At 70.0% G+C, this 44,986-nt stretch carries 44 protein-coding genes; 26 read left to right on the top strand and 18 right to left on the bottom strand.

The window, feature by feature from the left end; all coding sequences use genetic code 11:
• Positions 1-86: 86 nt before the first annotated feature.
• Both ACFWY9_RS34690 and ACFWY9_RS34685 read right to left on the bottom strand, forming a co-directional pair.
• Positions 87-959: an SDR family oxidoreductase gene (locus tag ACFWY9_RS34690; protein ID WP_378340854.1), complete on the bottom strand. Its 873-nt coding sequence runs from the start codon at positions 957-959 to the stop codon at positions 87-89.
• A complete protein-coding gene (locus ACFWY9_RS34685; RefSeq protein WP_378340853.1) occupies positions 940-2,433 on the bottom strand; it encodes a flavin-containing monooxygenase in 1,494 nt (497 codons plus the stop codon). The genes ACFWY9_RS34690 and ACFWY9_RS34685 overlap by 20 nt, the downstream gene beginning before the upstream one ends.
• A 77-nt stretch (positions 2,434-2,510) precedes the next feature.
• Here ACFWY9_RS34685 and ACFWY9_RS34680 point away from each other — a divergent pair, with 77 nt between their 5' ends.
• From ACFWY9_RS34680 to ACFWY9_RS34670, 3 genes are all read left to right on the top strand, one after another.
• Complete coding sequence (locus ACFWY9_RS34680; protein WP_378340852.1) at positions 2,511-3,116, top strand: TetR/AcrR family transcriptional regulator; 606 nt, start codon at positions 2,511-2,513, stop codon at positions 3,114-3,116.
• A gap of 208 nt (positions 3,117-3,324) precedes the next feature.
• Positions 3,325-4,188 carry a chitosanase gene (locus ACFWY9_RS34675; protein WP_378340851.1) on the top strand — a complete coding sequence of 288 codons (864 nt, stop codon included), beginning with the start codon at positions 3,325-3,327 and terminating at the stop codon, positions 4,186-4,188.
• A gap of 71 nt (positions 4,189-4,259) precedes the next feature.
• The gene (locus tag ACFWY9_RS34670; RefSeq protein ID WP_378340850.1) at positions 4,260-4,943 is read left to right on the top strand and encodes a L,D-transpeptidase; all 684 of its coding nucleotides are present in this window, start codon (positions 4,260-4,262) and stop codon (positions 4,941-4,943) included.
• A 553-nt stretch (positions 4,944-5,496) separates the two neighbouring features.
• Here ACFWY9_RS34670 and ACFWY9_RS34665 read toward each other — a convergent pair.
• From ACFWY9_RS34665 to ACFWY9_RS34655, 3 genes are read right to left on the bottom strand one after another with little or no spacing between them, the layout of a single operon-like run.
• Positions 5,497-6,480 carry a PHP domain-containing protein gene (locus ACFWY9_RS34665; RefSeq protein WP_378340849.1) on the bottom strand — a complete coding sequence of 328 codons (984 nt, stop codon included), beginning with the start codon at positions 6,478-6,480 and terminating at the stop codon, positions 5,497-5,499.
• A 17-nt stretch (positions 6,481-6,497) separates the two neighbouring features.
• Positions 6,498-7,001: a metallophosphoesterase family protein gene (locus ACFWY9_RS34660; RefSeq protein ID WP_378340848.1), complete on the bottom strand. Its 504-nt coding sequence runs from the start codon at positions 6,999-7,001 to the stop codon at positions 6,498-6,500.
• A gap of 1 nt (position 7,002) precedes the next feature.
• Complete coding sequence (locus ACFWY9_RS34655; RefSeq protein ID WP_378330164.1) at positions 7,003-7,659, bottom strand: GntR family transcriptional regulator; 657 nt, start codon at positions 7,657-7,659, stop codon at positions 7,003-7,005.
• 104 nt (positions 7,660-7,763) lie between these two features.
• Here ACFWY9_RS34655 and araD point away from each other — a divergent pair, with 104 nt between their 5' ends.
• The 6 genes from araD to ACFWY9_RS34625 all read left to right on the top strand — a co-directional run bounded on the left by araD (position 7,764) and on the right by ACFWY9_RS34625 (position 14,146).
• The gene (araD, locus tag ACFWY9_RS34650) at positions 7,764-9,482 is read left to right on the top strand and encodes an L-arabinonate dehydratase (RefSeq protein WP_378340847.1); all 1,719 of its coding nucleotides are present in this window, start codon (positions 7,764-7,766) and stop codon (positions 9,480-9,482) included.
• Positions 9,483-9,606: 124 nt separating this feature from the next.
• On the top strand, positions 9,607-11,421 hold the full coding sequence (locus ACFWY9_RS34645) for a VanW family protein (RefSeq protein ID WP_378340846.1): 1,815 nt from the start codon (positions 9,607-9,609) through the stop codon (positions 11,419-11,421).
• A gap of 38 nt (positions 11,422-11,459) precedes the next feature.
• Positions 11,460-12,359 carry an arginase family protein gene (locus ACFWY9_RS34640; protein WP_378330161.1) on the top strand — a complete coding sequence of 300 codons (900 nt, stop codon included), beginning with the start codon at positions 11,460-11,462 and terminating at the stop codon, positions 12,357-12,359.
• Positions 12,356-13,063: a dienelactone hydrolase family protein gene (locus tag ACFWY9_RS34635; RefSeq protein ID WP_378340845.1), complete on the top strand. Its 708-nt coding sequence runs from the start codon at positions 12,356-12,358 to the stop codon at positions 13,061-13,063. The genes ACFWY9_RS34640 and ACFWY9_RS34635 overlap by 4 nt, the downstream gene beginning before the upstream one ends.
• A 28-nt stretch (positions 13,064-13,091) precedes the next feature.
• Entirely contained in the window at positions 13,092-13,652 is a 561-nt protein-coding gene (locus ACFWY9_RS34630) for a dihydrofolate reductase family protein (RefSeq protein WP_378330159.1), read from the top strand.
• Between the two features lie 32 nt (positions 13,653-13,684).
• On the top strand, positions 13,685-14,146 hold the full coding sequence (locus ACFWY9_RS34625; RefSeq protein WP_378340844.1) for a phage tail protein: 462 nt from the start codon (positions 13,685-13,687) through the stop codon (positions 14,144-14,146).
• An 87-nt stretch (positions 14,147-14,233) separates the two neighbouring features.
• Here the strand turns inward: ACFWY9_RS34625 and infA are convergent, their stop codons facing one another.
• Together infA and ACFWY9_RS34615 are read right to left on the bottom strand one after the other, a co-directional pair.
• Positions 14,234-14,458, bottom strand: a complete 225-nt coding sequence (gene infA / locus ACFWY9_RS34620) for a translation initiation factor IF-1 (RefSeq protein ID WP_378340843.1) — start codon at positions 14,456-14,458, stop codon at positions 14,234-14,236.
• A 53-nt stretch (positions 14,459-14,511) separates the two neighbouring features.
• Complete coding sequence (locus ACFWY9_RS34615) at positions 14,512-15,309, bottom strand: GNAT family N-acetyltransferase (RefSeq protein ID WP_378340842.1); 798 nt, start codon at positions 15,307-15,309, stop codon at positions 14,512-14,514.
• 291 nt (positions 15,310-15,600) lie between these two features.
• On the opposite strand from ACFWY9_RS34615, the gene ACFWY9_RS34610 reads away from it, so the two are divergent.
• From ACFWY9_RS34610 to ACFWY9_RS34580, 7 genes are all read left to right on the top strand, one after another.
• Positions 15,601-16,743, top strand: a complete 1,143-nt coding sequence (locus ACFWY9_RS34610) for an NAD(P)/FAD-dependent oxidoreductase (RefSeq protein ID WP_378340841.1) — start codon at positions 15,601-15,603, stop codon at positions 16,741-16,743.
• Between the two features lie 8 nt (positions 16,744-16,751).
• Positions 16,752-17,654 carry an RNA polymerase sigma-70 factor gene (locus tag ACFWY9_RS34605; RefSeq protein WP_378330154.1) on the top strand — a complete coding sequence of 301 codons (903 nt, stop codon included), beginning with the start codon at positions 16,752-16,754 and terminating at the stop codon, positions 17,652-17,654.
• Entirely contained in the window at positions 17,651-18,139 is a 489-nt protein-coding gene (locus tag ACFWY9_RS34600) for a flavodoxin family protein (RefSeq protein WP_378330153.1), read from the top strand. The genes ACFWY9_RS34605 and ACFWY9_RS34600 overlap by 4 nt, the downstream gene beginning before the upstream one ends.
• A gap of 82 nt (positions 18,140-18,221) precedes the next feature.
• Positions 18,222-19,181 (top strand): helix-turn-helix transcriptional regulator, encoded by a 960-nt coding sequence (locus ACFWY9_RS34595; RefSeq protein WP_378340840.1) that lies wholly within the window; start codon positions 18,222-18,224, stop codon positions 19,179-19,181.
• A gap of 428 nt (positions 19,182-19,609) precedes the next feature.
• Positions 19,610-20,203, top strand: a complete 594-nt coding sequence (locus ACFWY9_RS34590; RefSeq protein WP_378330151.1) for a TetR/AcrR family transcriptional regulator — start codon at positions 19,610-19,612, stop codon at positions 20,201-20,203.
• Between the two features lie 28 nt (positions 20,204-20,231).
• Positions 20,232-20,669, top strand: coding sequence for a hypothetical protein (locus ACFWY9_RS34585; RefSeq protein WP_378340839.1), 438 nt, complete (start codon positions 20,232-20,234; stop codon positions 20,667-20,669).
• 48 nt (positions 20,670-20,717) lie between these two features.
• Positions 20,718-21,512: a PIG-L family deacetylase gene (locus ACFWY9_RS34580; RefSeq protein ID WP_378340838.1), complete on the top strand. Its 795-nt coding sequence runs from the start codon at positions 20,718-20,720 to the stop codon at positions 21,510-21,512.
• Positions 21,513-21,521: 9 nt separating this feature from the next.
• On the opposite strand, the gene ACFWY9_RS34575 is transcribed toward ACFWY9_RS34580, so the two are convergent.
• A complete protein-coding gene (locus ACFWY9_RS34575) occupies positions 21,522-21,890 on the bottom strand; it encodes a RidA family protein (protein ID WP_378340860.1) in 369 nt (122 codons plus the stop codon).
• 297 nt (positions 21,891-22,187) lie between these two features.
• On the opposite strand from ACFWY9_RS34575, the gene ACFWY9_RS34570 reads away from it, so the two are divergent.
• Positions 22,188-22,970, top strand: coding sequence for a hypothetical protein (locus ACFWY9_RS34570; RefSeq protein WP_378330148.1), 783 nt, complete (start codon positions 22,188-22,190; stop codon positions 22,968-22,970).
• A gap of 94 nt (positions 22,971-23,064) precedes the next feature.
• A complete protein-coding gene (gene mtnA, locus ACFWY9_RS34565) occupies positions 23,065-24,027 on the top strand; it encodes an S-methyl-5-thioribose-1-phosphate isomerase (protein ID WP_378330147.1) in 963 nt (320 codons plus the stop codon).
• A 6-nt stretch (positions 24,028-24,033) separates the two neighbouring features.
• Here the strand turns inward: mtnA and ACFWY9_RS34560 are convergent, their stop codons facing one another.
• The 3 genes from ACFWY9_RS34560 to ACFWY9_RS34550 all read right to left on the bottom strand — a co-directional run bounded on the left by ACFWY9_RS34560 (position 24,034) and on the right by ACFWY9_RS34550 (position 26,194).
• A complete protein-coding gene (locus ACFWY9_RS34560; RefSeq protein WP_378340837.1) occupies positions 24,034-24,663 on the bottom strand; it encodes a class I SAM-dependent methyltransferase in 630 nt (209 codons plus the stop codon).
• Between the two features lie 85 nt (positions 24,664-24,748).
• Complete coding sequence (locus ACFWY9_RS34555) at positions 24,749-24,964, bottom strand: ferredoxin (RefSeq protein WP_378330145.1); 216 nt, start codon at positions 24,962-24,964, stop codon at positions 24,749-24,751.
• 39 nt (positions 24,965-25,003) lie between these two features.
• Positions 25,004-26,194: a cytochrome P450 gene (locus ACFWY9_RS34550; protein WP_378330144.1), complete on the bottom strand. Its 1,191-nt coding sequence runs from the start codon at positions 26,192-26,194 to the stop codon at positions 25,004-25,006.
• A gap of 173 nt (positions 26,195-26,367) precedes the next feature.
• On the opposite strand from ACFWY9_RS34550, the gene ACFWY9_RS34545 reads away from it, so the two are divergent.
• From ACFWY9_RS34545 to ACFWY9_RS34530, 4 genes are all read left to right on the top strand, one after another.
• Entirely contained in the window at positions 26,368-27,309 is a 942-nt protein-coding gene (locus ACFWY9_RS34545; RefSeq protein WP_378330143.1) for an ATP-binding cassette domain-containing protein, read from the top strand.
• Positions 27,306-28,067, top strand: coding sequence for an ABC transporter permease (locus tag ACFWY9_RS34540; protein ID WP_378340836.1), 762 nt, complete (start codon positions 27,306-27,308; stop codon positions 28,065-28,067). Before ACFWY9_RS34545 ends, ACFWY9_RS34540 begins: the two co-directional genes overlap by 4 nt.
• Before the next feature lie 142 nt (positions 28,068-28,209).
• Complete coding sequence (locus ACFWY9_RS34535; RefSeq protein WP_378340835.1) at positions 28,210-30,798, top strand: ATP-binding protein; 2,589 nt, start codon at positions 28,210-28,212, stop codon at positions 30,796-30,798.
• On the top strand, positions 30,795-31,898 hold the full coding sequence (locus ACFWY9_RS34530; RefSeq protein WP_378340834.1) for an NB-ARC domain-containing protein: 1,104 nt from the start codon (positions 30,795-30,797) through the stop codon (positions 31,896-31,898). The genes ACFWY9_RS34535 and ACFWY9_RS34530 overlap by 4 nt, the downstream gene beginning before the upstream one ends.
• Before the next feature lie 3 nt (positions 31,899-31,901).
• Here ACFWY9_RS34530 and ACFWY9_RS34525 read toward each other — a convergent pair whose 3' ends face one another.
• The 4 genes from ACFWY9_RS34525 to ACFWY9_RS34510 form a co-directional block, all read right to left on the bottom strand.
• Complete coding sequence (locus ACFWY9_RS34525; protein WP_378330140.1) at positions 31,902-32,645, bottom strand: thioesterase II family protein; 744 nt, start codon at positions 32,643-32,645, stop codon at positions 31,902-31,904.
• Positions 32,642-33,889 carry a cytochrome P450 gene (locus tag ACFWY9_RS34520; protein ID WP_378330139.1) on the bottom strand — a complete coding sequence of 416 codons (1,248 nt, stop codon included), beginning with the start codon at positions 33,887-33,889 and terminating at the stop codon, positions 32,642-32,644. Before ACFWY9_RS34520 ends, ACFWY9_RS34525 begins: the two co-directional genes overlap by 4 nt.
• Positions 33,886-34,890 (bottom strand): alpha/beta fold hydrolase, encoded by a 1,005-nt coding sequence (locus ACFWY9_RS34515; protein ID WP_378340833.1) that lies wholly within the window; start codon positions 34,888-34,890, stop codon positions 33,886-33,888. The genes ACFWY9_RS34520 and ACFWY9_RS34515 overlap by 4 nt, the downstream gene beginning before the upstream one ends.
• Positions 34,891-34,993: 103 nt before the next feature.
• On the bottom strand, positions 34,994-38,134 hold the full coding sequence (locus ACFWY9_RS34510; RefSeq protein ID WP_378330137.1) for a BTAD domain-containing putative transcriptional regulator: 3,141 nt from the start codon (positions 38,132-38,134) through the stop codon (positions 34,994-34,996).
• Positions 38,135-38,283: 149 nt separating this feature from the next.
• Between ACFWY9_RS34510 and ACFWY9_RS34505 the strand changes: the two genes are divergently transcribed.
• The 3 genes from ACFWY9_RS34505 to ACFWY9_RS34495 all read left to right on the top strand — a co-directional run bounded on the left by ACFWY9_RS34505 (position 38,284) and on the right by ACFWY9_RS34495 (position 40,373).
• Positions 38,284-38,850 (top strand): TetR family transcriptional regulator, encoded by a 567-nt coding sequence (locus tag ACFWY9_RS34505; protein WP_378330136.1) that lies wholly within the window; start codon positions 38,284-38,286, stop codon positions 38,848-38,850.
• 40 nt (positions 38,851-38,890) lie between these two features.
• Positions 38,891-39,829 carry a phosphotransferase family protein gene (locus ACFWY9_RS34500; RefSeq protein WP_378340832.1) on the top strand — a complete coding sequence of 313 codons (939 nt, stop codon included), beginning with the start codon at positions 38,891-38,893 and terminating at the stop codon, positions 39,827-39,829.
• Positions 39,830-39,953: 124 nt separating this feature from the next.
• Entirely contained in the window at positions 39,954-40,373 is a 420-nt protein-coding gene (locus ACFWY9_RS34495; protein WP_378330134.1) for a DUF3761 domain-containing protein, read from the top strand.
• On the opposite strand, the gene ACFWY9_RS34490 is transcribed toward ACFWY9_RS34495, so the two are convergent.
• On the bottom strand, positions 40,370-41,533 hold the full coding sequence (locus tag ACFWY9_RS34490; RefSeq protein ID WP_378340831.1) for a serine hydrolase domain-containing protein: 1,164 nt from the start codon (positions 41,531-41,533) through the stop codon (positions 40,370-40,372). The two genes, ACFWY9_RS34495 and ACFWY9_RS34490, sit on opposite strands and share 4 nt — an antisense overlap.
• An 87-nt stretch (positions 41,534-41,620) precedes the next feature.
• Here ACFWY9_RS34490 and ACFWY9_RS34485 point away from each other — a divergent pair, with 87 nt between their 5' ends.
• Positions 41,621-42,202 carry a TetR/AcrR family transcriptional regulator gene (locus tag ACFWY9_RS34485; RefSeq protein WP_378330132.1) on the top strand — a complete coding sequence of 194 codons (582 nt, stop codon included), beginning with the start codon at positions 41,621-41,623 and terminating at the stop codon, positions 42,200-42,202.
• 4 nt (positions 42,203-42,206) lie between these two features.
• Here the strand turns inward: ACFWY9_RS34485 and ACFWY9_RS34480 are convergent, their stop codons facing one another.
• Together ACFWY9_RS34480 and ACFWY9_RS34475 are read right to left on the bottom strand one after the other, a co-directional pair.
• The gene (locus ACFWY9_RS34480; protein WP_378330131.1) at positions 42,207-43,205 is read right to left on the bottom strand and encodes a DUF3800 domain-containing protein; all 999 of its coding nucleotides are present in this window, start codon (positions 43,203-43,205) and stop codon (positions 42,207-42,209) included.
• A 158-nt stretch (positions 43,206-43,363) separates the two neighbouring features.
• A partial coding sequence (locus ACFWY9_RS34475) for an FAD-binding and (Fe-S)-binding domain-containing protein (protein WP_378340830.1) occupies positions 43,364-44,986 on the bottom strand: 1,623 nt, incomplete at its 5' end.

Genomic DNA, 44,986 nt, shown 5'->3' with positions numbered 1-44,986 from the left:
CCTCCCCCCCACCCATTGGGACATCGCTGGGTGTCGCGCTGTCGGGGTTTCACCTCGCACCGGCCGGGGCGAAAGTCCCCTTCAGCTCAGGACGTACGGCGGGTGACCTGATCGGCGACGCGCCGGGTGTAGCCGGCACGGGCTTCGGGGTCCAGCGACGTCAGGGCGCGGTTGTCGCCGATGAGCGAGCGCACGAAGGACATCACGCGTTCCGGGGTGAGCGCGGCGAGCAGGTCCCAGCCGCCGACGTAGCGCGGCACGGGGATTTCCGCACGCCGCGTCCGGCAGCTGTCCACCACGGCGCGGGCGATGTCCTCCGGGTCGACCGTGGGGAGGCCACCGCCGAGCGGAACGCCCGAGGCAAGTCCCGTGCGGACGGCGCTGGGCAGCACCGCGCTGACGCTCACGCCCGTGGCCGCGTATTCCCGGCGCACCGCGGCGGTCAGGCCGACCGCGGCGAACTTGCTCGCGTTGTACACCGCCATCCCCGGGATCGGGATTTTCCCCGCCATGGAAGCGATGTTGACGACGTGGCCACGTCCCGCCGCGATCATCCCCGGCAGCACCAGCCGCATCCCGTGGATCAGGCCCCAGACGTTGACGTCCAGCGTGGTGCGGCTCAGCGCGTCCTGCTCCTCGACGAAGTCGCCGAGCGGCATGACGCCGGCGTTGTTGACCAGCACGTCGATCCGGCCGAACTCCTCGATCACAGCGTCGGTGAACGCGGCGAAGGACGCGCGAACCGTGACGTCGAGCGGATAGGCCCGTGCCGTGCCGCCGATCTCCTTCGCCGCCTTCTCCGCGACAGCCGTGTCCAGATCGCCGAGGCAGATGGTGGCCCCACGCGCGGCGAACGCCTCCGCGGTGGCGCGGCCGATCCCGCGCCCCGCCCCGGTGATCGCGACGACCGCGCCGTCCAGCGGAATCCCGGGATAGCGGCTACCGAACAGCGGTCGCATCGGACGTCCTTTCGTTGCTGGGCCGGGAAACCAGGTAGTCGGCTTCGGTGAAGGCGCCGACCTGGGCCCGCAGCCGGCCGGTGGAGAACGGCCAGCTGAAACTGTTGCGCCCGTTGACATCGGTGTAGTAGCTCGAACAGCCGCCCGCCTGGTAGACCGTGCCCGGCAGCGCCGCCTGCACCTCGGCGTTGAACGCCTCCTGCGCCTCCGGCCGCACCCGCACGCTGGACCAGCCGCCGCGCAGCGTCCGCGTGATCGCCTCGATCGTGTGCCGCAGCTGGGCTTCGAGGATCATGAACGCCGACGAGTGCCCGGTGCCGAGGCTCGGGCCGAGCAGCAGGTAGAGGTTGGGGAACCCGGCGACGGTGGTACCGAGATACGCCTGCGGGCTGCCCTGCCAGTGATCGTCGAGGCTGCGGCCCTCGGCGTCGAACACGCGCGCCGAGACCGGCATGTCGAGGATGTGGAACCCGGTACCGAAGATGATCGCGTCGACCTCGGCGACGGATCCGTCGGCACCGAGCACCCGGTTCCCGTCGATCTCCCGCACCGCCGTGGGATGGACGTCCACAGTGGACTTCGTGAGCGCGCGGTAGTAGGTGTTCGACATCAGCAAGCGCTTACAGCCCAGCGTGTAGTCGGGCGTCAACGCCTTGCGCAGCACGGGATCCCGCACGGTCATCCGCAGGTGTGCGAGGCCGATCCGCTGGATCAGGCGCAGCAGCCACGGATGCCGGAAGCCGATGCCGAGCCCTTCCATCGCGGCGTACTCCGCCGAGCGCAGCGCGCGCTGGAGCGCGGGGAAACGGCGCAGCAGCAGGCGTTCGACGCCGGGGACGTAGTGGTCCGGCTTCGGCAGCACCCACTGCGCGGTGCGCTGGAACAGGTGCAGCCGCGACACCTTGTCCGCGATCTCGGGGATGAACTGCACGGCCGACGCGCCCGAGCCGACCACCGCGACCCGCTTGCCCGTGAGGTCGTAGTCATGGTTCCAGCGCGCGGAGTGGAAGGTCTCGCCGGAAAAGCCGTCGAGCCCCGGCAAGTCCGGGATGAGCGGCTCGTGCCACGGCCCGGTGCCCGCGACGATCACACGCGCGGTGTACGGGCCCTGCGTCGTCTCCAGCTCCCAGTGAGCGTCGCGCTCGTTCCACTGCGCGCGCGTCACCTCGGTGTCATACCGGATGCGCTCCGTGACGCCGAACCGCGCCGCGGTCCCCCGCAGGTACGCGCGGATCTCCGGCTGCTTGGCGAACGCGCGGGTCCATTCGGGATTGGGCGCGAACGAGTAGGAGTACAGCGCGGACGGGACGTCGCAGGCGCAGCCCGGGTAAGTGTTGTCGCGCCAGGTTCCGCCGAGCTCCGCGGCTTTCTCCAGCACCGCGTAGTCGTCGATCCCGGCCTGGCCGAGACGGACGGCGGCGCCGAGCCCGGATGCCCCGGCACCGATGACGAGGACTTCGAAGTGGCGTTGCATGGTTTCGGATACTAGCAGTATCTCAATACCGGCGGTAGATGAACTACGCCGGGTGACGGTTCACTACAGTGACACCCGTGCCACGACTGACCCGAGCCGAAAGCCAAGCGCGCACCCGCGAGCAACTCCTCGCCACCGCGAAGGAGTTGTTCCTGCGTGACGGCTACGCGATGACCTCACTGGAGAAGGTCGCCGACGAGGCGGGATATTCGAAGGGCGCGGTCTACTCCAACTTCCGGAACAAGGACGAGCTCTGCCTCGCCGTACTCGACCGGATCCACGACGAACAGGTGGAGATGGTCGCGCAGGCACTGGTGGACGCCGAAGGCCTGGAAGATCTGCTCGCCGGATTCCAGGCCTGGGCCGAACGCAGCATCGGCGACGAGGCGTGGACGTCGCTGGAGGTCGAGTTCGCCGTCGGCGCCCGGCGCGATCCGCGGATCCGCGCCGAACTCGCCACGCGGGACAAGGCCGTGCGCGACACCATCGCCGGACTGCTCACCGGTTTCGCCGAACGGCTGGGCATCACGCTGCCGATGTCCGCCGACGACGCGGCGACCGCGTTGCTCAGCCTCGGCATCGGACTGGGCGTGCAACGCGCGATCGACCCGACGATCCCGGTGTCGGTCCTGCCCGACGTGATCCGCCTGTTCGCGGGCGCGCGCGACACCGGAACGGCGTAGTTTCGCCGCCTTCCTGTTCACGTATGTAAAAAACCCACATACCCCTTGTGTTGTGGCCAGGCACCTCGTTATCGTGACGCCACGCCGCAGTTACACCGGCGCACCGTTTTTCGGTGACCGCGAGGTCGTCCGGGGAACGGCGCACCGGACGCCATGTCGGAAATTGCCGTGAAAGACCACGGCAATTGTGTGGAAGGGTATCCACGTCATGAGCAAAACGATGCGGCCGGTTTTCGTCCGCGCGCTCGGAATGGCCTCGATCCTCGCTGTCGCGATCGCCACCCCGGCGTTGCCGAACGCCGCCTTCGCGGCGCCGTCCCCCATTTCCGCCGCCGCGCCGAGCGCGTCGCCGTTCGCCTCCGGCGGCGACCTGGCCAGCCCGGAGAAGAAAGAAATCGCGATGAAGCTGGTGTCCAGCGCGGAAAACTCTTCACTGGATTGGAAAGCGCAGTACAAGTACATCGAGGACATCGGCGACGGCCGGGGTTACACCGCCGGGATCGTCGGTTTCTGTTCCGGCACCGGCGACATGCTCGACCTCGTCGAGGCCTACACGAAGGCGAAGCCGGACAACCCGCTCGCGAAGTTCCTGCCCGCGCTACGGAAGGTCAACGGCACGCCGTCCCACGACGGTCTCGGCGCACCGTTCGAAAGCGCGTGGAAACAGGCCGCGGCAACCTCGGAATTCCAGACCGCGCAGAACAACGAACGCGACCGGGTCTATTTCGATCCCGCGGTGAACCAGGGGAAGTCCGACAAGCTCGGCGCGCTCGGCCAGTTCGCCTATTACGACGCCATCGTGATGCACGGCCCGGGAGACAGCACCGACAGTTTCGGCGGAATCCGCGCGGCCGCACTGGCGAAGGCGAAGCCGCCGTCCCAGGGCGGTGACGAGAAAACATATCTCAAGGCGTTCCTCGAGGCTCGAAAGGTGGTCATGAAGAAGGAGGAGGCGCACGCCGACACCTCCCGTGTGGACACCGAGCAGCTGAAGTTCCTCAACGAGGACAACCTCGACCTGCACACCCCGCTGAGCTGGAAGGTCTACGGGGACCCGTACGAGATCCGCTGACCCGCGGCCTCGGCTTCCCCCGCGACGTCGAAATGCTGCGCGGCAAGGGTTTCGCACCCTAGGATCGCGGTATGGCCAAAAGATTCCTGCTGCCCCTCGCCCTCGCGGTGCTCGGCGTGACCACCTTCGCCGCCGCCGTCGTACCGGGCGAGGCCGCAGCGGACACCACTCCCCTGTCCTCCTCGTATGGCACCGCCGACCAGGTGGTCACCGTCGTCGGTGCCTCCCCGAGCGCCACCACCGCGAAACTCTCCGCGTGGCAGCGCGTGGACGGGCGATGGGTGCGCGTGCTCGGCCCGGTGACGGCGAACGTCGGCACCGACGGCATCGGACAGGCGAGCGAATCGACCTCGCACACCCCGGCCGGCGTGTGGACACTGACCGAGGCGTTCGGCATCCAGCCGAACAACGGCACCCGGCTCCCGTACCGGCAGGTCACCACCTCGGACTGGTGGGTCTCGGACGTCAAATCGCCGTACTACAACACCTATTACCAGTGCGCGCCGGGCACCTGCCCGTTCAACGAGGCCGCCGGCGAGGACCTCGGCAAGGCGGGCCCGGTGTACAACCACGCGACGGTGATCGACTACAACCGGAACCCCGCCGTGCCCGGCAACGGTTCGGCGTTCTTCCTGCACGTCTCGTCCGGCAGGCCGACCGCGGGCTGCGTGTCCATCCCCGGTAACGACCTGGACGCCGTGATGCGCTGGCTCGACCCGGCGCAACACCCGGTCATCGACATCAAGGTCGCCTGATCCTCTGGGTGCGTGCCGAGGGACGCTTTCAGTGCGTTGGGCGTGCTGAAGGACGCCTTTGGTGCAGTGGATGCACTGAAGGCGTCCTTCAGCGCGGGTCGCGCCGTGGCGTGGTCTTTTTCGTTCGCGGGGCGGCGATGCACCGGGGGCGTCCCTCGGTTCGTCCAGCGCACCAAGGGCGTCCCTCGGCTCAGCTACCGCGGTGAAGGCGCCCGTCGTGGTGGGCCGCCACGTCCCGAACGCTCCATTGGGAACGCTCAACGTCTCGTACGCATCGTTCAGGACGCGAACCATTCCCGGACGTCGCGAACGGCCCGTTCGAGACACCTCGACCGGCCCACTCGCTCCGCCGCCATGCCGTGAAGGACTCCTTACCGGCACTCAACGCCGGTAAGGAGTCCTTCACGGCTCCGCCGCGGCCGGATTCTGTCGGGGTGCGGCGATAGGATTGTTGCGGGGTCGTCCCCCAGGGTGGGTGGGGTGTGTCTTCGGCGGGGCAGCGTGGACCCGGGAAGCATTATGTCCACTGTGGACACCAGACGCCGGGGTGGTCTCAGGCGTCGGCGAGCAGGGCGTCGGCGGTGCGGGTGTTGATCACCCGGTCCGGGCCGATCCCCGCCCGCATCGCGCGTTCGCAGCCGTAGACCTGCCAGTCGAGCTGCCCCGGCGCGTGCGCGTCGCTGTCGATGGCGAAGTCGCAGCCCAGGTCGGCGGCCAGGCGCAGCAGGCGCATCGGCGGGTCGAGCCGTTCCGGGCGGGAGTTGATCTCCACCGCGACCCCGTTCTCCCGGCAGGCGGCGAACACGGCTTCGGCGTCGAACTCCGATTCGGGGCGTCGCGAGCGCAGCCGCCCCGTGCAGTGCCCGAGCACCCGGACGTGCGGGTTCTCGATCGCGGCGAGCATCCGCGGCGTCATTTCCTTCGCGGGCATCCGGAGTTTCGAATGCACGCTCGCGACGACGAAGTCCAGCCGCGCCAGCAGATCCTCCCGCTGGTCAAGCGCGCCGTCGTCGAGGATGTCGACCTCGATCCCGTGCAGCAGCCGGAACGGCGCGAGCACCTCGCTGGCCTCGGCGACCACGTCCATCTGCCGCAGCAGCCGTTCCGGGGAAAGGCCGTTGGCGACGGTCAGCCGCGGCGAATGGTCGGTCAGGACCATCCACTCGTGGCCGAGCGCGCGGCCCGCCGCGGCCATCTCCCCGATCGGGCTGCCACCGTCGGACCAGTCGGAATGCGTATGGCAGTCCCCGCGCAACGCGGCGCGCAACGGACCGCCGTCCGGCAGCTGGGGTTCGGTGAGTTTCGCGTGGTAGGCCGGTTCCCGGCCGGCCAGTACGTCCTCGATGACCCCCGCGGTCGCCTTGCCGATCCCGCGCAACGCCGTCAGCGTGCCCGCCCGCGCCCGCGTGGCCAGCGCCTCCGGGTCCTGTTTGTCGACCACCGCCGCGGCCTGCCGGAACGCGCGTACCCGATAGGTCGGTTCGCCCGCGCGTTCGAGGTGGAACGCGATGTCCCGCAGAGCCCGTGCCGGATCCATGTCTCCTGTCTACCCCGTCAGGTCCGCCGCGGCAGTTCGTGCAAGGCGACATCAGCCAACCGGCCCCGCGTAATCCGCACCGTTTGGTACGTGCAATACGGCTGGCGGCGGCGATCCGTCGGCGAGCCGGGATTGAGCAGCCGCAAACCCGCCGGGGTCACCGAATCCCAGGGAATGTGGCTGTGCCCGAACACCAGCACGTCGGTATCGGGGAACAGCGCGTCGCACCGCGCCTCGCGGCCCTTCGCCGACCCGGTCTCGTGGATGACGGCGAGCCGGACGCCGTCCAGCTCCACGCGCGCGACCTCCGGCAGCCGCGAGCGCAGCGCGGGACCGTCGTTGTTGCCGTACACCGCGATCAACCGCTTGCTGCGGGCTTCGAGCGCGTCGAGCGTCGCGACGTCGACCCAGTCCCCCGCGTGCACGACGACGTCGGCGGCGTCGACCTCCCGCCACACCTGGTCCGGCAGCTCACGCGCCCGCGCGGGCAGGTGGGTGTCGGAGATCAGGAGCAGCCGCATTTCACTCGTCCAGCGTCTTCAGCACCCGGTCGAGGAACCCGCCGACGTGCTTGCGCAACAGGTCGGCCGCGCCGTCGGCGTCGCCCTTCCGCGCCGCGGCGAGCACCGCCTTGTGCTCGGTCCATTCCTTGCGCCAGCTGGGATTCGCCTCCCAGCCGATGACGCTGATCAGCGCCGCCCTGTCCCGCAGGTCGTCGAGGATCGACACCATCAGCGGATTGCCGCACCCCTGGTAGAGCGCGCGGTGGAACCGCCGATTGAGCAGGCTCAGCGCGGCGTGGTCCTTGTCCGCGATCGCCGCCGACGCCTCCTTGAGCGCCTCGGCCGCGTCCTCGAACAGCGCCGGTTCACGCCGCTCGACGGCGCGGCGCACCGCCTCGGGTTCGAGCACCGTGCGGACGTCGTAGACCGACCGCGCGAGTTCCGCGTCGACAATGCTCACCGACGCGCCCTTGTACGGGCTGAACGTGACGAGCCCGGAGTTCGACAGGACCTTCAGCGCCTCGCGCACCGGGGTCTTGGAGACGCCCAGCCGCTGCGCGAGCTCGGCCTCGACCAGCGGCTGCCCCGGCTTGAACTCCTGGTTGAGGATGCCGCGCCGGATCTCCTCCAGGACCACCTCGGTCCGGGAGGCGGGCAGGCTGAACGTCCCTGGCATCGGCCACTCCGCATCGGCAGGTCTTCGCAGATCCCGTCAATCTAACCAGCCAGGCTGTGACGACGTTATGCGACACGCTTCGTATATCAGATACCGTACCGCACATGAAGACTCCGGAGGAACTGCGCAGCCACCGCTGGTTCGGCGGCGACGACCTGCGCGGCTTCAGCCATCGCGCCCGCGCCCGGCAGCTCGGCTACTCCCCCGGCGAGCACCTCGGCAAGCCGGTGATCGGCGTCCTCAACACCTGGAGCGACATCAACCCGTGCCACATGCACCTGCGCGAGCGCGCCGAGCAGGTCAAACGCGGGGTGTGGCAGGCGGGCGGCTTCCCGCTGGAGTTCCCGGTCGCCACGTTGTCGGAGACGTACCAGAAACCGACGCCGATGCTCTACCGCAACCTCCTGGCCATGGAGACCGAGGAGATCCTGCGCTCCTACCCGATCGACGGCGCGGTGCTCATGGGCGGCTGCGACAAGACGACCCCGGCACTGCTCATGGGCGCGGCGAGCGCCGGGCTCCCGGCGATCTTCGTCCCCGCCGGGCCGATGCTGCGCGGGCACTGGCGCGACGAGGTCCTCGGCAGCGGCACGGACATGTGGCGGTACTGGGACGACCGGCGTGCCGGGCTGATCGGCGACGAAGAACTGTCGGAGCTCGAACGCGGTCTCGCCCGCTCGCCGGGGCACTGCATGACCATGGGCACCGCGTCCACGATGACCTCGGCCGCCGAAGTGCTCGGCCTGACGCTGCCGGGCGCGGCGTCGATCCCTGCCGTCGATTCCGCGCATCACCGGATGGCCGCGGCCAGCGGCGCCCGGATCGTCGAGATGGTCTGGGAGGACCTGACGATCGGCCGCGTGCTCGACGAGCGCGCGTACGCCGACGCCGTCACCACCGTGCTCGCGCTGGGCGGGTCGACCAACGCCGTGATTCACCTGATCGCGATGGCGGGCCGGAGCCGGATCCCGTTGAGCCTGAACGATTTCGACGTGATCGCGCGGCGGACGCCGGTACTGGCGAACATCCGGCCCGGTGGCGCGTGGCTGATGGAGGACTTCTACTACGCGGGCGGGCTGCCCGCGCTGCTGTCGCGGCTGACCGACCTGCTGCATCTCGACCGCGTGACCGTCACCGGCCGCACGCTCGGCGAGACGCTGGCGACCGCGCGGGTGCACAACGACGACGTCATCCGGCCGCGCGACAACCCGATCGCTCCCGAAGGCGGCGTCGCGGTCCTGCGCGGCAACCTGGCGCCGTCCGGCGCGGTGATCAAGCACATCGCCGCCGAGGCCCACCTGCTCACCCACACCGGATCCGCTGTCGTCTTCGAGGACTACGCCGACCTCAAGCGGCGGATCAACGACCCGGGACTGGACGTCACCGCGGATTCGGTCCTGGTGCTGCGGGGTTCCGGACCGCTCGGCGGGCCGGGGATGCCCGAGTACGGGATGCTCCCGATCCCCGACCGGCTGCTGGCCGGCGGCGTACGCGACATGGTCCGGATTTCCGATGCACGAATGAGTGGCACCAGTTACGGAGCGTGCGTATTGCACGTCGCGCCCGAATCGGCCGCGGGCGGCCCGCTCGCGCTGGTCCGCGACGGCGACCGGATCACTCTTGACGTGCCGGCCAGGACGCTGCGGCTGGAGGTCGACGACGCCGAACTGGATCGGCGTCGAGCTGCGTGGACAACGCCGGAACCGAGTTATGAACGCGGCTACGGGGCGCTCTACGCTCAGCACGTCACGCAGGCGGACAAGGGCTGCGATTTCGACTTTCTCGCCCGGCTGGGGCATACTCCCGAACCTGACCCGCGGTGATCCATCCACCCTTAAGTGTGACCGTTTTGTCCCCCGTACGGGCGAGTCGTCAGGCTTGTCCGAAGGCCCGTTATCGTGATCGCGTCAGCGGCGCAACCCCGGCGCCGGGCTGGAGGGTGGAAAGTTGCCGCACGAACCACGCTGGCCGGAATCGCATGGCGAGCAGACGGACGTTCTCCCCGTTGTCCCGCCGGAGCGGGCCGAGGCCACCGAGGTCATCGAGCCCGCCGCGCGGGCGACCACACCGCGACGACGCCCTGGCCTGCGCAAGGCGGGCTGGATCGTCGGCGGCCTGTTCGGCCTGCTCGTGGTCGTCTACGCCATCGACCTGATCGCCAGCCAGGGCAGTGTCCCCCGGGGCGTCACGGTGGCCGGGGTCGACGTCGGCGGGCTGGACCGCAAACAGGCCGAACAGCAGCTGCGGGGCACGATCGAACCGCGGCTGACCCGGCCGCTCGCGGTGACCGCGGGTGATGTCCAGTCGACGCTGTCGCCGACCATCGCCGGGCTGCGGCTGGACTGGCCCGCCACGCTCGACCAGGCCGGCGACCAGCCACTCAACCCGTTCACCCGGCTCGCTTCGCTGTTCAGTACGCGCGAGGTCGGCGTCGTCACGCACGCGGACGAGGGCAAGCTCGGTGCCGCGCTGGAGGATCTGCGCGGCCGCGTCGACCGCGAATCCGCCGAGGGCACCGTGCGCTTCGAGGGCGCGAAGCCGGTCGCGGTCATGCCGAAGCCGGGCCAGCAGCTCGACGTCGCCGCCGCCTCGCAGCAGATCCTCACGCACTGGGCGGGCGGCCAGACGATGAACCTGCCGGTGACCACCAAGGCGGTGCGGACCACGCCGCAGGGCGTCCAGGCCGCGCTCGACACGTTCGCCGCCCCGGCCGTCGCCTCGCCGGTCGTGGTCAAGGGCGAGGGCAAGGACGCGACGGTCAAGCCGGAGGCCATCGCGTCGGCGATCACGTTCGAACCGGGCGAGGGCGGCATGCTGAACCCGAAGGTCGACAACGCGAAGATCGTCGAGGCCGCCGGGCCGCAGCTGAAGTCCACGGAGAAGGAAGGCAAGGACGCGGAGATCGTGTTCGACGGCGGCAAACCCGCTGTCGAGCCCTCCGTGGACGGCCGCACGATCGACTGGGACCCGAGCCTCAAACCGCTGCCGGACGTCCTCAAGCGCAAAGACGGCCGCGAGCTCGCCGCGCTGTACAAGAACGCTCCGGCGAAGGTGACCACCGACCAGGCCAACCAGCTCGGCGTGAAGGAGGTCATCGGCGAGTTCACCACCGGTGGTTTCGCCGCGGACTCCGGGACCAACATCCGCGTGGTCGCCGAGAAGGTCAACGGCGCCATCGTGAAACCTGGCGAGACCTTCAGCCTCAACGGCTACACCGGCCCGCGCGGGGCGCCGCAGGGGTATGTCGAGGCGGGCGTGATCGAGAACGGCGCTCCCGCGCGCGAGATCGGCGGCGGCATCTCCCAGTTCGCGACCACGTTGTACAACGCGTCGTACTTCTCGGGTATGAAGGACGCCGGGCACAAGGAACACAGCTACTACATCAGCCGCTATCCCGCCGGGCGCGAGGCGACGGTGTTCCAGAACCCCAACGGGTCCAGCGTGATCGACCTGAAGTTCACCAACGACAGCCCGAACGGCGTCGCGATCCAGACCATCTGGACGCCGTCCTCGATCACGGTGAAACTGTGGGGCACCAAGCGGTACACCGTCGAGTCGATCCCCGGCGGCCGGACCAACGAGACTCCGCCGTTCGAGCGGGCAGGGCCGAAGCAGAACTGCCACCCGTCCAGCGGTGGCCCCGGGTTCACCACCAGCGACACGCGCGTGCTCAAGGACGCCGCGACCGGCCGTGAGGTCAGCCGCTCGACCAGGACCGTGAAGTACGACCCGTCGCCGAAGATCACCTGCGGCGACCAGTAACCCGGGAATTGTCGGTGGCCGTCGCTAGGGTGGCGGCCATGGGGAATCTCGTCGTGCTCGACGCGCCGTCGAACCTGGGCCTGCGCCCACCGGCCGACGGCGCCGTACCGGGCTGCTACAAGACACCCGGGGTCCTGCGGGACCTCGGGATCGTCGCCGCGCTCGGCGCCGCCGACGCCGGAGTGGTGACGCCGGGACGATATCTGTCCACCTGGGAGCCCGGTGACGGCGTCCGCAACTCGGCCGCCATCGCCGCGTACACCCGCGCGCTCGCCGCACGGCTGGCGAAAGTCCGCGCCGGCGGCGGTTTTCCCGTCGTGCTGGGCGGGGACTGCTCGATCGCGCTCGCCGCGGCGCTGGCGCTGCGGCGCGAAGGCCGGTACGGCATCGCGTACCTCGACGGGCACAGTGACTTCCGGAGCCTGGAGAACTCCCCGCACGTCGGCGCGGCGGCCGGGGAGGATCTGGCGATCATGACCGGGCGGGGCGCACCGGATCTCGCCGACATCGACGGCCTGCGGCCGTACGTGCGGGACGAGAACGTGGTCGTGCTCGGCGTACGGGAACGCGAATCCGGCGACGTCCGCGCGGCCGGGATTCGCGCCGTCGCCAGCGAATCGCTCATGGCGGGCGGCGTCGGCGAGGCACTTTCCGCTGCGCGGGAGACGTTCTCGGGTCTCGACGGCTTCTGGGTACACGTGGACATCGACGTGCTCGACCCGGAGTATGTGTCCGCAGTGGACAGTCCTGATCCCGGCGGTCTCGACCCGGAAACGCTCATCGCGCTGCTGCGCGGGCTTTTCGCGCTGCCCGGCGTGGCCGGGTTCGAGCTGACCGTGTTCGATCCCGACCTCGACCCCGACGGCCGCCAGGCCCGGCTCGTGCACGACGTCCTTGTCAAGGCATTCACCGATTTCCGACCAGGGAGCACGTCTTGAGCACACGCACCGACCAGCTGGGTCTCGCCGACGGCACCGCGGGCCTGCCGATCTGGCTGCCCGAATCCGGCCGGGGTCCGGGGCTCGTGCTGGTCCAGGAGATCTTCGGCCTCGACGACTACCTGAAGTCGGTCGCGGCCGACCTCGCGAATCTCGGGTACGTCGTCGCCGTGCCGGAACTGTTCTGGCGGTTCGCCCCTGGCTGGTCCTCGGCCCACGACGAGGAAGGCGTCGCGGCGTCGATGAAGATCATGAGCGACTTCGACCCCGGGAAGGGCGTCTCGGATGTCCTCGCCGCGCTGGCCCACCTCCGCGCGCTCCCGGAGGTCGACGGCCGGGCCGGGGTGTTCGGGTTCTGTCTCGGCGGTGCGCTGGCGTTCGCGGCCGCGGCCCAGTCCGATCCCGACGTGGCGGTGTCCTTCTACGGCTCGACCGTGCCGGCGCAGATCGCCGAGCTGGACCGGATCAGCTGCCCCATCCAGTTCCACTTCGGCGGCCAGGACCCGTACATCCCTCGCTCGGACGTCCGGCTCGTCGAAGAGGCCGTCGCCGCACACCCCGGCGCCGAGATCCACGTCCAGGAAGACGCCGGGCACGCCTTCCACAACCGTGTCGCCCCGATGTTCCACCACCCGCGGGCCGCCGCGCGAGCCTGGGACCTGACCACGGAGTTCCTCCGGCGAACCCTGCCGAGCGCCAGGTGACCACCATGATCGACGACAGGAGTACCCGATGCTGCCGGTGATCTGTTCGATGAGTGTGTCGCTGGACGGCTTCATCGCCGCTCCGGACGGCGACATCGACTGGGGTGCCCCGGAGGCGGAGTTGTTCGACTTCCACGTCGAGCAGACCCGGCACCTCGCGGGCTACCTGTGCGGACGGCGGCTGTACGAGACGATGCTGGTCTGGGAGACCGCCGAGCAGACCATGTCCGACGCGGCGCAGCTGGAGTTCGCCCGGATCTGGCGGCGGATCCCGAAGGTGGTGTTCTCCCGCACGCTGACCTCGGTGGTGGGCAACGCACGCCTGGCCACCGACGACCTGGCGACCGAGGTCGGCAGGCTGCGCGACCAGCCGGGCGAGGGCGTGGTGTCCATCGGCGGGGCGAACCTGGCCGCGGCCGCCATCGCCGAGGACCTGATCGACGAGTACCGCCAGTTCGTCAACCCGGTCGTGCTCGGCGGCGGCACTCCGTACTTCCCGCCTCTCGCGAACCGCCTCGACCTGCGGCTGATCGAGTCCCGGACCGTGGGCTCCCGAGTGGTCTACCTCCGCCACCAGCGCATACGCTGAGTCCGACCGACCCGTATCCGGAGGGATTCGCCATGTCCTATGCCGTCGACTTCGCCACCGTATCGACCGTCGGCCTGGAGTCGTCGCCGGTCGCGGACGCACTCGCCGGCCTGCGGGCGAACGAAGCCCGGTACTTCAAGAACAAGTACGACCACGTCTTCACGGTCGAGCCCGCGAGCGACGCCACGCCGACCGTCGACTGGGTGCACCGGATCCTCAAGGAAGAGCGCGACATCGTCATTTCCTCCCGCCCGCTCGAAGCGACCGAGTTCCAGGTCGAGAACATCCGGATGGCCTACGTCTTCTACGAGAACGGCCTGTCGATCAACGTGATGTACACCCTCGAAGACTCCGGAAAACGGGCGGTCGGATTCAAGCTCTCCGACGGGATGGAGATCCCCGCGGAACTCTCCTCGTTCAAGTTCGCCCGGCAGAAGTCGAAGCTGGCCGGAACCATCCGCGGCTCCTACTTCGTCATCAAGAACGAATACTGACCCACGCGCTAGGACACCGGGGGCCGCCGCCAGGGCCTGAACCCTGACGACGGCCTCCCGCACCGAGAACTTTGCCGCTACGAAAAGCTAGTTCCGGTACCGGAACAGGATCCGGCCGCGGGTGAGGTCATAGGGGCTGAGCTCCAGGAGCACTCGGTCGAACGGCAGGATCTTGATGTAGTTCTTCCTGATCTTGCCGCTGATGTGGGCCAGGACCTTGTGCCCGTTCTCGAGTTCCACCCGGAAGGTGGCATTGCGCAGGCACTCGACGACGGTGCCCTCGACTTCGATGCCCCCTGCTGTTTTCGCCATGTGTTTTTCCGATCTGTGAGGCGGGGAAGGAAACGAACGCGTCGCGCCGGAGATCAGCGGAGCACCAGCTCCAGGCTGCTGTTCCCCCGGCGAGCACCGACGCTCTCGAAGAGCGCCACGGCCGCATCGTTGGACTCGGTGACATCGGCCGACGCCGTTTCGATCCCGCGCCGGTGCAGCCGGCCCAGCACGTCCGCGAGCAGCGCCATGGCGATACCGCGGCGGTGCCGGTCGGCCAGCACCGCGATCAGCCCGATCCGGGGCCGCCGGGTCATCGGCCCCAGTCGGACCAGTCCCACGTAGCGCCCGGACTGTGCCGCCACCGCGTACCTCGACGGGTCCAGCACGGTGACGCCCTCCGGACGGGGCAGTACCTCGGCCGGCATCTCCTGCCAGCCGACCGTGGCCTCGACTTCGTCGCGGATCGCGCGATCCAGCTCGCGCAGCGGGTCCTCCGCCGCCTCGCCGAGGCCCGCGATCGTCACGCCTGCCGGTGGTTCCACCGAGCCGAGTCCCGTGACCCGAGGATCGGTGGGCACGAGGTATTCCCATTCGCGACGCCGGATGGTGAACCCGGCTCGCTCCCAGTGGGACGTCAAATCGTGGTCGGCCTCGTCGACCACGGTGTAGAGCGGCTTCGGCAGTTCGGGAAGCATGGCCTCGGCGAGGTGGTCGAAGACCACGCCGTGCCACGCGTCGATGCTGAGGAAGAGCCGGCTGTCGGGCCTGCGCGAAGCCTCGCCGCGACCGACCACCCGGTCGTTCTCCAGCGCGTGCCACTGCCGCTCGCCGACCCGCGTGAGCACCACGGCGTGTTCGCCGGTGCCCGACGTGAAATGCACAGAGTTCATGGATGTCGCCTTTCGGGATTGCCTTGTCGAGGCGCTCCCGGCGACACCTACGTCAGTCGCCCGACCGTGATTTGACGAGGGGGAGCACCCACATCGCTACAGCGTTCACGGGTCTCACCTCCTCGTAGGTCGTCACAGTCCGCCGCAAAGCTAACCGTCCGCGCCCCGCCGCGCACAACCCTTTTTCCGCCGACAGGTCGTTGTGACCGTGACCACAGCTCCCCGCTGTCACGGTCTCCGGCCGGGCGGTGTCCACGAAGTGTACGGACGATCCGATCGGAGGTGGACGTGATGACACGGGTGCTGGTGGTCGGCGCGGGCTACGCGGGCGTGATGGCCGCGAACCGGCTCGCGGCGGCGGGACAGCCGGAAGTGCACGTGACGGTGGTCAATCCGCGACCGGAGTTCGTGGAACGCGTCCGGTTGCACGAGCACGCGGCGGATGGATCGGACGCGAAACGTCCGCTGAGCGATCTGCTGCGTCGTGGCGTGCGGCTGCGGGTGGGCAAGGTGAACGCGATCGCGGAGCGTTCGGTGGGCCTCGAAGACGGTGGCTCGCTCGAGTTCGACTACCTGCTGTACGCCGTGGGCAGCACGGCCGCCCGAGGCCCGGCCGGGTCCGGAAACGCCTGGAGTATCGGCGATCTCGACGGCGCCGAGTCGTTGCGGAGGCGGCTGCGGCTACTGCCGCCGGGCGCGCGCGTCGTGGTGGTCGGCGGCGGGCTGACCGGGATCGAGAGCGCCGCCGAAATCGCGTACCGGTACCCGTCGTCGAGTGTCGAACTGGTCTCGCAGTCGGTCGCCCCGTGGCTGCCCGAGCCGAGCCGAGCGAGCATCGAACGGCGCCTCGCGAACGCCGGGGTCCGGCTGCGCACCGGGCTCCGGGTCACCGAGGTCCGCCCCGACGGCGTCGAAACCGGCACCGGCGGGCTGTCCAGCGATTGCACGGTCTGGGCGGGTTCGTTCGACGTACCGGACCTGGCACTGCGCAGCGGCCTGCCGGTGACCGCCGACGGCCGGCTGCGCACCGACGACACCTTGGTCTGCCCGGGGCATGAACGGATCGTCGGCGCCGGTGACGCTGTCGCACCACCCGGACAGGTCGGGGATCATCTGCGGATGAGTTGTCAGGCGGCGATGCCCATGGGCGCCCACGGTGCCGACACGGTGCTCGCGCTGATCAGGGGCGAACGACCGGCGCCGGTGTCGATCGGCATGGCGGGACAGGGGATCAGCCTCGGCCGGCGTGACGGGTTCATCCAGGCGACGTACCGGGACGACAGCCCCCGGGGATTCACGTTGTCCGGACGGGCCGCCGCGGTGCTCAAGGAACGGGTGTGCCGCTTCACCATCACCGCGATGCGCTTCCCGCGGGCCTACCGATGGCTTCCCAGCGGCACCTCGGCCGTGCACGCGAGGGCCGCGATCCGATGAACGCGCAGATGACGTTCGATCAGTTGCGGCCCTTGCTGTTCACGATCGCCTACGAGATCCTCGGCAGCGCGGCCGACGCCGAGGACGTGGTGCAGGACAGCTACCTCCGGTGGTGCGACGTCGACTCGGACGAGGTGACGCACCTTCGCGCGTATCTCGTCCAGATCGTCACGCGGCAGGCACTGAACCGGCTGCGGACCGTGCGCCGCCGCCGCGAGGACTACGTCGGCACCTGGCTGCCCGAACCGATCCGCACCGACCACGACGCCAGTCATGACCTCCTGCTGGCGGAGTCGGTGTCGATGGCCATGCTCCTCGTGCTGGAAACCCTCGGGCCCACCGAGCGGGCGGTGTTCGTGCTGTCCGAGGTGTTCGGCCACAGCCTCGTCGAGATCGCGGACATGATCGGCAAGAGCGACACCGCCGTCCGCCAGATCGCGCATCGGGCCCGCGAACACGTGCACGCCCGGCGCCGGCGCTTCCAGCCCGACGACGAGACCAGCCAGGCGGTGATCGGCCGGTTCCTGGCGGCCGCCCGCACCGGCGACGTCCAGACCCTGATGGACGTGCTCGCGCCCGACGTCGTCCAGATCTCCGACGGCGGCGGCCGGGTCACCGCCGCCCGCCGCCCGATCTCCGGTGCCGCGCCGGTCGCCCGCTATCTCGTCGGGCTCGCGCGGAACAGCATGGCGGACATGGACATCGAGTTCGGGAGCTTCAACGCGCTGCCCGCGGTCCTGTTCCGCTCCGGCGCCGACGGGCGGCTCGACTCGGTGCTGATGGTCGAACTGACCGGGGATCGCATCACCGGGCTGTACGCGGTCCGCAACCCCGACAAGCTGCGTACCGCCGACGTGCTCCGTCCTCTCGACACCCGAATTTCCGAGAAAGCGCAAGGAGAATCGTCATGAAGGCCGTTATCGTGTGCACCTCCGTGTCGCATGGCAACACGAAGAGGATCGCCGACGTCATGGGCCGGGTCCTCGACGCTCCCGTTGTCACCCCCGACGAGGTCGACGTGGCCGAGCTCGCCGGTTACGACCTTGTCGGATTCGGCTCGGGGATCTTCACGATGGACTTCCATCCCCGGCTGCGCCGGTTCGTCGGCTCCCTCCCGGAGAGGGACTGGCGCACGGCGTTCGTCTTCGCCACCAGTGGTCTGCCGGAACCAGGGTTCCGGCCCTACACCCGCGGCCTCGGGCGGGTTCTCGAGCGAAAAGGCTTCGAGGTGGCCGAAACCTTCCTGTGCCGCGGATTCGACACCTACCTTCCGTTCCGGCTCGTCGGCGGTATCCGCAAGGGACGGCCCGGCCCCGCCGATCTGGCCGCCGCGCGCGCGTTCGCCGAGCGGCTGGGCGCCCGTATGGAGCATCGGTCCTGCCCGCCATCCGCGTAGAGCGCTTTCCGAAATCACCGCTCCCCTACCGATCCGGGCCGTTCCGGGGCAAGCTGACAACCTGGCCTTCGGCGGGGGCATCATGGGACACGACTTCGAGAGCCACGACCTGGACGAGATCGAAGAGTTCATCGCCCGCAGCTACGCGTCGATCCGCTTCAGGATCCGCTCTCCGGCGCGGAACAGCTTTCTGGCCGACCAGAATCCGCTGGGACCGATCAGTCTCGACCAGGCGGACTACGGTTTCGACGCCGACTACGCCGTCGAGCCGCTGGGCCGTCTCGCCCTGTTCGGGGTGGAATCCGGCTCCTTCCCGTATGTGGAAACCGAGGGCGTGCGGGACAGTCACGGCGTGGGCGAGGTGTTCCTGGTCGCCCAGCCCGATCGGCCGTACGCGGGTCGCCAGAGCCAAGCGCGGTTCAGTGTCGCCGCGCTGGAGCCGTCGCTGTTGTCCCTGGTGGCCGCGCCCTCGCCCGGCCGCGTCGACACCCCGGTGCGGCTGACCGGCTACCGGCCCGTCTCCCCCGCCGCCGGGCACCAGCTGTTACGCACCATGATCTTCCTGCGGGAGCACGTCGCGGCCGACCCGGTGATGCGGGAGAGTCCGCTGATCGCCTCCACGGCACCGCAGTTGCTGGCGGCCACCATCCTGGCCACCTTCCCCAGTACCGCGCTGACCGACCCGACCATCGAGGACCGGCACGACGCCCACTCGGCCACGCTGCGACGTGCCATGGCGTTCATCGACGACCATCCGCACAACGACATCAGCGTCGCCGACATCGCCGCGGCCGCGCACGTCACCATCCGCGCGGTGCAGTACGCCTTCCACCGCAGCGGTACCACGCCGATGGGCTACCTCCGCACCGTCCGTCTGCACCAGGCACACCGAGAACTGCTCGCGGCCGATCCCACCACCGGCGTCACCGTCACCCAGATCGCCGCCCGCTGGGGCTTCTTCCACCCCGGCCGCTTCGCGCGGTACTACCGCACCACGCATGGCTGCACGCCGTACCGGACGTTGTGCCGCGCCGCCTCCTGACCCCGGCGGGACGGTGAGGGGCGGGCTCCGGACGGTGGGGGCGCTCCCGGAGACCGCCCCTCGAACATGGCGGGAGGGCGGGGGTAGGGCCTTCCCGGAGTGAGACCGACAAGGTCCTGGTCGCCTCACCCTGGCGATGACCGGGACGCCTTCCGGCCACCCCCTCATCCTGCCGTCCCGGCCTGCCAGGAACAGCACTCGAAACGAACCGCCTTCGCCCTGGGCAGCGCGGAAACCAGCCGAAAAACGCAACCCCGCTTCGCTGCCTCTCCCCAGGCTGGGGCCGGGGTGCCGAGGGACGCCTTCAGTGCGCTTGACGCACCGAGGGACGCCCTCGTCGCACTCAACGCACCCAGGGCGTCCCTCGGTGCCCGGCCTCCCGGCCACAACCTCTTTACAATACAGAGCTGTACTGTATTGTAATCAACGTGAGCACCGCAGGCCGTCCGCGCAGCAGAGAAGCCGACGCCGCCATCCTGGCCGCCGCGCTGGAGCTGCTGATCGAACGCGGCGCGGAGGCGACCAGCATCGAGCAGGTGGCCCGGCGCGCCGGAGTCACCAGAGCCACCGTGTACCGGCGGTTCCCGGACAAGACCCGGCTGCTGATCGCCACCGTGGAGAGCGCCTACGGGAATCCCCCGCGCACGCCCGAAATCCGCGACGTCGAGCACCTGGTGACCGGCTGGGCGCACCTGCTCGCCGACCCGCGGCAGCGGCGCCTCCTGCGGCGCGTCTACGGCGCGATCGAGGACAACCCCGAACTCGCCCGCGCGTACCACGACCTGTTCGGTGCCGATCGCGACCGCGCTCGCCAGAAGGTGTTCGCACAGGCCCGCGACCGCGGGCAGCTGCCGCCGGACAGCGACCCGGAGGTCCTGCTGGACCTGCTCACCGGCGCGATCTGGCAGCACCTGGCCGTGCGACCGGACACCAGCACCGCCGCCGACGTCGAGCGATTCCTGCGCGCGGTGCTCCACCAGGCCGGGTACCGGCCCGGCACACCACATCCCGCCGGGGAGTGACCCGGCACCGGAAGACAAGGACGGAAAAGTGCCTACCGCCACCCTCGCGGCACAGGAGCGCACCCGGGCGTTCGCCCGCGTCATCGGTCCCTACGTCGCCACCTTCACCATCGTCTACGCGATCCGCCTGCCCGCGCTGATCGGGCTCGTCGACGAGCTGTTCGCACAGCCCGTCCTGGTCTGGCTGCTCGGTGCCCTCATGCTCGGCGGCGGACTGGTCGTCATCGGCGGGCACCGCAGCTGGCGCGGTCCGCTCGCGGTCACCATCTCGTTGTTCGGCTGGTTCGTCGCCGTCCGGGGATTCCTCTTGATCGCCACGCCTTCCGCGATCCGGTCGGGCGTCGACGCGACGCTGCTCTCCCCGGCCGCGACCCTCGTCGCCCGCGTCTTCTTCGGTCTCCTGGCCGCGATGGGCCTGCTCCTGACCTACGCGGGGTGGTTCACCAAACCGAAGACGCCCGCCTGAGCATTCCGCGAGCGTTTTCTGTCGGGGTGAGCCGGTAGATTCGCTCGTATGGCCACACTGGTGACTTTCCACGCCCATCCCGATGACGAATGCATCGTCACCGGCGGCGTGATGCGCAAGGCGTCCGAGGAAGGGCACCGGGTCGTGCTCGTCGTCGCGACCCGGGGCGAAGTCGGCGAGGTCCCGGAGGGATTCCTCGCCGAGGGTGAACAACTGTGGGAGCGCCGCGTGCGCGAGACCCACGCGGCGGCGGAGGTGCTCGGCGTCAAACGCGTCGAGTTCCTCGGCTACCGCGACTCCGGGATGATGGGCGAGCCCACCAACGAGCACGAGGGCTCGTTCTGGACGGCCCCGGTCGAGGAGGCCGCCGAACGCCTCGCGGCGATTCTGCGCGAGGAGGAGGCGGACGTGCTGACGGTGTACGACGACAACGGCGGCTACGGGCACCCCGATCACATCCAGGTGCACCGGGTCGGGATGCGCGCGGCCGAGCTCGCGGGCACGTCGCGGGTGTACGAGGCGACGAACAACGCCGATCACATGCGCAAGGGCATCGAGGCCGCGATCGAACAGGGCCTGATCCCCAAGGAGGCGCTGCCGGATGTGTCCGAAGAGGACAGTTTCGGCAAGCCGGAAGCGGTGATCACCGGCGCGGTCGACGTCACGGCGTATCTCGACGCGAAGCGGGCCGCGATGCGGGCGCACGCGAGCCAGATCCCCGAGGAGTCGTTCTTCCTCGCGATGCCCGACGAAGGCTTCGCGCACGCCTTCGGCACGGAGTGGTTCATCCGTGCCGGTCAGGGGCCGGGGATCACCGAGACCGACATCATGGCGGGGTTGTGAGGGAGGGGGTCAGCGCAGCGCCGCGGTGACGTCGAGTTCGACGAGCTGGCCCGGGTAGCCGAGCCGGGCGACCCCGAGCAGGGTGCTCGCCGTGCTGAAGGCCGTGCCGATCCCGGACGCGGTGAGCCGGGCCCACACCGCGGAGAGCACTTCGCGTTCCTCGGTGGCGACGTAGATGACGGTCCGGACGACGTCTTCGGGAGTCGCTCCGGCGGTGGCGAGCGCGGTGGCGGTGTTGGCCACGACCTGATCGGTCTGGGCCAGCACGTCACCGCGCACCACCTGGCCGTCTGCGTCGAGCGGGCACTGCCCGGCGAGATAGACCGTGCGCCGCGCCTCGGTGATCGTGACGTGGTGGTATCCGGGCGTGGCATGCAGGCCCGGCAGGTTACTAATCCGACCAAAAGTAGGCGGACGCCGGGCATCATGTAACCGTTGCTACGCAAGCTGGATAGCCGTGACTGTGGTCGGATTGGTAACAAACGGCACAGTGTGGCGTTCGATGGTCATGGCCGCATCCTCGCGGTGGCGAACCATGCCCGGCCACCGGATATCCGGGGCGCCCGCGGGATACCGCGACGAGCGTAGTCATGGCCACCGGTACGCACGGCTACGTAGCCGCGGTGCCGTAGCTGGGCCGACGCCACCCGCCCGGATCCGCGAAACGCTGTGGGCATGACCACACTCACCGCACCACACCGCCGGTTCTCCGTCCCCACCTCGCTCACCGTCGGCGGTCAGCTCGTCGGCGCCGCCGGGCTGATCGTGCAATGGATCTCCGCGCCCGCCATGTTCAAGGGCTTCGGTTTCCCGCCCGGACTGTTCTACGTGCTCGGCGCCGCCGCCATCGTGCTGCTGGACCGGCGTTCGAACTGGGCACCGGCCGCCGCGATCGCCTTGTCGCTGTGGATCACCATCGGCGGCCTCGCCGGCGGCAACCTGCTGAGAAACCTCGCCGACCCACGCGGTGGTGTCGTCGCTGGCAACATCGTCATGCTCGCCGGCCTCGCGATTTCCGCGGTGGCGGGCCTGTTCGCCATCGTCCACAACCACCGCACCCGTCCGGAACCCTGGGTCGCGCCGCTCGGCTCGCACAACCCCCGCCGCGTCCCTGTCACGCTCGTGTTCGCCGGCCTGCTGCTCGACGCCGTCGGTGACGCCGCGCCCGAAGGCTTCAACTGGGACGGGCCCGGGCCGATTCTGTTCCTGGTCCTGGCGATCCTGGTCGCGGTGCTTCCCGGCAACGCCATGATCGAGCTGAGCATGATGCTTTCACTGACGTTCGTGCTGACCGCGTTCATGAATCCGGAGTCGGGCCGACGGCTGAGCACGCCGTCGGACGTACTTCCCTTCGCCGGAACACTGACGCAGGTGGTGGGCCTGGCGCTCGCCGTGCTCGCCGGAGTCGTCGCCATCCTCCCGCGGCGCACTCGGTCTTCGACCCCGGCGCCGAGGTAAAGCCCTGTCGAGGAGATCGCGAAGGGCGCGGAACCACGACAAGATGGGCATGACGGCGGGGTCGTGATCGACCACTGGACATGCGGGGGTGCTCGTGCGCAGGACCATCGACTGGGCCGAAGACGCGATCGTGATCATCGACCAGTGCGCGCTGCCGGGTGAGTTCCGCACGCTCACCCTGCGCACCGCGGACGAGCTGATCGACGCCATCCGGCGGCTCGCGGTCCGGGGCGCTCCGGCGCTGGGCGCGGCGGGCGCGCTCGGGGTGGCGCTGGTGGCCCGGTCGGGCGAGGACGTGCGGGCCGAGGCCGAGCGCATCGCCGGCGCCCGGCCGACGGCGGTCAACCTGAGCTGGGGTGTCGAGCGGGCGCTGGCGAAGCTGCCGGAGGGCGCCGACGCGGTGCTGCTGGAGGCACTCGCGATCCTCGACGAGGACGAGGAACTCAACCGCACGGCCTCCGCGCACGCCGCCGAGATCGTGCTGGCCGCCTGCCCGCGCCGTCCGCTGCGGCTGCTGAGCCATTGCAACGCGGGCAGCCTCGCCACGGTCGCCTGGGGCAGCGCGCTCGGCGTGGTCTGGCATCTGCAGGACCGCGGCCTGGTCGAATCCGTGCTCGTCGACGAGACCCGGCCGCTGTTGCAGGGTGCGCGGCTGACCGCGTGGGAGCTCGAACGGGCGGGGGTGCCCTACCGCGTGCAGCCGGACGGCGCGGCCGCCGCGGCGATGGCACGCGGGATGGTCGACTGCGTGCTCGTCGGCGCCGACCGGATCGCGGCCAACGGCGACGTCGCGAACAAGATCGGCACCTACGGGCTGGCGATCGCCGCGCGGCACCACGGCGTCCCGTTCGTCGTGGTCGCTCCGTCGTCCACTGTGGACACTTCGCTGGGCAGTGGCGAGGAGATCGTCATCGAGGAACGCGACGCCGCCGAGCTGACGGAGTTCGGCGGCACGGTGGTGGCCCCGGCCGGCGCGCCGGTGTTCAACCCGGCCTTCGACGTCACCCCGGCTTCGCTGATCACGGCCGTGGTCACCGAACACGGCCGCTTCGGCTGAGCCTTCTCAGGAGGGCTTGCGGGCGATCAGGAACACCTGGTCCTCGGGCTCGGCGCCCGGCAGATCCGGCGTGTACCGCGCGCGGTGCTCGTAGACCAGGTCCAGCCCGGCCTCGGCCAGGCGCGCCGCGAACACCTCGGCCGGATAGGTGCTCGACCGGAAGGTGTGCCCCATGAACCCGCCCACGATGTCGTCCGCGTCGCCGGGGACGGTGCCGAAGGCGAGGTGGCCGCCCGGCGCCAGCCACTCGGCGAACCGGGCCAGCTGGGTGTCCTGTTCGGACCGGGTCAGCTGCAGCATGGAGAAGAACGCCACGATGGCGTCCCAGGTCCCTGCCGGATACGCCAGCGAACGCATGTCGGCCAGTTCGAACCGCGCGGCGGGCACCCGGCTCCGCGCGATCTCGATCATCTTCGGTGACACGTCGCAGCCCGTGACGTCGTGGCCCGCCGCGGCGAGCAGCTCGGCCGTCGGCCGCCCCGTCCCCGATCCGACGTCCAGCACCTTCGCCCCGCTCGGCAGGTTCCCGAGCAGCCATTCGACGGTCTTCAGCCGCTCCGGCCAGTCACGGAAGGCGTGTTCGTACTTCGTGCCGAGCGCGTCGTACACCTCGGCGGCGGATTCGAGATGGGCCACGGCTGCTCCGTTCCGGTCGTGGCGTACCCGAAGGTCACCATGAGGACGTTCTCACTCCCCATGGTGACCTTCCGGGGTGCACCGCCTACGGCCGGGGGCCCACCACCTCGCCGCCGGCGGTGACCGTGATGGCCATCGCCGGACAGGAATCGGCGGCGTCCAGCACGGTTTCGCCGGGATCGACCCGCTCGGCCAGCGGGTGGGCCACGGCGCCGTCCAGTTCGAACAGTTCGGGCATCAGCGCGGCACACATCCCCGAGCCGATGCACGTGTTCCCGTCGACCTCGACGTTCCAGCTCATGCGATGTCCTCGATTCGCTCGCGAGCGTCACTCATGCGTTCACCAGCCGATCGGCATCGACCGCGGGCCCCGCACCAGCATCTGCGTCTTCCACACGATATCGCCGGTGAGGTGCAGCCCTGGCATTTCGCGCACCAGCGCGGCCAGCGCCTCCTGCAGTTCCAGCCGCGCGAGCGGCGCGCCGAGGCAGTGGTGGACGCCGTGGCCGAACCCGAGGTGGTGGTTGTCGGGCCGGTCGAAGACGAGCTTGTCCGCGTCGTCGAACATCAGCGCGTCCCGGTTCGCCGCACCACCCGCGACGAGCACCGGCTCCCCCTCCCGCACCAGCACACCGCCCACCTCGACGTCCTCGGTGGCGTACCGCGGGAACGACGCCCCCGCGCCCAACGGGACGAAGCGCATCAGCTCCTCGACCGCGGTCGGGATCAGCTCCGGCTCGGCGACCAGCTTCTCCCAGCGGGCGGGCACTTCCTTCAGCGCGTAGACGAAGTTCGGGATCTGCGTCGCGGTGGTCTCGTGCCCGGCCACCAGGATGCCGACGCACAGGTCGATCAGCTCCAGCTCGGTCAGCCGGTCCTTGACGTCGCGGGCCTCGATCAGCGCGGTCATCAGGTCGTCGGCGGGCTCGGCACGGTGCTGGGCGATCAGGCCCGCCATGTACTCGCGCAGTTCCTCGCGGTTGGCGTCGAACTCCTCGGCGGTCAGCCCGCTGCTCGACAGCGCCGCGTCGCTCCAGGCCCGGAACTTCGGCCGGTCCGCGGTCGGCACGCCGAGCAGCTCGCAGATGACCGCGACCGGGATCGGCAGCGCGTAGTCCTCGACCAGGTCGGCCGGTGCCCCGGCATCCTTCATCCCGGCGATCAGCTCGGCCGCGAGTTCCCGCACCCGGGGCCGCAGCGTCTCGACCCGGCGCATCGTGAACGCCTTGGCCACCAGCGTGCGCAGCCGCGTGTGGTCCGGCGGATCCATCGACAGGATGCCACTGTCCCGGGTGCCCGCCGACGTCCGCGGGTAGTCCTTCCCGACCGCCATCGCGCGGGAGAACCGCCGATCCCCCAGCACGAACCGCGCGTCGGCGTACCGGGTCGCGAGCCAGGCCGGTTCGCCGTAGGGCAGCCGGACCCGGATCATCCCCTCGGCCTCGCGCGCCGCCGCGTAGGCCTCGTTCAGTGCCAGCCCCTCCTCCTCGTTGAACGGGTAAGCCAGCGGTTCGCTCTGCGTGGTGGTCATCGCGAAAACTCCCGGAATGTCGAAAGGTCCTGTTTGTAAGCACCTGCTTACATACTACAACGCGGGACCTGCCTCCGGTCAACCGCGAAGACGCCGCAGGACCGGGCCCGTATCAGGGGCCGTATCAGTGCGGTAACTGCTCCGTATCAGGCCGGTCCGCGATCGTGGTCGCCATGAACAGTTCAGCGATCTCGGCCTCGGGGCTGCGAAAGGCCTACCAAGACAAGACCGTGCTCGACGGTATCGATCTGGACGTTCGGGCCGGCACGATCTTCTCCCTGCTCGGCCCCAACGGCGCCGGGAAGACCACGACGGTGAACGTGCTGACCACGTTGCTGACGGCCGACGCGGGGAAGGTGACGGTCGCCGGGTACGACGTCGCCACGGAAACCAAGGCGGTGCGCGCGGCGATCGGCGTCACCGGGCAGTTCGCCTCGGTGGACGACCTCCTCACCGGTACGGAGAACCTGCTGATGATGGCGGCGCTGCATCACCTGCCCAAGACGGAGGGCAAGCGCGTCGCCGACCGCTGGCTCGAACGGTTCGACCTGGTCGAAGCGGCCGACAAGCCGGTGGCGTCCTACTCCGGCGGCATGCGCCGTCAGCTCGACCTGGCCATGACGCTGGTCGGCAGGCCGCGGATCATCTTCCTCGACGAGCCCACGACGGGACTCGATCCGCGCAGCCGCCGCACCATGTGGGAGATCATCCGGGAACTGGTCGCCGACGGCCTGACCATCTTCCTCACCACCCAGTATCTCGACGAGGCCGACGAGCTCGCCGACCGCATCGCCGTACTCGACAAGGGCCGCCTGGTCGCCGAAGGCACCGCCGATCAGCTCAAGCGCCAGGTGCCCGGCAGCCATGTCGAACTGCGGTTCCTCGACCTGTACGAACTCGACGTCGCGACACGGGCCCTGCCCGAGTCCACAAGGGACGATGACGCACTGACACTGCGCGTACCCGGCGACGGCGACGTGAAATCGTTGCGGGCACTGCTCGACCGGCTCGATCGGCACTCGGTCGAGGTCGAGGGATTGTCCGTGCACACGCCGGATCTCGACGACGTCTTCCTCGCACTGACCGGCCGCGCGAGCAAAGAGGTAGCGAAATGAACGCCATCACCGCTTCCCTGACCGACTCCGCGACCATGTTCCAGCGCAATTTCCGGCACACCGTGCGGAATCCCATGACACTGTTCAGTGCCATCCTTTTCCCGATCATCATGATGTTCCTGTTCGTCTACGTATTCGGCGGCGCGTTCAGCGTCGGCGTCAACTACGTCGATTACGCGACACCAGGACTGATCATGATGACCATCGGCTACGGGGTCGGCCCGACGGCCGTTTCCGTGCACGCGGACATGGCGACCGGGATCATCAACCGGCTCCGGATCATGGACGTGTCCAGGACCGCGGTACTCGGCGCGCACGTGATCGCGAGCATGTTGCGGAGTCTGGCGGCGATCGTGTTCATCATCGCGTTCGCGCTGGTGATGGGATTCCGGCCGGCCGCGAGTTTCCCCGAGTGGCTCGGCGTGATCGGTATCATCGTGCTGACCCTGCTCGCGATCGGCTGGCTGACCGTCGCGCTCGGTCTCGCCGCGAAGACACCGGAAACCGCGAACTTCGGTATTATCCCGCTCGTCCTCCTTCCCTTCTTGAGCAGCGCTTTCGTACCGGCCGACAAAATGGGTGCCGGCGTGCGGCAGTTCGCGGAGTACCAGCCGTTCACCCCGATCATCGAAACCCTGCGCGGGCTCCTCGCCGGCACCCCGTCGGCGGGCCCGGCGATCGCGGCGATCGCCTGGTGCGTCGGGCTGATGCTGATCGGTTACCTGTGGGCGCGGCGGAAGTTCACCAAGCGAGGGTGACCTCGACCGGCTTGTGCCAGGCCGCCGGCCGTCGTGCGGTCGCCTCGGCGAAGCGTTTTCGCCGAGGCGGCTACGCGGTGCGCGAACCTTTTCGAGCATGAAACGGTTCGCTAACCCGGACCGACCTGACTATTCTGACGCGGTGCCCACCGAGTTGACCATCCTCACCCGGGTGGCTTACCTCGGCCGCGAGCTCAACGGAGCCCGGCTACGCGGCCTGCTCGCGCTTCTTGCCAGAGAACTGCACACCGGGGTCGGCGCCGACCAGCTGGTCACCGGGCTCTGGTGGGACAAACGGCCGGTGAATCCGGCCAAGGCCCTGCAGATCCTGGTCTCCCGGCTTCGGGCACAGGTCGGCCCGGACGTCATCGTCCGGACGTCGACCGGCTACCGGCTCGCGTTACGAGAGGACCAGGTCGACGTCTCCGCGGTGCTCATCGAAGCCGCGGCGTCGACGCGATGTGCACGCGAAGGCGACCATGCCGGGGCGCTGCGGCACGCCGAGACGGGGCTCGCGTACTGGGACGGCGCCGCTGTCGACGAGATGACGGGCACGGATCCGGTCGCCCAGCTGCGGGCCGAGCGGGCCTCGACCTTCCACGCGCTTCGCCGATCTCGCGCGCTGGCGCTGGGCCGTCTCGGCCGGCACGCCGAAGCGTTCGACGTGCTCGCGGAGCTGACGGCCGATCAGCCGCGGGACGAGGAACTACTCCTCGAACTGCTGCGCGCCGAAGCCGCGACCGCGGGTCCGGTGGCCGCACTGACGAGATACACCACCTACCGGCGCGAGCTGCGCGCCGCGCTCGGCACGGATCCGGGTGCCGCGCTGCGAGCCGAGCATCAGCGGCTGTTGTGGGCGACCGAACCGGCGGTACGCCGGGGGCTGCCCCACGAGCCGAATCCCTTGCTAGGGCGCGAAACCGACCTCGCGGCCGTCAAGAAGCTGCTCCGGACCTCCCGGGTCGTGACCATCGTCGGCACCGGCGGGCTCGGCAAGACCCGGCTCGCCCACGCGGTCGGCCACGACGCGGACCAGCGGATCGCGCACGTGGTCTCGCTCGCGGGGGTGACCGAGCCGGGCGGCGGCGTGGCCGAGGTCGCCGCGACCCTGGGTGTGGGCCTGCCCCGGCGCGGTCCCGGTCCGCGCGGGCTCGCCCCGGACGAGGTGGCAGGCATCGTCCGCGCCCTCGGCTCGACGCCGGTGCTGCTGGTACTGGACAACTGCGAACACCTCAGTGACGAGGTCGCGCAGCTGGTCGCCACCTTGCTGTCGGCGACCACGCAGCTGCGGGTGCTGGCGACCAGCCGCGCACCGCTCGGCCTCTACTCGGAGTCGGTGTACCCGCTGCCCGAACTGGCGTTGCGCACCAGCGTGGAGTTGTTCGAGCAGCGCGCGCGGGCCGTGCGCCCGGACTGTGACCTGCCCGCGGAGCAGGTCGCCGAGCTCTGCCGGCGCCTGGACGGGTTGCCACTGGCCATCGAGCTCGCCGCGGCGCGCGTGCGGATCATGTCCGTCGACGAGATCACCCGCCGGCTGGACGACCGGTTCGCCTTGCTGCGCGACGGACCGTATGACGCGCCACATCGCCACCGCACCCTGCACGCCGTGTTCGAGTGGAGCTGGAACCTGCTCACCCCGGCGGCGCAGGCGGCGTTCAGCGCGGTTTCGGTGTTCCCCACCGGATTCACCGTGGCCTCGGCGAGGTATCTGATCGGCGAGGACGCGCTCGACCTCCTGACGCAGCTGGCCGATCACTCGCTGGTGAAGGTGCTCGACACCGACGCGGGTGTGCGGTATCGCATGTTGGAGACGCTGCGCGAGTTCGGCGCGATGCAGCGGGCCGCGGCCGGTGACGACGACCGCGTACTGGACGCCTTTCTGTGCTGGGCAAGGAATTTCGGCCGATCGCAGCATGATTCGCTGTATACCGCCGATTTCGGTTCCGCGATCCGGCGCATCGACATCGAGCGGGACAACCTGCGCCAGGCGCTGCAACACGGGCTCGATCTGTCGGACGGGGCGACCGTCGCCGCGACCGCCGCGGTGCTGCTGGGCCTGTGGACCGCCGAGTCCGACTACGCGAAGCTGCGGGCGCTGATCGAGGACGCCGAATGGATTCTGTCGCACTACCGGCCGAGTGCCGGCTACGTCGATGTCGCCCGCACCGCGACGACGTTGTGCGCGGTGCACGCGGCGTTCCTGCGGCACGCGAGCACCGGCCGGTACCTGGTGACCTTGCGCCGCCTGCGGCCGGACTCGCCCAACAAGCTGATCCGGGCCGTCGGGACCGTGCTGTGCTCGCTGCCGGAAGTGCTGGATCCGAACAGCTCCGTGTTACCGCGGCTCTGTGCCAGTGACGAGCCTTGGCTGGCCGGCACAGCCCATTACGTCGCGAGCTATCTCCGGGCGAACGACGGAGATCTGCACGGCGCGCTCGCGTTCGCCGAGCGGATGCCGCACGCGTTCGCCGACGGCGAGCTGTCCTGGATGTTGATGGTCGCGCACACCAGGATCGGCGAACTGTGCCTCCAGGTCGAGCAGCCCGGCAAGACGATCGCGCACCAGAAAGCCGTGCTCGCGCTGGTCGCGGAACTCGGCCCGTGGATGGACACGCTGGAGAGCAAGCTGGCGATCACCCAGGCGTATCTGCAACTCGGCGCGTCCTCAGCGAGGAGTTCCACACCGAACCGGGTTCCCGGCTACGCGGGCTGTGCGCGCGGATCAGGGTGAACGAGCCGGCGCCGAGACCGGAAGGCCTGCCGCACGGGCCGTCCACCCTGCCGCCCGATGTTCCCGATCTCATCGGCAGGGCCGAGGAGCTCGGCGCGATCGTCGCGACGGCACGCGCCGCCACGGCCGGGCGGCCCGCGCACGGTGGCACCGTGGTGATCGACGGCATGCCCGGTGTCGGCAAGACCGCGCTCACGATCCGGGCCGCGCGGGAGCTGGCCGGGGACTACCGGGACGCCCAGCTCTTCCTCGACATGGGCAGCCACGCCGACCACGGCGCGGTGATGAGCCCTGCCGCCGCGCTCGGGCACCTGCTGACCGTGCTCGGCGTTCCCGCTGACGACATCCCGGCCGGTCTCGGCGAACGTGCCGCGTTCTGGCGAGCCCGCCTGCGCACCCGCCGCGCGGTGATCGTCCTCGACGACGTGCTGAGCAGCGCGCAGATCCGGCCGCTGCTGCCGGACACCACGAACTGCCTGGTACTGATCAACAGCAGGCACCGGCTCGCCGGCCTCGACGAGGTCCGGACCGTGTCGCTCGACGTGTTGACCGCCGAACAAGGACGGTCGCTGTTCGCACGGGCACTCGGCGACGAGCGCGCCGCCGACGAGCCACTCGCCGTGAGCACGGTCGTCCGGCTCTGTGGCGGGTTGCCACTCGCGATCTTGATCGCCGCCGCGCGGCTTCGTCATCGCCCGGGCTGGCGGGTGACGGACCTGGCCGACCGGCTGGCCGACGGCGACCGCTTGCTGGATCTGCTCCGCGCCGAGGACCGCAGCGTCTCGTCCGCGCTGCTGTCCTCGTACGCGCGGCTGACAACGGAACTTCGGCGTTTCTTCCGGTCACTCGGCGAGATGGCGGGCGACCGGATCGACCTCGCGGCGGCCGCCGCGCTGACCGGCGTCCCGGAGAACCGTGCCGAACAGGCACTCGACGCGCTTGCCGACCGGCATTTCGTCGAGCCTGCCGAGCCGGGCAGCTACCGCGTGCACGGGCTGGTGCGGGCGTACGCTCGGGCCCTGGCCCACGGCGCCCTCACCCGGATGTGGCCCGTCGAGCCGTTCGAGCAGTACGCCAGGGAACGCGGCGGCGCGGCGTAGCCGCTAGCGCCAGCGCGTCACCAGCCGCATCAGCTCGTCCGGTGCCCCGAGGAAGTCGTAGTGCCCGCCGGCGACGACCCGGACGTCGACCGAATCGGCGTACCGGGACCACCCGCCGAGCTGTTCGAGGCTCACCTCGGGGTCGTCCCGCCAGTGCAGGACGACGATCGGGCAGGACAGCGCGATCGGCTCCGGCCTGCGGTAGCCGCGATGGGCTTCGATGTCCCGGCGCAGCACGGCCATGCCCATGTCGAGCATGTCCGGCCTCGGCTCGATGCCGCGGCCGCGGGCGACCGATTCCAGCCCGGCACGCAGGTCGGGTTCCGCCATGGTGAGCAGCCGGTCGTGCCCGGCGTCGTCCGGTGCCCGCTGACCGGACACGAAGAGGCAGGCTGGGCCCGGCAGACCGAGCTGGGCGAGCACCAGCGCGGTTTCGAACGCGGCGAGCGCCCCGGAGCAGTGCCCGAAGAACGCGAACGGCCGGTCGAGCTGGGGCACCAGCGGTTCGACCAGGGCGGCGGCGAGGTTCTGGTAGGTACCGTAATGGGGTTCGGCCATCCGGTTCTCCCGGCCGGGGAACTGGAGCGGGCAGACCTCGACGTCGCCGATCGTGGTCGGCCACCCCTGGAAGGACGAGGCTCCCACGCCGGAGTAGGGGAAGCAGAAGAGCCGGGCCAGGTGCCGCGGTGACGGCTGGCGGAGAAACCACGGTGACCGGTTTCCCGCGGAGGTGGAAGCAGGAATCACGACGTCGCTCGCTTCCTGGTGACGAGGGGCAGATGGGTCATGCCCGCGATGAAGATCGACCTCAGGTGCTGTGGTTCGCCGGCGAGTTCGACCGAGTCGAACAGCCGGAACAGTTCCTCGAAGAAGACGCGGGCGGTCAGCCGGGCCAGTGGGGCGCCGATGCAGTAGTGCGGCCCGAAACCGAACGCGACATGGCGGTTTTCGCTTCGTGTCACGTCGAACGTGTGCGGATCGGGGAACTGGGACTCGTCACGGTTCGCGGACCCGATCCACGCGACGACCGCGTCCCCCGCGGCGACCGTGCCGCCGCCGACCCGGGTGTCGGCCGTCGCGTACCGCATGAAGTTGCACGCCGCCGAGGTCCACCGCAGCCCCTCCTCGACCAGTGCCGGAATCAGCGACGGGTCGGCTCGCACCTTGTCGAACTGCTGCGGCCGTTCGGCGAGCGCGAGCACCGTGCCGGAGACGGTGTGCGGCGTCGTCGCGTTGGCGCCGAGCAGCAGGCTGTAGCTGTTGTAGGCGATTTCCTCGTCGGTCAGGTGTGCTTTCCCCGCACCGACCGTGATCAGGTGTTCGAGCAGGCTGTCGGCGTCGCCGTCGGCCGAACGCTGCCGCCGGACGCGCTCGGCGAAGTACTCGAAGATCTCGTGATGCGCGATCGTCAGCGTCATCGTCTGGCTGCCGACCCGGAACTCCGGGTCGTCGGGGGCGGTCACCATGCCGGTCAGCCGGACGAGATCGTCCCAGTCCCCTTCCGGCATCCCCAGCAACGAGCCCGCGACGACCATCGGAAGGTGGTACGCCCGCTCGGCCAGGTCCCAGGCGCCACCGTCGAGTGCCGGTTCGAGAAAGCGCACGATGGCCTGGCGGATCCGCTCCCGCCACGACGCCAGTGCCCGCGCGGTGAGCCTGCCGCTGATCGCCCGGCGAACCTGCGTGTGGCGTGGCGGGTCGGTGGAGGTCATCAGCTTGCCCGAGGCGATGTCGTCCTGCCCGAGCTGGGTGACGACGGTACCGCGTTCCGAGGTGAACACCCGGTGGTCGCCCAGCACCCGGCAGACGTCCTCGTACCGGGTCACCGACCAGAACGCCCTGCCGTCCGGCAGGACCTGGTGGCGCAACGGCGCCTCGGCTCGCATGACGTCCCACACCGCGTGGGGATCGCCCGAGGCGTAGAGCGCCGGGTCGAACAGGTCGACGCGGTCGAGATCGACGGTGTGTCCGGCACCGGGAGTCAGCCTCACGACGACACCTTCTCCTTCTCGATCAGCTCGGCGACTCCGGCAGGCGTCCGCGCCAGGTAGAACGCGCGCACGGACAGCTCGACGCCGTAGCTCTCCCTTACCTGATCGATGATCCGCATCCCGATCAGCGAATTGCCGCCCAGCTCGAAGAAGTCGTCGTCCGCCCCGACCTCGCGCACGTCGAGGCTTTTCCGCCACAGCACGGTGATTTCCTGTTCGAGCGCCGTCGGCGGACGTGCGGGCACCGCCGGACCTCGCGGTGGCCCGGCCGCCCCGGGACGGAGCCGCCGCACGATCGCCGAGACCACCGGCGTCGCGTCCTCGGTCAGGTAATGGTGCCCGCCACGGAACACTTCGACGTCGAACCCGGCAGCCGTCGCGTCGCGCCAGGTCTCCAGATCCGGCGGCGCGCAGACGTGGTCCCGTTCGCCGCCGAACGCGGTGATCGGCGTGCGAAGCGCCGTCACCCGTGTGGGCCGGTACCTGTCGGCCATCCGCAGATCGGCCCGCAGGGGCGGCAGGATGACCGGCCACAAGCTGGGAACGTCGAGCGTCTCGACGTCGCCGCCGAACCGCCGGACCACGGCGACCAGGTCCGCGTCAGCGAGGCGGTGGTCCGGCTCGCCGTGGTGACGATGCGGGGCTTTCCGCCCCGACACGAAGAGGTGTGTGACCGTGAGATCGGTGTCCCGCTCCAGGCGGGCGGCGATCTCATAGGCGATGGCCGAGCCGACACTGTGCCCGAAGAGCGCGATCGGCCGGTCGCCCAGCTCGCCGAGCTCGGCGGCCACCCGGTCCGCGACGTCGGGGAGGTTTTCGGCACAGGGCTCCGCCATCCGGTCCTGGCGACCGGGGTACTGCACGCCCACCAGTTCGACGTCCGCGGGCAGCAGCGCATGCCACGGGGAGAACATCGCGGCCGTGCCCCCGGCGTGGGGCAGGCAGACAAGTGCCGTCGCCCGCTGACCATCATGCTGATATCGCCGCAGCCACGATCCCATTTCCAGCCCCGTCCTTCCGCCGCCGACCGGCAGTGGCGGCCGTGGCCGAAGGTACGTCGGCGCGTCCTCGCATCGTCACCTCGTCGTCATCGACGACCCGGCTCTAGCAAGCGAGGGTGATCTCCACCAGCTCTCGCCAGCTCGCCTGCGCACCCTCCCGGGTCGCTTCGGCGAATCCCGCCTCGCCGAGACGACGGCGTACGGCCTCCTCGATCCGAGCCACGTCGGGCTGGGAACGATCCAGCAGCCCGCGTACGCCGGCGCTGGCCGCGAGCAGCTGCGCGGCCTGTTCGTACTGCTCGCGGCGCAGGGCGACCTCCGCGACGCCGACGAGGACCTGCGCGATCAGCGGCACGTGCCCCGCCTCGGAGGCCGCCTGGAACGCCTCGACACGGTGCTCGCGGGCCTCGTCGAGATCGTCGGTGAGGTAGCCGAGCAGGTCGTGCCGCACCGCGCGAACGTGGGAAATCTCCGAACCGTTGCCCAGCAACGTCTTCGCCAGTGCGACCTGCCGGTGTGCCTCCTCGGCGTCGCCGCTCCAGCGCGCGAGTTCCGCCTTCGACATGGCCAGTTCGGCCAGCGCCTCCGGCCAGGCGATCCGGTCCGCGTGCCGCTGCGCCTCGCTCATGGCCGCCGCGCTCGCCTGCTCGTCACCCTGCAGCCAGTACAACTGGGCCTGCCGGGTCCGCATCCGGACGACGTCTTCGGTGGCACCGACCTCGGTGACGACCGCGATCGCCTGCTCGTAGTGCCGGCACGCACGGGCGAACTCGCCGCGCATGGCGAGCCGGTCCGCCAGCGAGGTCAGCGCGAAGGAGGTCCCCCACCGTTCGCCGAGCGCACGGAACTCGCTGAGCGCCGCCTCGATGTCCGCGTCCGCGTCGGGTTCGTCGCGGCCGAGCATGATCCGCATGTTGCCCCGGTTCAACCGGGCCAGTGCGCGTACCCACGGGTCGTCGTCGGTGAGCAGCGGGTCGAACGCGGGCAGGAACTCGTTCGGCGCCTGCAACATGCGTTCCAGCGGGGCGGAGAACCCGAGCAGCGGGTGACGCCGGCGGCTGCGCCTGCTGAACCGGTAGGCGTCGTGGATCCATTCCTGTGCCTGGTACTGGTCACCTTGCCCGGACGTCACGAACAGCACCACCAGCGAGTACACCGTGGCCCGGATCTCGTCGGTCACCTCGCCGGGGGTGGTGGCCGCCGCGATGACCAGCTCGGTGCCCTCGGCCTTGTGCCCGCCGAGCCACCAGTACCAGCCGGCGGCCGCCGCGAGCCGCATCGCCCCTTGCGCGTCACCGGCCGCGATCGCGTCGAGCACCGCGCCACCGATGTTGTCGTGCTCGACCTCGAGCGCGGCAAGCCATTCGAGCTGCTCGGCGCGGCGCAGATGAGGTTCCGCCGTCTCGGTGAGCTCGGTGAAGTACGCGAGATGCGCGTGCCGCGCCAGATCCGATTCCCTCGCCTCGGCAAGCCGGTGCCCGGCGTACTCCTTGATCGTGTCGATCATCCGATAGCGTGGCGCGCTGTCACCCTCCGTGCGCAGCAGCGATTTTTCGGTCAGCGCGGTGAGCAACTCGAGTACCTGGTCCTGCTCGACCTCATCGCTGACACAGACCTGTTCGGCTGCTTCGAGGCTCGCCCCGCCGGAGAACACCGACAGCCTGCGGAGCACCATCCGTTCGGCGTCGGTGAGCAGCTCCCAGCTCCAGTCGACCACGGCGCGCAACGTCTTGTGCCGCGGCAGCGCCGTCCGGCTGCCGCTGGTCAGCAGGCGGAACCGGTCGTCGAGCCTGGTGGCGAGCTGGTCGAGGGACATGGTGCGCAGCCTGGCCGCGGCGAGTTCGATCGCCAGCGGCATCCCGTCCAGCGCGCGGCAGACGCGCACCATGTTCGCCAGCGTGCGCGCGTCGCGCGCGAGGTCCTTGCGCACCGCGCAGGCCCGGTCCCACAGCAGCTGAACGGCGGGCGAGGACTCGATCTCGACGAGGCCGGCGTCCCCCGCGGGCAGGGCCAGCGGCTCGACCAGCCACAGCGCCTCACCGATGATGCCGAGCGGTTCCCTGCTCGTCACGAGGATCCGCAGCCGGCGGCATTCGCCGAGCACCCGGTGCGCGAACGCCGCCGCCGACTCGATCATGTGCTCGCAGTTGTCCAGGATCAGCAGCGCCTCGCGCTCGCGGATCGCGGCGATGAGCCGGTCCGCGGGCTCCCCGCTCGTCACCCCACCGAGCAGGGCCTGGTCCCGGAGGCCGAGCGCGGCGAGCGCCGCCTGCGCCACGTCCCCGCTCGCGCTGACGGAGGCGAGCTCCACCAGCCAGGCCCCGTCCGGCAGATCCCCGAGGAGAGTGCGCGCGGTTTCCGTGGCCAGCCTGGTCTTCCCCGAGCCACCGGGCCCGGTCAGGGTGGTGAGCCGGTGTTCCCCGATGAGCTTGCCGACCGCGGTCACGTCGGCGTCCTTGCCGACGAAACTGGTCAGCTCGGCACGCAGGTTCGTCTTCCGGCTCTCCTCCCGCGGTGCCAGCTCGTCGCGCAGCAGCGCGACGTGCAGCGCGGACAACTCCGGCGAAGGCTCGGCGCCCAGCGCGTCGGCGAGGGCCTCCCTCGTACGCTGGTACACGGTCAGCGCCTCGGTGCTCCGGCCGGCCGCGCCGAAGGCACGCATCAGCGCGCCGGCGAACCGTTCCCGCGTCGGGTACGCCGCCACCAGCTCGGTCAGCTCGGCGAGCAGTTCCGGGCCGCGGCCGAGGCGCGTTTCCACCTCGAACCGGTCCTCCAAGGCCGCGAGGCGCAACTCTTCGAACCGGGAGACCGCCGCATCGAACGCCTCGCTGTCCTGCAGCCCGATGTCCTCCATGGCCGCGCCGCGCCACAGTTCGAGAGCCGCGCGCAGCAGCCGGGCCCGCTGCGCGTCCTCGCCCCGCCGGGCCTGGCCGACGAGACTCTCGAACCGCAGGGCGTCGACGGCGTCGGGCTCCACGCTCAGCCGGTACCCACCGGACTGCGCCTCGACCAGCCCGCCGGGCGCTATCCTCCGCAACCGGTAAATCAACGCCTGCAAGGCGTTCGCCACGTCGGAGGGAGGCTGCTCACCCCAAATCCAGTCGACCAGCTTCGCCTTGGAAACCACGTGACCGGGTTCGAGCGCGAGGGCGACCAGCAGCGCGCGCAACCGGGCGCCCGGCACGGCCACCGGAACGCCGTCGTCCGTGCGGACCTCGAGTGGCCCCAGCATCCCGATCCTCACCTCTGTGATTTTGCCGTGCACGGTTGACGGACCGCCAACCGAGTCCTGGTTTCGAATCGGCAGCTCGCCGCTTGTGCGGGCGTCGTCGTCCGGACGGGTGGCGGTCAGGAACGCGACGCCGGGTTAGCCTCTTCGCGAACGGAGGCGCGATGACACGAGAGACCCGCAAGCGGGACGCGGCGGCGACCAAGGCCGCCCTGCTGGACGCGGCGAGCGAACTCTTCGCCGAACGCGGCTTCGACCGGACGACCGTGCGGGACATCGCCGAGCGGGCCGGTGCCAACCAGGCGCTGCTGTTCCGCTACTTCGGCACGAAGGAGCAGCTGTTCGAGGCGGTGGTGGCCCGCAACGGCCAGCAGCAGCTCGCGGAGACCTCTCCGGAGAAACTGCTGGGTGCCGCGCTGCGGAGCATCCTCGACCCGAGCGGCACCGGCCAGGCGCACCGGGCGATGGCGACCTACCTGCGTTCTGCGGCCTCCGACAGCGCGAGCACCGCGATCCGGCGTCAGATCAGCGACGAGTACGCCAAAACGCTCGCGACGCTCACCGACGCCCCGGACGCCGAACTGCGCGCCGACCTCGTCATGGCCTGGGTGCTGGGCATCGGGCTCGTCCGCGGGATCGCCACCAGGGAACCGCTCGCCAGCGCCGACCCCGACCACATCTGCCGCCTGGTCGTCGACGCCACGAAGACCCTGCTCGAACGCACCGAATAATCTTTCGCGCCGCTCACGGCGGTGTCCTACTGTCGCGCTCATGACGCCGTTCCCGCCCGCCTCGACCGAGGCCGAGTTCGACGCGCTCACCCGCGAAGCCCTGCTCCCCGCCGTCACGACGCTGACGAAGTCGATCGGGCTCGACGGCACACCGGTGGTCCCGTTCACCGAGGGCTCGCTGCCGGTGTACGCGGCCGGCGAGAAGCTCGTGCTCAAGCTCTACCCGCCGGTCTACGCCGACGAGCTCGGCACCGAGCTGGCCATGCTCGAAACGCTGCACGGCAGGCTGCCGATTCCCACTCCCGGCGTCGAAGCCTCGGGGGAGCACGAAGGCTGGGGATACGTGCTGATGGAACGTCTTCCCGGGCGCACGCTCGCGGAGGCCTGGCCCGAACTGTCCACAGAGGACAAACGGCGGCTGGCACCCGGACTGGGCGAAACGCTCGCGGCGCTGCACGCGGTCGACGACCCGGCACTCGCGATCCTCGAACCGAAGGACTGGACGGAGTTCATCGCCGGACGCCGCGCTGCCGCCGTCGAGCATCATCGCGCCACCGGACTCCACGAGGACTGGGTGGCCCAGATCCCCGGTTTTCTCGCCGCGGTCGACCTCGGCACACCGAAACCCGTTCCGCTGCACACCGAGTTCATGCGGGATCACCTGATGGTCGCACCGGGCGACGACGGCTGGCGGCTCACCGGCCTCTTCGACTTCGAACCCGCGATGCGGGGCGCGGCCGAGTACGACTTCGTGGCCACCGGCCTGTTCGTCTCCAGCGGCGACGCGGACTTCCTGCGCCGCCTTCTGCTCGCCTACGGCTATGGTCCGGACCAGCTCGGTGACGACTTCGCCCGCCGCTGTCTCGCGTACACCTTGCTGCACGTGTACAGCAATCTGCCGTGGTATCTCCGCGTTATGCCCGCACCGCCGGAACCCACCCTCGACGCGCTCGCCCGCACCTGGTGGGCGACCGCCTAGCCCGGCGGAAAACTCGTCATTCACCCACCATACTTCCGGTATTTTCGGGAATTGTCCCGAGTAACGGCGAGCGCGTTTTCCCCGACAACTCGACATCGGGTCTCGAGAAGGCTGGGGAGGAACCGTGAAGAAGTTCGCCGTCATAGTGGCCGCCTGCCTGTTCATCGCGGGATGCGGCGTGGGCACCGTACCCGCCACCAATCCCGGAAGTCCGGCCGCGTTCACCCCGAGCACTTCGCCCACCTATACGCCGCCGACGTATTCCCCGCCCACCACCAGCGCAACGCCGACCACGACGTATTCCGCCCCGCCCGAAACCACCTATTCCCCGCCGCCGGTGGAAACCACTCCGGCGGCACCGAAAACGACCGCGCCCGCGGAATGCGACGCCGACCACTACCGCAATTCCAGCGGTGTGTGCGTGCAGCGGCCCGGTTCGAATCCGGCCGGGGCGACCGCGCTCTGCAAGGACGGCTCCTACAGCTACAGCCAGCACCGCTCGGGCACCTGCTCCGGCCACGGCGGCGTACGCACCTGGCTCTAGAACGCGGCGTACAACGCGCGGATCAGGCGGTCGTTTTCCGGGGCGGCAGCGGCAGGGAACGGGAACCGACGGCGGGTGTAGCCGTACGCCACGCCGTTGCGCGGATCGGCGAACGCCTGCTGGCCACCCGCTCCGCTGTGCCCGAAGGTGCCCTGCCCCAGCACGGGGTAGTACTCGGACGTGACGTGGAAGCCGACCCCGAACGCCTTGTGCTCGCGGGTCACCAGGTCGTAGCCGATGGACTGGACCTGCGCGAACGCGGCGGCCGTGGCCGGCTTCAGCAGCGGCGCCCTGCCGTCGAGCGAGCTGATCGCCGCCGCGTACATCCTGGCCATGCCGCGTGCCGAGGCCACGCCACCCCACGAGGTCGTCCCGAGCGCCCGGACCGTCCGGTGGTTCGGCAGGGTCCACAGTTCCGGGTTCCGCGGATGGTTCCGGTTGAACGCGATACCCGACAGGCTGTGCGCGCCGGTCGCCCGTGCCGCCAGCGCGGCCGTCCGCTCCGGGGTCGTCAGCATCGGCTGCGCGCTCAGGAAACGGGATTCCTGATCCTCGGGCAACCCGAGGTGGAAGTCCACCGTGTACGGATCGCGGATCCGTTCGGCGAAATGCTCCTGGATGGTCCGCCCGGTGGCGCGGCGGACGACCTCGCCGCTCAGCGCCGCGATGACCAGCGCGTGGTAGCCGAAAGCGCTTCCCGGTCGCCAGTACGGACGCTGCGCACCGAGGCGCTCGGCGACAACCCGGTCGTCGGCGAGTTCCTCGAGCGTGAATCCCGTGTCGGCGCCGACCAGGCCCGCCCGGTGCGCCAGCAGCTCGCGCAAGGTGATGTCCCGCTTGCCCTCCACGCCGAATTCCGGCCAGTAGTGGCTGACCCGCTCGTCGAGGTCCAGCACGCCGTCCTGCACGAGCAGGGCGACGACCAGGTGCGCGGCACCCTTGCTGGCGGAGAACGTGCCGAGCAGTGAATCGCCGTCCAGCTCCGGGCCGGTCCACAGGTCCACGACCCGCCCGCCGTGCCGATACGCGACCAGCTGCGCGGCGAGGTCGCCGCCTTCGGCCGCCACGACCGCGGCGAACTCGTCCCGCACCGGCTCGAAGCCGTCGGCAACGGTTCCGTTGATCGCGCTGTCTTCCTTCAATGCTGTCGTGATGTCCATGCGGCAAGGCTAACAGGATTTGTGACCAATGGTTATAAACCATGGTGTGGTCGTCCTCACCCAGGCCGGTCTCGTAAAGTCCTCGTCATGGCCGACGCCGCGACAACCCGACAGCGCCCGGGGCGCCCCGCGCAGATCAGCCGCGAGCGGATCGTCGACGCCGCCATCGCGGCGGGGAACCTCGACACGCTGACCATGCGGGATCTCGCCGCCCGGCTGGGGGTCACCCACGGCGCGCTCTACCGCTGGGTCAAGAACCGCGACCAGCTGTTCGATCTGATCAGCGAGGTCGTGATCGAGCGCGTCCTCCCGCCCGAAGGCCCGCAGGGCCGGTCGTGGCGGCCGTGGCTCACCCGCGTCGCGTGGGCCATGCACGACCAGTTCCTCGCCGTACCCGGCTACGCCACCCGCCTGTCACGGCCACACCGCCACAACGCCCGCTCCTTCGGCCAAGTCCGAGAGGAGGTCATCACCGCGTTCACGAACGCGGGCGCCGAGCCCGGCCTGGCCGAACAGAGCTGGTACATCTTCATCACGTCCGTCGTCGGCTGGCTCGCCGCGCAGGAGAATCCACTCGACCTCGGCCACAGCGCGCCGCGCTTCGACCTGTTCCTCGACGTCCTGCTCCGCGGCCTGCCCGCGCGGGAGCCGGGCGCCGAACGCCACTGACCGCTCAGCTTCGTTCGTCGTCCCAGAGCGAAAACGGGTCCGTGTAAGGGCGCAGCAACGCGGTGAGTTCGGCGTCGCCCCGTCCGGCGAGTTCGTCCGACGCGATCTTCCTCGCCACCCCGGCGAGGAAGTCGGCGATCTGGACGCGCGGATCGGACCGCGAGTCGACGAAGCGCAGTGCGGCCAACCGGGCCCCGGAGGTGAACCGGGCCAACGCGGGATCGTCGAGAATCTCCTCGATCCGGGCGACGCGCTCCGGGGTCAGCACGAGTTGTTCGTCGTGGACGACGGAAACGGGTCCGCCGCCCGCGCCCCAGTGGGTCACGGCCCGGACGACGGCCGGGATCAGCGGATTGAGCGCCGAGAACGTCTTCGGATCATCGAGCACCCGCACCCGCGAGGCCTCCACCCGGGGCCGGGCTTTCGCCAGCAGGCCCAGGATCTCGTGCACCGGGCCGGTCGCGTCGAGACGCAGCACGTCGACCAGCGCGAAGAACGCGTCGACGGATGTCTCGCCCTGCCTGTTCTTGGCCCGCATGAGCGTGTTGAACTCCTCCAGAAAGGCCTGCCACCGCTCGTACCCGAACGCGCGCAGCCCGTCCCGATGCAGCGTGAGCGCCAGACCACGCGCTTCCTCACCGCGGTACAGACCAGCGCTCGCCGCGGAGAGTTCGTCCTCCACGAGCAGGTCGACGATCCTGCCGACGACGAAGAACGCCTTGTCGGCCAGATACAACGACGCGTGCCCGTACAGCGGGCTCGACGCGCCGAGCAACCACACGAGCACCGGCCGGTGTTTCTCGCGGAGCAGGTGGTTGGCCTTGTACTCCAGCGCCGGGGACCGGATCCGGCGCCGGATCTCCCGGATGCAGTCCGCCGCGGTCTCGACGTCCAGCCGGACCCCGGCGTGGGCGAAGACGTCGGTCTCCCCGCCGATGAGCTTCTCACCCTCGGACCCCGACTCGTCGCAGGCGATCTCGACGAGGTGACCACTGTCCCGCATCTTCCCGATCCTGCCCGATCACCGTGGGCCGAAGGGGACTTTCGTCTCATCACATGCGAGGAAAGTCCCCTTCAGCTCGTCTTCGGGATCAAGACCGGGCGCGAAGCGTCTCCGTTGAGGGTGGTGGCGGGGGCATGGGTGGAGAAAGTCCCCTTCGGCTAGCGACGCAGGGCCCGGCGCAGGAGCTCGGCCAGGTGCAGTGCCTCCCGGCCCGACTCCTGCGCGATCTGCGTCCGGCAGCTGAACCCGTCCGAGAGCACCACCGTCTCCGCCGGCGCCGCGCGCACGGCGGGCAGCAGCCGGTCCTCGGCACACGCGACCGAGACGTCGTAGTGGCCGCGTTCGAAGCCGAAGTTGCCCGCCAGCCCGCAACATCCGGAGTCCAGCGTGGTGTTGCGCACCCCGGCGGCGGCGAGCGCGGCCTCGTCCGCCGCGAACCCGAGCACCGCGTGCTGGTGACAGTGGACCTGCGTGATCGCCTCGACGTCCAGCGCGGGGAACTCCACCGGGGAGTCCGCCAGCAACTCGGCCAGTGTCCTCGTGCGCGAGGCGAGCAACTGCGCGTACGGGTCGCCGGGCAGCAACGCCGCCAGGTCGCCGCGGAAGAGCGCGGTGCAGCTCGGTTCCAGCCCGGCCACCTCGTACCCGGCGTCGAGATACGGCGCCAGCACGGAAAGCGTCCGGCGCAGCACCTTCCGCGCGACGCCGAGCTGTCCGGTGGACACCCAGGTCAGTCCACAACAGACACCCCGGTCCGGCAGCACGACGTCGTAACCCGCCACGGTGAGGACCTCGGTGGCCGCGTCGAGCACGCCGGGTGTCAGGTAGTTGTTGAACGAATCCGGCCACAGCACAAGGGGTTTCGGGCCGGTGGCCCGACGGCGCAGATCACGGCGGGCCTGAGTGAACGGCGTCGGCGCGAACTCCGGCAGGTCCCGTTCGGGGGCGATTCCGCCTGCCCGCTTGAGCAACGCCGCGAGCCGGGGACGTCCGGCGACCGCGTTCGCCAGCCGCGGCGCAAGCGCGGCCGCACGCAGCCACACCGGCAGCCAGCCCATCGAATAGTGCGACGCCGGGCGCACGCGCCGCCGGTAGTGCTGGTGCAGGAACTCGGCCTTGTAGGTCGCCATGTCCACGTCCACCGGGCAGTCGGACAGACATCCCTTGCAGGACAAGCACAAGTCGAGTGCGTCACGGACCTCTTCGGACCGCCAGCCGTCGGTGACGAGCTCGCCGTTGATCATCTCGGCGAGCAGGTGCGCGCGGCCCCGCGTCGAGTGCTTTTCCTCGCGAGTGACGCGATAGCTCGGGCACATCACGCCGGGACCGCTGGTGTTGCGGCATTTCCCGACGCCGACGCAGCGCCGCATCGCCTGCCCGAAACTGCCGCGGTCCTCGGGATAGCCGAGCACGGTGACGTCCTCGATCGCCAGCGGGGCGTGGCGGACCCGGAGATCGGCGTCGATGGGCCGCGGGTCGACGAGAATCCCCGGGTTCATCCGGCCGTCCGGATCGAAGATCGCCTTGAACCGCGCGAAAAGCGCGAGCATTTCCCGGCTGTACATCCGCGACAGCAGTTCCGAACGCGCTTGCCCGTCGCCGTGTTCGCCGGACAGCGATCCGCCGTGCGCGGCGACGAGGTCGGCGGCCTCTTCGAGGAACTTCCGGAACCCCGCGACGCCGGGCTTCGACAGCAGGTCGAAGTCGAGCCGCAGGTGCAGGCAGCCCTCGCCGTAGTGGCCGTAGACGACGCTCTGCCTGCCGTGCGCGCGCATGAGTTC

This window comes from Amycolatopsis sp. NPDC059027 (genome assembly GCF_042739735.1).
GTDB lineage: Bacteria > Actinomycetota > Actinomycetes > Mycobacteriales > Pseudonocardiaceae > Amycolatopsis.
The sequence above is the reverse complement of the archived record's forward strand: the minus strand, read 5'-3'. Positions and strand labels throughout refer to the sequence as shown.

What these genes read in the sequence shown, in the direction of transcription:
- ACFWY9_RS34515 (WP_378340833.1), bottom strand. Translation starts at nt 34,890, where the DNA reads ATGGGATCGTGGCTGCGGCGATATCAGCATGATGGTCAGCGGGCGACG.
- ACFWY9_RS34615 (WP_378340842.1), bottom strand. Translation starts at nt 15,309, where the DNA reads ATGAACTCTGTGCATTTCACGTCGGGCACCGGCGAACACGCCGTGGTG.
- ACFWY9_RS34550 (WP_378330144.1), bottom strand. Translation starts at nt 26,194, where the DNA reads ATGACCACCACGCAGAGCGAACCGCTGGCTTACCCGTTCAACGAGGAG.
- ACFWY9_RS34690 (WP_378340854.1), bottom strand. Translation starts at nt 959, where the DNA reads ATGCGACCGCTGTTCGGTAGCCGCTATCCCGGGATTCCGCTGGACGGC.
- ACFWY9_RS34500 (WP_378340832.1), top strand. Translation starts at nt 38,891, where the DNA reads ATGACGCCGTTCCCGCCCGCCTCGACCGAGGCCGAGTTCGACGCGCTC.
- ACFWY9_RS34685 (WP_378340853.1), bottom strand. Translation starts at nt 2,433, where the DNA reads ATGCAACGCCACTTCGAAGTCCTCGTCATCGGTGCCGGGGCATCCGGG.
- ACFWY9_RS34660 (WP_378340848.1), bottom strand. Translation starts at nt 7,001, where the DNA reads ATGCGGCTGCTCCTGATCTCCGACACCCACCTGCCCGCGCGGGCGCGT.
- ACFWY9_RS34505 (WP_378330136.1), top strand. Translation starts at nt 38,284, where the DNA reads ATGACACGAGAGACCCGCAAGCGGGACGCGGCGGCGACCAAGGCCGCC.
- ACFWY9_RS34600 (WP_378330153.1), top strand. Translation starts at nt 17,651, where the DNA reads ATGAAGGCCGTTATCGTGTGCACCTCCGTGTCGCATGGCAACACGAAG.
- ACFWY9_RS34540 (WP_378340836.1), top strand. Translation starts at nt 27,306, where the DNA reads ATGAACGCCATCACCGCTTCCCTGACCGACTCCGCGACCATGTTCCAG.
- araD (WP_378340847.1), top strand. Translation starts at nt 7,764, where the DNA reads ATGAAGACTCCGGAGGAACTGCGCAGCCACCGCTGGTTCGGCGGCGAC.
- infA (WP_378340843.1), bottom strand. Translation starts at nt 14,458, where the DNA reads ATGGCGAAAACAGCAGGGGGCATCGAAGTCGAGGGCACCGTCGTCGAG.
- ACFWY9_RS34655 (WP_378330164.1), bottom strand. Translation starts at nt 7,659, where the DNA reads ATGCCAGGGACGTTCAGCCTGCCCGCCTCCCGGACCGAGGTGGTCCTG.
- ACFWY9_RS34485 (WP_378330132.1), top strand. Translation starts at nt 41,621, where the DNA reads ATGGCCGACGCCGCGACAACCCGACAGCGCCCGGGGCGCCCCGCGCAG.
- ACFWY9_RS34640 (WP_378330161.1), top strand. Translation starts at nt 11,460, where the DNA reads ATGGGGAATCTCGTCGTGCTCGACGCGCCGTCGAACCTGGGCCTGCGC.
- ACFWY9_RS34490 (WP_378340831.1), bottom strand. Translation starts at nt 41,533, where the DNA reads ATGGACATCACGACAGCATTGAAGGAAGACAGCGCGATCAACGGAACC.
- ACFWY9_RS34625 (WP_378340844.1), top strand. Translation starts at nt 13,685, where the DNA reads ATGTCCTATGCCGTCGACTTCGCCACCGTATCGACCGTCGGCCTGGAG.
- ACFWY9_RS34570 (WP_378330148.1), top strand. Translation starts at nt 22,188, where the DNA reads ATGACCACACTCACCGCACCACACCGCCGGTTCTCCGTCCCCACCTCG.
- ACFWY9_RS34670 (WP_378340850.1), top strand. Translation starts at nt 4,260, where the DNA reads ATGGCCAAAAGATTCCTGCTGCCCCTCGCCCTCGCGGTGCTCGGCGTG.
- ACFWY9_RS34610 (WP_378340841.1), top strand. Translation starts at nt 15,601, where the DNA reads ATGACACGGGTGCTGGTGGTCGGCGCGGGCTACGCGGGCGTGATGGCC.
- ACFWY9_RS34545 (WP_378330143.1), top strand. Translation starts at nt 26,368, where the DNA reads ATGAACAGTTCAGCGATCTCGGCCTCGGGGCTGCGAAAGGCCTACCAA.
- ACFWY9_RS34555 (WP_378330145.1), bottom strand. Translation starts at nt 24,964, where the DNA reads ATGAGCTGGAACGTCGAGGTCGACGGGAACACGTGCATCGGCTCGGGG.
- ACFWY9_RS34630 (WP_378330159.1), top strand. Translation starts at nt 13,092, where the DNA reads ATGCTGCCGGTGATCTGTTCGATGAGTGTGTCGCTGGACGGCTTCATC.
- ACFWY9_RS34665 (WP_378340849.1), bottom strand. Translation starts at nt 6,480, where the DNA reads ATGGATCCGGCACGGGCTCTGCGGGACATCGCGTTCCACCTCGAACGC.
- ACFWY9_RS34480 (WP_378330131.1), bottom strand. Translation starts at nt 43,205, where the DNA reads ATGCGGGACAGTGGTCACCTCGTCGAGATCGCCTGCGACGAGTCGGGG.
- ACFWY9_RS34580 (WP_378340838.1), top strand. Translation starts at nt 20,718, where the DNA reads ATGGCCACACTGGTGACTTTCCACGCCCATCCCGATGACGAATGCATC.
- ACFWY9_RS34605 (WP_378330154.1), top strand. Translation starts at nt 16,752, where the DNA reads ATGACGTTCGATCAGTTGCGGCCCTTGCTGTTCACGATCGCCTACGAG.
- ACFWY9_RS34595 (WP_378340840.1), top strand. Translation starts at nt 18,222, where the DNA reads ATGGGACACGACTTCGAGAGCCACGACCTGGACGAGATCGAAGAGTTC.
- ACFWY9_RS34675 (WP_378340851.1), top strand. Translation starts at nt 3,325, where the DNA reads ATGAGCAAAACGATGCGGCCGGTTTTCGTCCGCGCGCTCGGAATGGCC.